At 74.1% G+C, this 57671-nt stretch carries 47 protein-coding genes (1 of these 47 running past the window's edge); 13 read left to right on the forward strand and 34 right to left on the reverse strand.

Annotated elements, in window-relative coordinates; translation table 11 throughout:
- Nucleotides 1-40: 40 nt before the first annotated feature.
- The 3 genes from ACXJKF_RS16455 to ACXJKF_RS16465 are packed head-to-tail and all read right to left on the reverse strand — an operon-like array spanning nt 41 to nt 1080.
- Nucleotides 41-202, reverse strand: coding sequence for a hypothetical protein (locus ACXJKF_RS16455; RefSeq protein WP_307493588.1), 162 nt, complete (start codon nt 200-202; stop codon nt 41-43).
- A 1-nt stretch (nt 203) separates the two neighbouring features.
- Complete coding sequence (locus ACXJKF_RS16460; RefSeq protein WP_456788792.1) at nt 204-662, reverse strand: DUF6325 family protein; 459 nt, start codon at nt 660-662, stop codon at nt 204-206.
- Nucleotides 663-687: 25 nt separating this feature from the next.
- Nucleotides 688-1080 (reverse strand): SHOCT domain-containing protein, encoded by a 393-nt coding sequence (locus tag ACXJKF_RS16465; protein WP_456788793.1) that lies wholly within the window; start codon nt 1078-1080, stop codon nt 688-690.
- 218 nt (nt 1081-1298) lie between these two features.
- Here ACXJKF_RS16465 and ACXJKF_RS16470 point away from each other — a divergent pair, with 218 nt between their 5' ends.
- Both ACXJKF_RS16470 and ACXJKF_RS16475 read left to right on the forward strand, forming a co-directional pair.
- Entirely contained in the window at nt 1299-3569 is a 2271-nt protein-coding gene (locus tag ACXJKF_RS16470; RefSeq protein ID WP_456788794.1) for a LuxR C-terminal-related transcriptional regulator, read from the forward strand.
- Between the two features lie 63 nt (nt 3570-3632).
- Nucleotides 3633-3848, forward strand: coding sequence for a hypothetical protein (locus ACXJKF_RS16475; protein WP_456788795.1), 216 nt, complete (start codon nt 3633-3635; stop codon nt 3846-3848).
- A 13-nt stretch (nt 3849-3861) separates the two neighbouring features.
- On the opposite strand, the gene ACXJKF_RS16480 is transcribed toward ACXJKF_RS16475, so the two are convergent.
- Nucleotides 3862-4044 carry a DUF1918 domain-containing protein gene (locus ACXJKF_RS16480; protein WP_456788796.1) on the reverse strand — a complete coding sequence of 61 codons (183 nt, stop codon included), beginning with the start codon at nt 4042-4044 and terminating at the stop codon, nt 3862-3864.
- A gap of 23 nt (nt 4045-4067) precedes the next feature.
- Entirely contained in the window at nt 4068-4688 is a 621-nt protein-coding gene (locus ACXJKF_RS16485; protein WP_456788797.1) for an FMN-binding negative transcriptional regulator, read from the reverse strand.
- Between the two features lie 79 nt (nt 4689-4767).
- On the opposite strand from ACXJKF_RS16485, the gene ACXJKF_RS16490 reads away from it, so the two are divergent.
- Nucleotides 4768-4974 carry a dodecin family protein gene (locus tag ACXJKF_RS16490; RefSeq protein WP_056587849.1) on the forward strand — a complete coding sequence of 69 codons (207 nt, stop codon included), beginning with the start codon at nt 4768-4770 and terminating at the stop codon, nt 4972-4974.
- Nucleotides 4975-4982: 8 nt separating this feature from the next.
- On the opposite strand, the gene ACXJKF_RS16495 is transcribed toward ACXJKF_RS16490, so the two are convergent.
- Both ACXJKF_RS16495 and ACXJKF_RS16500 read right to left on the reverse strand, forming a co-directional pair.
- On the reverse strand, nt 4983-7421 hold the full coding sequence (locus ACXJKF_RS16495; protein WP_456788798.1) for a flippase-like domain-containing protein: 2439 nt from the start codon (nt 7419-7421) through the stop codon (nt 4983-4985).
- Between the two features lie 167 nt (nt 7422-7588).
- Complete coding sequence (locus tag ACXJKF_RS16500; RefSeq protein WP_456788799.1) at nt 7589-8035, reverse strand: DUF1579 family protein; 447 nt, start codon at nt 8033-8035, stop codon at nt 7589-7591.
- A 374-nt stretch (nt 8036-8409) separates the two neighbouring features.
- Here ACXJKF_RS16500 and ACXJKF_RS16505 point away from each other — a divergent pair, with 374 nt between their 5' ends.
- Complete coding sequence (locus ACXJKF_RS16505; protein WP_456788800.1) at nt 8410-9123, forward strand: AfsR/SARP family transcriptional regulator; 714 nt, start codon at nt 8410-8412, stop codon at nt 9121-9123.
- Here the strand turns inward: ACXJKF_RS16505 and ACXJKF_RS16510 are convergent.
- The 25 genes from ACXJKF_RS16510 to ACXJKF_RS16630 all read right to left on the reverse strand — a co-directional run bounded on the left by ACXJKF_RS16510 (nt 9110) and on the right by ACXJKF_RS16630 (nt 42187).
- The gene (locus tag ACXJKF_RS16510) at nt 9110-15082 is read right to left on the reverse strand and encodes a hypothetical protein (RefSeq protein WP_456788801.1); all 5973 of its coding nucleotides are present in this window, start codon (nt 15080-15082) and stop codon (nt 9110-9112) included. The genes ACXJKF_RS16505 and ACXJKF_RS16510 overlap by 14 nt on opposite strands.
- 4 nt (nt 15083-15086) lie before the next feature.
- Nucleotides 15087-18320, reverse strand: coding sequence for a hypothetical protein (locus tag ACXJKF_RS16515; protein ID WP_456788802.1), 3234 nt, complete (start codon nt 18318-18320; stop codon nt 15087-15089).
- Nucleotides 18321-18330: 10 nt separating this feature from the next.
- Complete coding sequence (locus tag ACXJKF_RS16520; RefSeq protein WP_456788803.1) at nt 18331-19761, reverse strand: hypothetical protein; 1431 nt, start codon at nt 19759-19761, stop codon at nt 18331-18333.
- Nucleotides 19758-20645, reverse strand: coding sequence for a hypothetical protein (locus tag ACXJKF_RS16525; RefSeq protein ID WP_456788804.1), 888 nt, complete (start codon nt 20643-20645; stop codon nt 19758-19760). Before ACXJKF_RS16525 ends, ACXJKF_RS16520 begins: the two co-directional genes overlap by 4 nt.
- A 3-nt stretch (nt 20646-20648) precedes the next feature.
- Nucleotides 20649-22331, reverse strand: coding sequence for a hypothetical protein (locus tag ACXJKF_RS16530; protein WP_456788805.1), 1683 nt, complete (start codon nt 22329-22331; stop codon nt 20649-20651).
- 9 nt (nt 22332-22340) lie between these two features.
- Nucleotides 22341-23288: a hypothetical protein gene (locus ACXJKF_RS16535; RefSeq protein WP_456788806.1), complete on the reverse strand. Its 948-nt coding sequence runs from the start codon at nt 23286-23288 to the stop codon at nt 22341-22343.
- Between the two features lie 13 nt (nt 23289-23301).
- Nucleotides 23302-23799, reverse strand: coding sequence for a hypothetical protein (locus ACXJKF_RS16540; protein WP_456788807.1), 498 nt, complete (start codon nt 23797-23799; stop codon nt 23302-23304).
- Nucleotides 23800-23808: 9 nt separating this feature from the next.
- Complete coding sequence (locus ACXJKF_RS16545) at nt 23809-25080, reverse strand: hypothetical protein (protein ID WP_456788808.1); 1272 nt, start codon at nt 25078-25080, stop codon at nt 23809-23811.
- Nucleotides 25080-26867: a baseplate J/gp47 family protein gene (locus ACXJKF_RS16550; protein WP_456788809.1), complete on the reverse strand. Its 1788-nt coding sequence runs from the start codon at nt 26865-26867 to the stop codon at nt 25080-25082. Before ACXJKF_RS16550 ends, ACXJKF_RS16545 begins: the two co-directional genes overlap by 1 nt.
- Nucleotides 26864-27316 (reverse strand): hypothetical protein, encoded by a 453-nt coding sequence (locus ACXJKF_RS16555; protein WP_456788810.1) that lies wholly within the window; start codon nt 27314-27316, stop codon nt 26864-26866. Before ACXJKF_RS16555 ends, ACXJKF_RS16550 begins: the two co-directional genes overlap by 4 nt.
- Nucleotides 27313-27714: a PAAR domain-containing protein gene (locus tag ACXJKF_RS16560; protein ID WP_456788811.1), complete on the reverse strand. Its 402-nt coding sequence runs from the start codon at nt 27712-27714 to the stop codon at nt 27313-27315. Before ACXJKF_RS16560 ends, ACXJKF_RS16555 begins: the two co-directional genes overlap by 4 nt.
- Nucleotides 27714-28370 (reverse strand): phage baseplate assembly protein V, encoded by a 657-nt coding sequence (locus ACXJKF_RS16565; RefSeq protein WP_456788812.1) that lies wholly within the window; start codon nt 28368-28370, stop codon nt 27714-27716. Before ACXJKF_RS16565 ends, ACXJKF_RS16560 begins: the two co-directional genes overlap by 1 nt.
- Nucleotides 28367-29377 (reverse strand): hypothetical protein, encoded by a 1011-nt coding sequence (locus ACXJKF_RS16570; protein ID WP_456788813.1) that lies wholly within the window; start codon nt 29375-29377, stop codon nt 28367-28369. Before ACXJKF_RS16570 ends, ACXJKF_RS16565 begins: the two co-directional genes overlap by 4 nt.
- Nucleotides 29374-30042 (reverse strand): hypothetical protein, encoded by a 669-nt coding sequence (locus ACXJKF_RS16575; protein WP_456788814.1) that lies wholly within the window; start codon nt 30040-30042, stop codon nt 29374-29376. Before ACXJKF_RS16575 ends, ACXJKF_RS16570 begins: the two co-directional genes overlap by 4 nt.
- A complete protein-coding gene (locus ACXJKF_RS16580; protein ID WP_456788815.1) occupies nt 30039-31343 on the reverse strand; it encodes a hypothetical protein in 1305 nt (434 codons plus the stop codon). The genes ACXJKF_RS16575 and ACXJKF_RS16580 overlap by 4 nt, the downstream gene beginning before the upstream one ends.
- Nucleotides 31344-31355: 12 nt before the next feature.
- Nucleotides 31356-31736 (reverse strand): hypothetical protein, encoded by a 381-nt coding sequence (locus tag ACXJKF_RS16585; RefSeq protein ID WP_456788816.1) that lies wholly within the window; start codon nt 31734-31736, stop codon nt 31356-31358.
- A 10-nt stretch (nt 31737-31746) separates the two neighbouring features.
- Nucleotides 31747-33441, reverse strand: coding sequence for a hypothetical protein (locus ACXJKF_RS16590; RefSeq protein WP_456788817.1), 1695 nt, complete (start codon nt 33439-33441; stop codon nt 31747-31749).
- A 143-nt stretch (nt 33442-33584) separates the two neighbouring features.
- The gene (locus tag ACXJKF_RS16595; RefSeq protein WP_456788818.1) at nt 33585-34202 is read right to left on the reverse strand and encodes a GNAT family N-acetyltransferase; all 618 of its coding nucleotides are present in this window, start codon (nt 34200-34202) and stop codon (nt 33585-33587) included.
- Nucleotides 34199-34969, reverse strand: a complete 771-nt coding sequence (locus tag ACXJKF_RS16600) for an HpcH/HpaI aldolase family protein (RefSeq protein WP_456788819.1) — start codon at nt 34967-34969, stop codon at nt 34199-34201. The genes ACXJKF_RS16595 and ACXJKF_RS16600 overlap by 4 nt, the downstream gene beginning before the upstream one ends.
- On the reverse strand, nt 34954-35748 hold the full coding sequence (locus ACXJKF_RS16605; protein WP_456788820.1) for a 2-keto-4-pentenoate hydratase: 795 nt from the start codon (nt 35746-35748) through the stop codon (nt 34954-34956). The genes ACXJKF_RS16600 and ACXJKF_RS16605 overlap by 16 nt, the downstream gene beginning before the upstream one ends.
- Entirely contained in the window at nt 35745-36845 is a 1101-nt protein-coding gene (gene hpaD, locus ACXJKF_RS16610) for a 3,4-dihydroxyphenylacetate 2,3-dioxygenase (protein ID WP_456788821.1), read from the reverse strand. The genes ACXJKF_RS16605 and hpaD overlap by 4 nt, the downstream gene beginning before the upstream one ends.
- Nucleotide 36846: 1 nt before the next feature.
- Complete coding sequence (gene hpaE, locus ACXJKF_RS16615) at nt 36847-38331, reverse strand: 5-carboxymethyl-2-hydroxymuconate semialdehyde dehydrogenase (protein WP_456788822.1); 1485 nt, start codon at nt 38329-38331, stop codon at nt 36847-36849.
- A gap of 11 nt (nt 38332-38342) precedes the next feature.
- Nucleotides 38343-39047: a GntR family transcriptional regulator gene (locus tag ACXJKF_RS16620; RefSeq protein ID WP_456788823.1), complete on the reverse strand. Its 705-nt coding sequence runs from the start codon at nt 39045-39047 to the stop codon at nt 38343-38345.
- Entirely contained in the window at nt 39029-40492 is a 1464-nt protein-coding gene (locus tag ACXJKF_RS16625; RefSeq protein ID WP_456788824.1) for a fumarylacetoacetate hydrolase family protein, read from the reverse strand. Before ACXJKF_RS16625 ends, ACXJKF_RS16620 begins: the two co-directional genes overlap by 19 nt.
- A 48-nt stretch (nt 40493-40540) precedes the next feature.
- Entirely contained in the window at nt 40541-42187 is a 1647-nt protein-coding gene (locus ACXJKF_RS16630; RefSeq protein WP_456788825.1) for a thiamine pyrophosphate-binding protein, read from the reverse strand.
- A 110-nt stretch (nt 42188-42297) separates the two neighbouring features.
- On the opposite strand from ACXJKF_RS16630, the gene ACXJKF_RS16635 reads away from it, so the two are divergent.
- Complete coding sequence (locus ACXJKF_RS16635) at nt 42298-44133, forward strand: FAD-binding monooxygenase (RefSeq protein ID WP_456788826.1); 1836 nt, start codon at nt 42298-42300, stop codon at nt 44131-44133.
- On the opposite strand, the gene ACXJKF_RS16640 is transcribed toward ACXJKF_RS16635, so the two are convergent.
- A complete protein-coding gene (locus tag ACXJKF_RS16640) occupies nt 44130-45017 on the reverse strand; it encodes a phenylalanine 4-monooxygenase (protein ID WP_456788827.1) in 888 nt (295 codons plus the stop codon). The two genes, ACXJKF_RS16635 and ACXJKF_RS16640, sit on opposite strands and share 4 nt — an antisense overlap.
- Before the next feature lie 362 nt (nt 45018-45379).
- Here ACXJKF_RS16640 and ACXJKF_RS16645 point away from each other — a divergent pair, with 362 nt between their 5' ends.
- The 7 genes from ACXJKF_RS16645 (at nt 45380) to ACXJKF_RS16675 (ending at nt 53603) form a co-directional block, all read left to right on the forward strand.
- Complete coding sequence (locus tag ACXJKF_RS16645; protein WP_456788828.1) at nt 45380-47038, forward strand: glycoside hydrolase family 27 protein; 1659 nt, start codon at nt 45380-45382, stop codon at nt 47036-47038.
- Entirely contained in the window at nt 47035-48831 is a 1797-nt protein-coding gene (locus tag ACXJKF_RS16650; RefSeq protein ID WP_456788829.1) for a family 43 glycosylhydrolase, read from the forward strand. Before ACXJKF_RS16645 ends, ACXJKF_RS16650 begins: the two co-directional genes overlap by 4 nt.
- 68 nt (nt 48832-48899) lie before the next feature.
- Nucleotides 48900-50078, forward strand: a complete 1179-nt coding sequence (locus tag ACXJKF_RS16655; protein ID WP_456788830.1) for a sensor histidine kinase — start codon at nt 48900-48902, stop codon at nt 50076-50078.
- A complete protein-coding gene (locus tag ACXJKF_RS16660; protein ID WP_456788831.1) occupies nt 50075-50734 on the forward strand; it encodes a response regulator in 660 nt (219 codons plus the stop codon). The genes ACXJKF_RS16655 and ACXJKF_RS16660 overlap by 4 nt, the downstream gene beginning before the upstream one ends.
- Nucleotides 50735-50840: 106 nt before the next feature.
- Nucleotides 50841-51770 carry an ABC transporter ATP-binding protein gene (locus ACXJKF_RS16665; protein ID WP_456788832.1) on the forward strand — a complete coding sequence of 310 codons (930 nt, stop codon included), beginning with the start codon at nt 50841-50843 and terminating at the stop codon, nt 51768-51770.
- Nucleotides 51767-52573 (forward strand): hypothetical protein, encoded by an 807-nt coding sequence (locus tag ACXJKF_RS16670; protein WP_456788833.1) that lies wholly within the window; start codon nt 51767-51769, stop codon nt 52571-52573. Before ACXJKF_RS16665 ends, ACXJKF_RS16670 begins: the two co-directional genes overlap by 4 nt.
- Before the next feature lie 34 nt (nt 52574-52607).
- Nucleotides 52608-53603 carry a hypothetical protein gene (locus ACXJKF_RS16675; protein ID WP_456788834.1) on the forward strand — a complete coding sequence of 332 codons (996 nt, stop codon included), beginning with the start codon at nt 52608-52610 and terminating at the stop codon, nt 53601-53603.
- A 51-nt stretch (nt 53604-53654) separates the two neighbouring features.
- On the opposite strand, the gene ACXJKF_RS16680 is transcribed toward ACXJKF_RS16675, so the two are convergent.
- Nucleotides 53655-54926, reverse strand: a complete 1272-nt coding sequence (locus tag ACXJKF_RS16680) for a family 16 glycosylhydrolase (protein WP_456788835.1) — start codon at nt 54924-54926, stop codon at nt 53655-53657.
- 340 nt (nt 54927-55266) lie between these two features.
- On the opposite strand from ACXJKF_RS16680, the gene ACXJKF_RS16685 reads away from it, so the two are divergent.
- Nucleotides 55267-57671, forward strand: the 5' portion of a protein-coding gene (locus ACXJKF_RS16685; protein WP_456788836.1) for a YncE family protein. The gene runs 106 nt beyond the window's last position; the window shows 2405 of its 2511 coding nt (coding positions 1-2405); it begins with the start codon at nt 55267-55269; the stop codon falls past the right edge of the window.

A 57671-nucleotide genomic window follows, 5' to 3' on the forward strand; every position in this document is an offset into this window, starting at 1 on the left:
ACCGGGCGGAGCTGGCGGGCTCCGCCCGGTGACCCGGTGCTCAGATCCGGCGCCGCCGGCCGGGCGTCACCGCGGCGGCGACCACCGCGGTCTTGGCGACCGGGGCCGGGCCCGGTGTGACGGCCTTGGCCACGACGGCGGTCTTGGCGACCGGGTGGCCGATCACCCCGACCCGCCCGATGCGTGCTGGTCTCAGTGGCATGTCAGACCTCCTGCGCGGTGAGGGCGTCGTCGGCCTCGATCGAGGCGAGGATCGCCTGGATGGGGATGCGGCCGTCGGCGATCAGCTGACCGCCGGACCGGCGCGCGGCGGAGGCGAACCCGGCAGCCCACAGGTTCTCCCAGATGAGCACGCCGGCGGTGCTGCCGGGATCCATCGCGGCCGCGAGGTGCTCGACGTCGTCGGCCGCCAGAAGCTCGGCCAGCTGGGCCTCGATCTTCTGCAGCTCGCCCAGCTGCGGGATGTCGGACAGCTCGAGCGCATCGACCGAGCCGTCCTCGTTCTTGGTGAGGACGAGCACGTCGATCACACGGATGGTCCCGGCGTCGACGAGCGCGATCAGCTCGTCGACCATCTCTCCCGTGAAGCGGCTCTGGCCGGCGGGGAACTCGACGACGACGTAGTCGACAGGTCCCAGCTGGTCCAGCGGGGTCTCGGTCATGAGGTCCTCCTCTGTCGTCCGGTCCTCACGCGAGGGCCGCGGCCTTGAGCTTGGCGAACTCGGCCTGGTCGATCGCGCCGGAGTCGAGCAGGGACTTGGCCTGCGCTATCTGGTCGGCCGGTGACGACGACGAGGTCGCGCTCCGGATCCGGTCGTCGAAGGCGGACTGCGCGGCCTGCATCTGTGCGGCCTGGCGGGAACCCATGCCCTTCCCGCGGACGATCAGGTACAGCAGGATCCCGAGGAACGGGAGCAGGATCAGCAGCACGACCCACAGGGCCTTGGCGCCGCCCCCGGTCTCGTCGTCACGGAACAGGTCCCCGAAGATGGCGATGAGCAGCCAGAACCAGATGATGAACAGGAAGAACTCGAGCATCCAGAGCAGGATGTCGCCGCTCCCGAACGTCGCAGAAAACATGACGGTCTCCTTCGTCGTGACGTGACCGTGCGAGCGTGGTGCCCGGGAGGTCGCGAGACCCGCGGTCGTGGGTCCCGGTGCGATCGTGCGGCGACCCGGGAGGGCTCGGGATCACCCCCGGCGCGGATCACCCGGGTGAGCGTGTCCTGGATGAACCGGTGTGTCCCGGCGACCTCGTCGGGTCTAGGGTGCGAGACACGCGGCCCTGGGGAGAGTTCGTGACGTACGACATCGGCTCTGAGCAGGCACGTCCCGTCCGGCTGACGTCGGGCAGCGGCGTCATCCGGGCCAAGCTCGCACCTCCGCGGCTGCCGCGCGGCGTCGTGGGTCGCCGCGAGCTGCTGGACGTCCTGCAGGGTGGTCGCGGGCGGCGCCTCACGCTGGTCTCGGCGCCCGCCGGGTTCGGCAAGACGACGCTGCTCGCGCAATGGGCCCAGGCCGAGGAGCCCGAGCCGGCCCGCCGGTTCGCGTGGGTGTCGCTCGACGCGGGCGACTGCGAGCCAGAGCGGTTCTGGACCCACGTCGCCGCAGCGCTGTGCGGCGTGGAGCCGGGGGTCACCGAGGCCACCGTGGCCGCGATGCGCGCACGGCCGCAACGGATCGGCGACGTCGGTCTGCCGCTGCTGTACGAGGCGCTCGCCGACGGAGCCGAGGACACGGTGCTCGTCCTCGACGACTACCACCGCGCGGAGACGCCCGAGATCAGCGCGCTGCTCGCCGAGTTCATGCGCTACCGCCCCGAGCGGGTGCAGCTGGTCGTCTCGACCCGGTCGGACCCGGCGCTCGGGGTGGCCCGGCTGCGCGCGAGCGGGGACCTGGTGGAGGTCCGGGCGGACGCGCTGCGGTTCGACGAGGCCGAGGTGGCGAGCTTCTTCGACGGGATCGGGCTCGCGGGACTGACACCGACGGAGGGGCACCAGCTGGTGGAGCGCACGGGTGGCTGGCCCGCTCCGCTGCGCCTGGCGTCGCTGCTCATGCCCGAGGACGGGCGTGCCACGTTCATCGCGCAGTTCTCCGGGGCGAGCCGGCACGTCGTCGACTACCTCGCCCAGGACGTGCTCGACCTGGTCGACCCGGCCACCCGGGACTTCCTGCTGCAGGTCTCGATCCTCGGCCGGTTCACGGGGTCCCTGTGCGACGCGGTCACCGCGACCACCGGCTCGGGCGCGCTGCTGGCCGACCTCGAGCGGGCGAACCTGTTCATCTCGGTGGACAGCGAGGGGGAGTGGTACCACCCGCACCAGCTGTTCACGGAGGCGCTGCGGGTCGAGCTGACCCGGACGCGGCCCGCCCTGGTCCCGGTGCTGCACGCACGGGCCGCCGGGTGGCTCGAGGCGGCCGGGGACATCGAGGCCGCGACGGACCACGCGGTCGCGGCCCGCGACGTGCACCTGGCCTCACGCCTGGTCGCCGGTCAGGTCCAGCCGATGTCCGCGAGCGGTCGCGGCGCGAACGTCCGGCGGTGGCTGGCGGCGCTCTCGTGGCCCGAGGCGCTCCGGGACCCGGAGCTCGCCTTCGTCCGGGCGGTGACGGCGAGCCTGGCCAACCAGCTCGACGAGGCGACGCAGTGGCTCGACGTCGCGCGGACGGGCGATCTCGACGCGCGGGACGCCGCGGGGCTCCCGCTCGGGTTCCGGGTCGACTTCCTGGACAGCGTCATGGGCGTCAACGACGTCGGGCACGCCCGCGAGGCAGCGCAGCGCGCGGTCGTCGCGGCGCCGAGCCTCGCCTGGCACGGCGTCGCGCTCGGCTGTCTGGGGCAGGCGCTGTACCTGGCCGGGCAGCACGGCGAGGCGACTGCGGCGCTGCGGGTCGCGGTGGGGGAGATCTCCGACGCCCACCCGATCATGCTCGCGTTCGCCGTCGGCAACCTCGCTCTGGTGGAGTCGTCGACGGGCGCCGGGTCGCACGCGGACCCGCTGCTGGACCGGCTCACCGACGTGCTCCGTGCGATCGGTGCCGACCGGTCGGTCCCGGCCGCCCTCCTCCTGCTCGCCCGGGGGGAGCGCGCGCGCCGGCTGGGCGACCCCCAGGGCGCGCTGGTCGAGCTGCGGTGCGCGATCGACGTCCTGGAGGACATGCCGCGCAGCGCGTGGCTCGCCAACGCGTTCCTGCTGCTGGCCGCGACCGAGCGCCTCGTCGGCCATGCCCAGGGCGCGCTCGAGGCCGTCGACCGGGCGCAGGAGATCCTCGACCGGCTGCCCGACCCGGGTGCACTGCTCGTGCGTGCGGCGTCCCTGCGGGCCGCCCTGTCCGCACCCGTCCGGCACGCCACGGAGTTCGGCGAGGCGCTGTCCGAGCGGGAGGTCGTCGTGCTGCGGCTCGCGGCGGACGGGCTGCAGCAGCGCGAGATCGCCGACCAGCTCTTCATCTCCTACAACACGGTGAAGTCTCACCTCAAGGCCGCGTACCGCAAGCTGGGCGTCACGTCCCGGGAGGCGGCGATCGAGCGGCTGCAGCAGCTGGACGGGACGCCCGCGCAGCACTGACCACCCGGGTGAGCAGCCGGGCGGGTGGTCCGCCGTCCGCCCGGGGATGAGCACGATGTCCGGATGATCCTCTGCACGATCGTCGTCGCGGGTGAGCTCGACACCCGGTTCGGCGACGCCGTGGACGGGATGACGCTCACGGCGGCCGGAGGGCGCACCGAGCTCGTCGGCACCCTGACCGACCAGGCCCACGTGCAGGGGGTGCTGCACCAGCTCTTCGACCTCGGCCTCGAGGTCGTCTCGTTCACCACGGCGCCCGAGGACGCGGTGCGCACCTGACGGACGCCACGGGTCAGGGCGACGTCCGCACCACCGTCAGGTCCGGTCCCGGGTACACCAGCGACTCGTGCCCGTCGTCGAACCGCACGACGTACGGGCCGTCCGTGCCCCGGGCCTCGACCACCGTGCCGCCGCGATCCGCCGTCCCGACCGTCCGGCCATGGATGACGACCTTGTCCCCGACCTCTGCGTGCATCGTCGATCACCTCACCGCCCAGGCTAGGACGACTCCTGCCGGAGCGCAGCAGCCCGGCGCATCTCGTCCGCGAGCGCGGCGTTGGTCGGTTCGAGGTGGTCGATCACGTTCCGGACCACGTCGGGCTGCTTGTTCTGGCTGAGCTTGGCCCGGGCGTCGAACCGGGTGACGCGCAGGCGCAGGCCGACTGTCCCGCGCGCGATGCGGCGAGTGCCCTCCTCGTCCTCGGCGAGGCTGCGACCGCCCGGCCGGGCGTGCTCGAAGTGGTCCGTGAGCAGCGCGAGCATGGCGTAGTTCTCGTCGTCGTCGAGGAGCTCGGGCGTGCCGTAGAGGTGGGCGGTGACGTGGTTCCAGGTGGGCACGAGGTCGCCGGGCGGGTACCAGCTGGGGGAGACGTAGTCGTGCGGACCCTGGACGATCACGAGGACCTCGTGCTGCCCGAGCTCGTGCAGGGTCTCGTCCGGGCGACCGAAGTGGCTGACGAGCGTGATGCCGTCGCGGTCGCTCTCCTCCACCAGCACCGGGTAGTGGGAGGCGACGAGCCCCGTCGAGGCCGGCGAGACGAACGTGGCCCACGGGTGCTGCCGGACGAGCTGCTTGACCTCGTCCGGGTCGGTCAGCAGGAACCGGGGGGTGTGGCGCATCTGCAGGCTCCCTGTGGTGGTGTCGACGGGCCGCGACCAGTATGGAGTCGTCCGTTCCGAGCGAGGAGAGGCCATCACCATGAGCGTGTACCGCGTGATCGACGTCATCGGGACCAGCACCTCGTCCTGGGAGGCCGCCGCCGCCGAGGCGATCAGCACCGCCGGGGGATCGCTGCACGACCTGCGGGTGGCCGAGGTGACCAAGCAGGACGTCGTCGTCGGCGAGGCCGGGGACCTGCTCTACCGGACCCGGCTCCAGCTCTCGTTCAAGTACAAGCCCGAGTAGGCCGTCCGCTAGACGTAGTCGTTCCGGCGCAGCCAGCGCATCGCGGCCGCCCCCCAGATCGGGGGCAGGTAGAACGTGACGAGCCGGTAGGTGATGGCCGTCGACACCGCGATCGCGCTGGGCACGCCGATGGCCTGCAGACCGACCGTGAAGCCCGCCTCGGTGACCCCCATGCCACCGGGCACGGGCATCAGGCCGGCGAACAGGCTCACCGCGGTGTTGATGAGGATGAGCTGCGAGAAGTGCGCGGTCTGCCCGAACGCCTGCAGGCACAGGGCCAGGACCCCGGCTTGGAGCAGCTGCGCCCCGAGGTTGCCACCGAGCATCGCGGACACCTTCGCCGGCTTGCGCAGCACACCCAGCGCGGAGTGCGCCGAGCGCGCCTGCTCCGCGATCGCGGCGCGGATCTTCGGGACCCGTGCGGTGACCCGGTGGCGCAGCCGGGGGACGGCCAGGGTGACGACCGCGGTGACGACGAGCACGGCGAGCAGCACCGCGAGCAGCGACGGGCTCGACGAGCCGGAGGTGTCGGAGCTGGACCCGGTGGACAGGCTCGAGGTGAACCCCGGCAGGCCGCTCACCACGATGAGCAGGATGAGGGACGCCTGCACGACGAACCCCGTGACGCTGTCGATGAGCCCGAACGACAGCGCGGACCCGGCGGGGATCCCGAACTTCTGGAAGAAGCGGACCTCGAGCGCCAGGCGGGCGGCGGAGGACGGGAGCACGAGCGAGATGAACTGGATGGAGTACTGCAGCATCAGGACCGGGACGTAGCGCAGCCGGGCGAGCGCGGCGCCCAGGGTCGCACCGGCGAGCGCCGTCTGGATGAACGGGGAGAGGAGCAGCGCGGCGACGAGCCACACCCAGTCCGCGGACGCGAGGGCGGCGGCGACGCTGGCGAGGTCGACACCGGCGAGCATCGTGACGACGACGTAGATGATGAGCGCCGACAGGAGCAGGGTGCCGACCGACCTCGGGGTGACCCGCCGCAGGCGCTCCAGCGGCGGCTCCTCGACCCCCGCGGCGGCGACGGCAGCCGTGCGCAGCTCGTCGAGCGTCCAGGTGCCCGCGCGCACCTCGGCACGGGTGCCGCGACCGAGCGCGGCCGACTGGAGGTAGGGCAGGAGGTCCGCGAGCCCCGCCGTGCCGATCGCGTCGACCGCGGCGGCGAGCGCGCGGTCGGGACCGACGACCAGGGCGGTGCAGACGAGGAGGCGGACCTGGTCGGTGCGCACGTCGCCGTCGTCGGACGCCCGTCCCGCCGCGTCGAAGTCGGCGAGCGCCGGGCTCCCGTCGAGCCGGACGACGACCCGGCTGCCGTCGATCCGCCCGTGCGCGATCCCGGCTCCGTTCAACGTGAGGAGGGCCCGCCACATCCCGGCGAGCAGCCCGTCGTCCAGGGACTCGGCGTCGAGGTCGCCGAGCGCTGCGCGTGCGCTCGTCGTGACCAGCAGGGCGTCGCCCTGGTCCGCCACGCCGACCGCGACGAGGTCCAGCGTCGGCACCCCCGCCTCCGACGCCAGCAGCGTGAAGAGGGCCTCGTGCTCGACCCGGGAACGGCGCGTGCCCCAGATCTGCGCGCGCTCGCCGCGGCGCGTCAGGGCCGTCCACAGCGACCCGACGAGCTGGCTGTCCCAGGCGTCGCGCCCGTAGACCGTGACGCGCAGCCCGGCGTCCTGCTCCGTGCGGGCGAGCAGCAGGTCCACGGCGGTCGGGTCGGGTGATGCCGAGACCCCGGTGGTCGGCACCCCGAGGTCGGCGAGGGCGACCTGGACCTGTGCGTCGGTCAGGCGCCCCTGCGGCGAGCCGAGGACGAGGTGGGTGATGGCCGCGGCCGCGATCCCGACGGCGATCGCGGCGCTCGCCCCGATGAGGTTCGTCGCGTTCAGGCCGATCGCGGCGACGGCGCCCAGGCCGATGACGACCCGGCTCGCGTACCTCCAGGGCCGGGCGAGGTGCGGGGACGCCGTGACGATGATCGCCGTGAGGATGGCGACGCGGCTCGCGACGTAGACGACCGGGGGGCCTGACGACACGAGCCCGTCGATGATGGCGGACGGGTCGGTCCCGGCGAGGGCGCCGACCCCGACCGCGGCGCCGAAGGCGAGGGCGGACGCCGTCGCCTGGTCGACGAGGAGCCGGCGCCGGCCCCGGCTCGCCGCAGCGAGCACGACGACCCCGACGGCCCAGAGGGTCATGACGGCGTAGACGATGCTCCACAGCCAGCCGAAGAGCGGCTGCAGCCAGGCGAGCAGGGTGGCCAGCGCGGCGTCGGCGCCGGACGGTCCCGGGGCGGCCAGCGCGAGCACCCCGAGGGCGAGGAACGAGACGACGAGCAGGAGGATGTCCGTCGGCCGGCGCAGCCGCGGGGCGCCCGCTGCCGACGACCAGACGCGGACGAGTCCGTGCAGCCTCGTGCGGTTCCGGTCCGCTGGGTCAGCCATCGAGCCTCCTGGGCACAGCGACGCGGTGGGAGCTGGTGCCTACGGGGTCAGCACCGTGCGGAACTGCGGTGAGCGTACCGCTGGCCTGACCAGCGAGTTCGTGAATCGGCGACGAACCGGGCGGCGGGTCGTGGGCGCCGCGCCGCAAGGATGTCGATGTCGTCCTGCTACCGGTCCGCGGCGGGCTCCAGGGCGAGCTCGACGACCTGGTACGGCTCGTGACCGGGCACGACGTTGTGCATGGTGATGGTCGCGTCCTGCGGCCGGACGTGGATGTGCCAGCCCCAGTCCGGTCCCGACTCCGCAGGGTAGGAGCCCCGGAGCCGCAGCTCGTCGCCGATGTCGCCGGCGAAGGTCATCCAGGTCGCTCCCGTGTGCCAGGAGTCCACCCAGACGCCCGACGCCGAGTCGGTGTCGCCGCCGAGCAGGAGGAGCCCGTCCTGCGGGGCGTCCCCGTCGGACCAGGTGTAGGCGATCGAGACGAAGCGTGCCGCGCTGACGGCGACCGTCGCGGTGGCCGTCGACGGCTGGTACTCGTCGGTGGGCATCAGCCGGAGGCGGTTCGTGCCCTGCCAGCGGCCCAGCATCGGGGTGAGGTGGTCGACGACGCTCATGCCTGACAGTACCGAGCCCCGTGGGACGGTCGGCGGGCGCAGGTTGCCCGTTGGTGCCGGGTTCGGGTTGAGATGTCCCGATATGGGCCCCGTCGGGTGGACCGTGGTCGGCACCGGACGGTGGGCTCCGTCGACGCGCGCGTTCCTGTCGCGAGCCCGCCGGGCGCGGACCGGATCCATCGGGTGACGGAGTATCACGCCCGGCCTGCGTCGGCTCCTCCTCTCAGGTGGGGTCAGCGGTGCACGACGGGGCGGAGGGTGCCATGACGACGGTGTCGGGCAGCGAGCGGGCCGGCCGGTGGGTCGGCGACGTCGGTGCGTCACGGCGGCGGACCACGTAGGCCACCCGGTCGGGCGAGGACGGGGGTCGGCTCGTGGACGAGGTCGCACGTGCGCGCATCACCTTGCTCGGTGACTTCCGCCTCCAGGTGGAGGACCGGTCGATCGAGCTGGGGACCGCGTGCCGGCGGGTCGTCGCGCTGATCTGCCTGCGGGGCGCCGTGCCGCGGGCCCGGGCGGCGGGCACGCTGTGGCCGGAGGTCACCGAGCAGCGCGCGGGAGCCAACCTGCGCACCGCGCTGTGGCGGGTCGGGCTCGCGGCCGACGGGGTCCTGCGGACCGAGCGGGGCTGGATCGACGTCGCCCCGGAGGTCACCGTGGACGTCCGTGAGCTGACCGTCCGCGCCCTGGCCGAGCACGACCTGAGCGACGACGTCGCGTCGGTGTCCCGGCTCGCGGACGCGGACCTGCTGCCCGACTGGGACGACGAGTGGGTGGCGCCCGACCGGGAGCGGGTCCGGCAGCTGCGGCTGCACCTGCTCGAGTCGGTCGCCCGGCGGCTCGCCGACCAGTCCCGGTTCGCGGCAGCGGTCGACGTGGCGCTCACCGCGCTGCGCGCCGACCCGATGCGCGAGAGCGCGCACCGCACGGTCATCGCCGTGCACCTCGCCGAGGGGAACGTCGGCGAGGCGCGGCGTGCGTTCGACGTCTGCCGGACGCTCCTGCGCCGTGAGCTCGGGATCGAGCCGTCGGCCCGGACGGCCGGGCTCCTGGTCCGGGCCGCTCCAGGGCTGCTCAGCCGAGCGTGAAGGAGACGGTCAGGATCGCCGCGGTGCCGAGCGCGCCGACCGTCACCGCCATGGTGACCGGCCCCGTCGGCGTGCCCGCCGGGAACGCGACCCGGAACGCCGCACCGGCGCCGAGGAACGCCGCGGCGTCCGGCGCGTCGACGCGGGTCACCGGGTCGGGGTCGCCCGGCGCGGGCGGCACCCCGTTCACGCTCGTCACGAACGGCGGCGACGCCACGGGGGCCGGGACCAGCAGGAACGCCTCGGCGCCCGGGGCGAGGGTGGTCACGACGGCGGCGTCGGCGCGCGGTGCGTCGCGCAACGGCAACGTCGCGAGCACCTCGACCGAGAGCCGCCGGACCGGGACGTCGAGCTCGCGGGACAGGTGCATCCCCGCGAACGCGAGACCGCCGGTGTAGCTGCCGTCCGTGACCGCGTAGTGCCGGCTGACCTCCGCGGCGACAGGCGCGGTCGTCTGGGCGACGGCGGAGATCCGCGCGTCCGCGACCGTCACCGCACCGGCCGGGTCGAGCACCGACACGCGGTAGGTCCGGGGGATCCCCGGCGTCACGACGACGTCGGCGACCTGGAAGGGGATCAGCGTCACGAGGTCGCTGGTGCCCGGCGTCGAGCTGTCGACCGCGCGGCCCGCGACCGTCACGGTGACGTCGTCGACCGTGAGGTCGAACCAGAGCGTCTGCAGCTCGGCCGCGTCCGCCTCGACCGCGTCCTGGGCGCTGCCGATGCCGTTGACCGTCGTGACCCGGTGCGCGCCCGGGCGCGTGAACGACGCGTAGATGCTCTCGTTGCGCTGCACGCGGGGGCCGACGGGCACCTCGCCGAGCGCGGACGCGCGGAATCCCAGCGGGTCGACGGCGGTCCCGGTGATCACGGCGAGGGCGCTCGGGTCCGCGGCGCGGTCGGACAGCGGGCTCGCCACGTAGGTGCCGGGGTCGGGTGTCGCCGGGTCGACGCGGGTGTCGCCGTTGGGTGCGGCGGACGCGCCCGACGACGCGCGCGTCGGCATGACCCGCAGGTTCCGCTCGAAGTGCACCCCGGGCGCGTCGAGCCGACCACCGACGACGAACGTGCGGGAGCGGTCGGTCGGCGTGAACCGGTAGCGCATCACGTCGCCGACCGTCGCGCTCGCCTGCGCGTACGTGTCGGCGTCGTGGACGACCGCCCCGGTCAGCCGGCCGAGCGGCGAGTAGACGTCGCCGGACTCGCTCGACGCCTCCTGCTCGATCGGCGCCTCGTGCTCCTTCTGGAGCCCGAACAGGCGCTTCCACCACACGTAGCCGAACGGCAGGAGCGAGAAGTTCTGGGTGCCCAGCAGCCAGCGCATGACGCGCAGCAGCCAGCGGGTCCAGTCGCCGGGTGCGACCGCGGGTTCGATCTGCCCGTACGGGTCGAAGAGCCACTTCATCCAGCCCATGCCCATCTCGACCATCGCGGTCGAGTCCGCGTTGCCCAGCGGGTCGCTCGCGCCGACGAACGCGATGCGCACGGAGAGCTCGTCGCCCGTGACGGTGACGGCGTCGGCGAGCTGGACGCGCGGCCCGTCGACCGCGAGCACGTCGGTCCGGCGCGGGGCATTGGAGCGGTAGCGCACGACGACCCGGTCCTCGGGGTCGAGGCCGTGGCCCGCGCCGAGGTCGACCACGAACGGGTTGGCCGCGTCCACGGTCCCGGCCTTGTACGAGTACCAGTCGAACGCGCTCTCGGGCTCGTGCGAGTCGTAGCCGCCGACGCGCACGTCGCCCGTGAACGGCACGTTCTCGGTCAGCGTGAGCGTCGTGCCGGCCTTCGTCGCGGACCGGATGACCGTGTCCTCGCCGTGGCGGATCGTCACGCGTCCCGTCGCCGGGAGCTTCTCGGCGTCGGTCGCCTGCGTGAGCGTGACCGACCCACCGCCGGCGCCCACCGTGGCGGCGAACAGGTCGCCCGTCCCCACCATCGCGCGGCCGAGCCCGTAGAACGCCTTGCCGACCAGCCAGAAGATCCCGCCCCAGGTGGAGCCCGCGACCAGGTTGACCAGGCCGCCGTGCGTGAGGGCGTCGAGGATCGCGATGGACACGTCCCACCCGGCGGAGCGCTGCTTCTTGCGCGTGGCGACCCGGCCCGTCGGCAGCGCCCCGGACGGCACCCGCACCTGGAACACGTCGCCCGCGACCGACGCGACGGTCGTCTCGACGATCCGCGCGCCCTGCACCACCTGCAGCGTGTCGCCGGCCGCGATCGCGACCCCGGCACGCTGCGGGATGGTGACGGACCACGTCCCGCCCGTCCCCGCGGCGACTGTCGCGTCCAGGAAGGCGGAGAACTCCGGCAGCTCGGTGTCGGACGACAGGATGGCGGGGAGCTCCAGGACGATCATCGGGAACGCGTTGAACCACAGCGGTCCCCAGCGTGCGTACTGCACGGTGTGCGTGAGCTCGTGGTTGGTCAGCGACTGGCTGCGGTCGATCTCGGTGGTCTCCTCGTCCGGGACCAGCAGCGTGCCGGGCCCCAGCGTCACGGTGCGGGCGTCGCCGACGGCCTCGAGCGCGACGACGACGATCGACCGGTCCGCCGCCGTCGTCAGCGTGAGCGCGGTGCCGGGCGGGGCCTCGGCGAGCAGCACACCGCCGTCGCGGGCCAGGGCGGTGAGGAACTCCGTGCCGTCGTGCGTGAACGTCTCCACCGAGACGCCCGTGGCGGTGACCGGGGTGGAGAGCGTCACCTGGGAGACGGCCGCCGCGGCCGTGATCGTCGCGGGGTGCGTCACCGTGCCGTCCACGATGCCGACGACGGTCCCGACGGCGCGCAGGTCGTCGGAGCTCCACAGCGAGAACGTCGCCGTGCCCGTGGTGCCGGTGCCGTCCCGGGTGCCGTCGACACCCAGGAACGGGCCGCCCGTGAGCGGGTCGGTGACGTCGACCTGGCGCACGGTCAGGGCGGTGCCGACGGCGGGCAGCGCGGCGGCGTTCGTCAGGGTCAGCCGGCCCGCGGACTCCCCGAGGACGCGGTGCCACGAGTTGGTGCCGCCGGCCCGGACGCGCACCAGGTCGTTCGCGACGACCCGCAGGAACGGCGCCGCGACGGCGGCACCGGCGACGGTCACGGCGGCCTGCACGTCGACCGTGCCCGCCCCCGACACGGTCCCGTCGTAGGCGTAGCCCGCGGCACCGAGCTGGACGAGGCGCAGGCCCGTGGTCGCCAGGTCCTGCGCGGGCGTGAAGGACACCTGCGAACGCAGCGTGCGCACGACGGAGACCTCGGTGCCGACCTGCACGGGCGCGCCCGGTCGCAGACCGTCCGCGACCGCCGGTGCCGCGAGGTCGATCACCCCGGCGGCGACGTCGACGCCCGTGAGGCGGGCCGCCCGGGTCGCCGGGCGGTCGTCGACGCGGGTGAGCATGATCGGGGAGCCCTCGAACCGCTCGGGCTGGGGCACGACGATCCCGAGCACGTCGGCGCGCGTGACGGGCGCGGCCGCACCGGTCGTCGTCCAGCGCTCGGTGGTCCACGGCCCGGTGCCGACCAGGGGCCGGTCGACCACGACGACGTCGTGCGTGGGGGCACCCGGAACCACCCGCGCGTGCGACACGCCACCGCCGTCGACGCGGACGACGACCACGCCGGAGGACCCGTCCGGTGCGGAGCCGGCGGTGACCGGTGTGTAGGTGAGGGCCGGATCGGTCTCGACCGCACCCTCGCGGGCGCCGAGGACCGTGCCCGGGACGACCGTCCGGAACGCCGTGGTGCCCGCGGGTGCCGCGACGTCGATCGGGACCGTGCTGCCGGTCGCGGGCCCCTCGACGCGCACGCCGGTCGCGGTGCCGCCCTCCAGGACACCGGTCGCGCCCGGCCCCGGTGGCGTGGCGGAGCCGAAGTCGAGGGTCGTGCCGGCCGCGGTCACGGTCGTGGCCGCGCCGAGGGTGCCGGCCGCGACGGCGAGCGGCGCGGCGATCCCGGCGGGCAGCGCGCGCTCGAGCGGGAGCCGCGCCTCGAGGCGTGCCACGCGCGCGACCAGCACCTCGCCGCCGGAGGCGGTCAGGCGCAGGAGGTCGCCCGCGGCGTAGGTGGCGGTCGTCCCGCGGGCGTCGAGCGAGTCCGCGGGCGCACCGGCGGGCCGGGACTCCGACGACGCGGGGGCGGCCGCGAGCGCGGTCACGCGCAGCGTGGTGCCGGTCAGGGCCAGGTTCTCGGCGAGCTGGAGCCGCTCACCGGCACCGGAGGCGAGGACCGCGACCACCGTCGCGAAGGCGAGGGCGGTCCCGTCGTCGACGAGCACCTGGGCACCCGCCGCCAGCCCGGTCGGCGCGGCGGTCGCCAGGACGCTCCGCACCTCGAAGTCGCCGACGGCGACCGCGCCGGCACGCAGCTCGGTCAGCGTCGAGTCCACGTCCTTGCGCGTGTCCATGCGGCTGGCGCCGAGGTGCAGCCCGCCCGACGGGAACCAGGGGGTGAGCGTGCCGGGAGCCACGGCCTCCGCGGGACCGCCGTGCCGGGACCACGCCGTGAGGTTGCCCGGCAGCCACGGCGCGGTGGGCGCGCCGCACTGGAGGAACGACGTGCCCACCCCGGTGGGGGCGAGCGAGAGCACGGTGCCGTAGTGCGTGGGCTCGAACCGCCCCCGGGGGTCGACGACCTCGCCGCGTTCGAGCAGCGCGAACTCGCTGTCCGGGCTCCAGACGATGTGCTGCGTGGTGAACGCGCGGCCGCCCGTGATCACGTTCATGAAGCCGTCGCGGCGCACCCCGAACGAGCCCAGCCGGTCGGTGGACGTCAGGCCGGTCGAGCTGAAGAAGTCGTAGTCGATGCCGCCGCCGACGCCCTTGAACGGCGCGACGATGAGGCTGAGGAACAGGTTGAACCACCAGTCGATGCCGAAGAACGTCAGGATGTTGTTCTGGAACGACCACGTGAGCGTGGACAGCACGAGCCCCTCGGACACCCCGCCGGTGGGGTCCGACCGGCCGACCGGGTCGCCGCGGCACACCTCGTAGGCCGACCGCGGCTCCGACTCGACGGGCAGCGGACCCTCGTAGCCGTCGGGCCGCCGGGGGTCGGTGTCGCCGCCGTCGAGGGGGTCGGGCTCGCAGAACGTGCCCGTCGCGGGGTCCAGCCGGCGCAGGGGCAGGTGCACCATTCCGGCGTGCACGAACCCGCCGAACAGGCCCGGGACACCCGCGTGGGCCAGGAGGCCCTCGCCGTACGCGTCCCGGGGGATCCGGACCACACCGCGGGGGCCGACCACGCGCACGGGCGTGCCCGACGGGTCGAGGCTGAACACCGCCGCGGTGGGGGACCCCAGCGCACCGTCGATGCGGGCCAGGCAGCGCATGCCGTCCCAGAGGTAGACCGCCCGGGCGGCTCCCGTCTCGTCGCGCACCACCCACGTACGCCCGTCGGCGTCCACGTGGTCGCGTGCGGGCCGGGCGGAGGCGACCCGGTGGCCGCGCCCGTCGTACGCGGGTGCCGTCGTGCCGGTCTCCGTCAGCACCGCGCGCACGCGCCCGTCCGGTCCGAGCGCGAGCCGGCGCCCGACGCCGGGGCCGCGCACCTCCACGAGACCGAGGTCGTCGTACGTGTAGAACCAGTGGTGGGTGGACGGTGCCCGGTCGGCTCCGGCGGCGCCGCCGGGCAGGCACGCGACCACGCGGCCGCGCGCGTCGCGCCGGATCTCGACCCCGTCGACGAGCGTGAGGTCGTCGCCGGTCCAGCGGTACTCCTCGGTGAACGCCGCCGCCGCCACCGGTCGCACGTCCCGCAGCAGGGAGCCCTCGCCGATCCGGTCCGCGACCGTGCAGACGTCGTGCCACGTGCGCACGCCGTCGCTCGCCACCGTCAGGTAGTCGCGACCTCCGCCGCGCAGCGCCAGCAGCACGCCCGACGACCCGTCGCGCTCGATCTCGAGCACGCCCGCGCCCGGGAGCGGCAGCGTCTCCGTGGTGGTGCCGAGCGTGGGGCCCGTCGGGAGGTCGGTCATGGTCATGGCGTCACCCCAGGGAGCCCGAGACGGAGACGGACCCGGAAGCCCCGGCGCCCGCGTACCTGATCGACTCCAGCAGCGCGACCAGCTCGTCGCGGACGGACTCGACCAGCGTCGACGCAGCGTCCGCGACCTGCGGGGGGATCGCGTTGATGGTCGCGAGCATCCCCTCGACGTCGAGCTCGCGGAGCTCGTCGCCCACCGCGACCAGCTGCGTGCCGACGCCCTCGAGCGCGGCGATCGGCAGCAGGCCGGAGACGCGGCCGACCTGGGCCGCGACCCCCGACAGGTCCGGCAGGAGACCGGCCGGGTCCAGGCCCCGGATCGCACCCGCGACCTGTGCGATCAGCCCGTCGAGGTCGCCGGCCAGCACCGCGGGGTCGTACGCGGCAATCGTCGCGCGGACCACGGCGTGCACCTCGCCGAGCTCGTCGGCCAGCCGCGCCGGGTCGAGCAGGGCGAGCTCCTCGCGCACCACGTCGATGACGCCGAGGTAGCGCTGCGCGAGCGTGCCCGGGTTGAACTCGTCGATGAGCGCGCGCACCCGCGCGAGGAGCTCCTGCAGGGTGGCGCCGGCGGCGGTCAGGAAGGCGGGGACCACGGCCACGAGGGACGCGAAGAAGGCGTCGAGCTCTGCCGCGAGCGGCTCGGGGTCGAGGGCCGCGAGGAGGCCGTCGACGTCGGCGAGCAGCGCGGACGGCAGCGCGGTCTCCAGGAGGTCGGCGACCGCGTCGAGGTCGTCGGCCACGGTCCCGGCCAGGGCGCCGGACAACCCGCGTGCGCCCGCGCTGACCTGCGCGAGGTCGCCCTGGACCGCGAGGACGAGCGCCCCGGGCGACACCGCGGCGACGAGGTCGACCGAGACGGCGACGTCCAGCCCGCCGGCACTGAGCCCGGCCGAGCCGCGCAGGGCCAGCTGGGCGTCCAGCTGGGCGGCGGCGACCGGCGCGAGCGCGGCGTCGAGCGCCCGGTCGATCTCCGCCTGGAGCCCCAGCAGCCGGTCGCGCGTCGCCCGCAGCGTCCGTGCCGTCCCGGCGGTCGCCTGCTCCAGGCTCGCCAGGACCTCGCCGACCGGTCCGTCGCCGAGGTCGGCCAGCGCCTCGCGCAGCCGTGCCGGCAGGTAGCCGACGAGGCGCACGATGTCGCCGAGGCGCAGGTCGGTCGGGGGAGCGGGCTGCGGACGGTCGGGTGACGCGGTCGAGCCGCTCACGCCCACCGCGCCGAGGGTCGGCTCGACGGCCGCACGTGCCGCCGCCTCCCCGGCCTGCGACGCGACGGCCCCGACGCGGGAGCCGATCACGTCCGGGCTCGGCACCGGGATCGCCCCGGTGATCTGCCGGTACAGGTCGATCGCGGGTGCCAGCAGGATGCGCGGGTGCACCCGGTCGACCGCACCCACCACCTGGTCGAACACCTCGCTCACCGGCGCCACCAGCTCGGCGACGTGGACCTGCTCGAGCGCGGACGCGGCGTCGTCGAGCACCCCCGTCACGCCCGAGGTGAGGGACGAGATGTCGAGCGAGCCCAGCTCGGCGAGCGCGTCGGCGAGCATCGCGTCGAGGTCGGCGACCAGGTCGGTGGGCACCAGGGACGAGATGGCGTCGCTGACGGCCTGCAGCCCGTCGCGCACCGTCGCGCCCACGCCGTCGGGCACCTGGAGCTGGGCGGCGGCATCCTCGAGCGGCCGGCGGACGGCGTCGTCGAGGTCGATCGACTCGAGCAGCGAGACGAGCTGGTCCACGCCCTCGCGCAGCGGCTCGGGCAGCTCCACCGACGAGACGACCGCGCTGACCTCCTCCCGGAGCTCGCGGAGCTGGGCCGTGACGGCCGCCGCGGCGTCCGGGATCTGCGTGCCCCCCACCGCGTCCGCGATCGCCGTCGCCGCCTCCGAGAAGGCACGCAGACCCTCGACGGCCCGCTCGAGGACCTCCTGCGCCTCTCCCGCGACCTCGTTGACCCTCGTCGTGATCTGCCCGAGCGCGCCCTCGAGCGTGTCGAGGAGGTCGCGCACGACCCCCTCGAGCTTGTCGACCGCGGCGGCGACGAGCGCGGCGGGGTCAGCGGCCTCGAGCGTCTGGGCGACCTGCGCGAGCGTCGCGCGCACCGCGACGACGGGGGCGTCCAGGTCGGCGTCGTCGATCGTGCGCGCGAGCCGCGCGATCGCGTCCGAGAGCGCCTGGCGCAGCGGCCGCAGCGGCAGCTCGCGCAGCAGGTCGCGCAGCCAGCCCTTGACCACCTCGACCGACCCGTCGACGGCGCCCAGGACGATGTCCCGCGCGGCCTGCTCGACGCGGTCCATGAGGTCGCTCGCCGCCTCCATCGCCTGCTGCGCGTCCAGGCCGTCGACGAAGCCCCGGGCGTCGGCGACCATGACGCGCCAGTCGTCGAGCACGTCGAGCGCGCCCTGCTCCACGGTCGACAGCGCCCCGCGCAGCGCACGCACCGGTGCGGCCAGGTCGCCGACGCGAGCGACGGACAGCACGCCCGTGACGGTCCGCAGCGCCGAGGCCAGCTGGGCGACCGTCGCGGTCCGCACCTGCTCGAGCGCCGCCAGGGCCGTGCGGACGGCCTCGACGTCGCCCGCGTCCGCCGCGACCCGGAGCCGCCCGAGCGCGACGACGAGTCCCTCGCCCAGGCGGGGGTCGATCCGGACGCGGGCCAGCTGCGCGTCCAGGGTGGTCGACCAGGACCGGACCGGGTCGACGACCGAGGAGCCGAAGGGCAGCAGGACCTGCATCGCGATCCCGACGAGCGCACCCGGGTCGGACGGCAGGCCGCGGTCCACCTGGGTGACGAGCGACTGGATGCGCGCGAGGCCGCCCGAGACGGCGGTGGCGTGGTCGCCGAGGCCGCCGGCGACCTTGTCCAGGGCCGCGCCGGCGTCGAGGGAGCCCGGCAGGCTGAGCCGGAGCGGGTCGCCCGAGAGCGCCCCGATCAGCGCCGCGATGACCCGCGCGCCGTCGGCGACCGCGGCGGCGTACTGCGTGACGGGCAGGTCGGTGCCGAGCGCGTCCAGGAGCCCGGTGAGCGCCTCGGCGAGCGGCTCGATGAGGGCGGCCGGGTCGTCGACCGCGGCACGCGCGGTCTGCACCACGGTGCCCAGGTCGCCCAGCACGCCGGCCACGGCGCCGTCGCCCAGCAGTGCCTGCAGGTCCTCGACGTCCAGCGCCGAGGCGATGTCGACCTTCGCGTCGATGATCGACGAGAGGTCCAGCGCGGACAGGTCGTCCAGCAGCGTCACGACGGCCCCCTCACGGTGCGAACTCCATGACCGCGCCGGACAGCGCGACGGCGCAGAGCTGGTCCGTGGCGACCACCCAGCCGTCGACGCCGTCGAGCACCGCGGCCGGCACGTGCGTCTCGGGTCCGGTGAGCGTCACGGTCGTGCCGCCGACGGCGACGTGCGTCCCCGCGGGCTCGGTGGCCACGGCGATCCGGCACGAGGGCTCGGGCGCCGCGTGCCACCGGAACGCGCCCCGCGTCGCGCGCAGCGAGAGCTCCAGCGGCCCGTCCACGGCCACCGGCTCCCCGAGGTCGAACCACACGACGTGCGCGGGGGTGCGGCCGTCGGCCGCGGGCAGCGCGGTGCGCGTCAGGCTCCGCCCGGCCACCACGAGCGCGAGATCGGTCTCGCCGTGCGGCCAGCCGATGACGGCCACGCGCGCGACCCGTTCGCCCGCGAGCGTCGCGGCCGCGACCCGGCGGACCACCGGCGCATCCCGCACGGCGACACCGGCGAGGTCCGCGTCCGACACCGGCACGGGGTCGGAGGCCGGATGGATCGCGGCGCCGTGGTGCGTGACGGTGACGTCGGCGACCGTGCGCGTCGGCGCGCGGCCCGGGGGTGGTCCTGGCCGGACGACGGACGTCGGGGCGCCGTCGCACTCGACGATGAGGCGCCCGTCGAGCGCACGCTCGATGACGACGCCGGACACCTGGAGCAGCACGTGGGCGTCACCCTGCACGTCGCTGCGCACGGTGATCGGCGCGGTGCCCCCGGCTGCCGTGGTGACCGCTGCCGCGAGGTGGCGCTGCAGCGCGGGAGCGAGGTCGTGCGTGATCGGGGAGCGCACCGGTCCGGGGACGGCGAGCTGCTCGTCGCCGTCCGGCCCGAGCACGTGCACCCCGACGGGCATCGGGGCCACCCGCAGACGGACGTCCTGGTGCGTGAACGGCTGCTTCACCAGGTCCTGGAGCGTGCTGCCGAGCGCGACGCTGACGGTGAGGGTGCCGAGCAGGTCGGGCAGGGTGAGCTGCGTCCCGGACCGGCTCCCGCCGGTGAGCTGCGCCGGGAGGAGCTGCCCGTTCCCGGGCAGCGGCGGGACGGCGACGACCGGCTGGGCACCCTGCTGCACGACGACCCGCAGGGCCGGGTTGCCCGCCAGCACGGACTGCAGGCCCGGGATCGTCAGGCCGCGCGTCGGGACCGCGGGGTTCGGCGGCCGGACCGTGATCGTCTGCGCCGCGTCTGCGCCCGGCGCGACCGTCCCCACGTCGCGGCCGGGGCCGTGCGTCACGGGGTCGACCGTGAGGACGGCGCTGCCCACGCGCGCCCCGGTGGCACCGGCCACGGCCCGCCACGGGGTGGTGAGCGCGATGCCCTGCGGCGTGACGGCGACGGGGGGCTGCAGCGCCACCCTGCCGATCGTGGCCTCGATGGCGGAGACGGCGAGAGCGGTCATGGCGTCACCGTCAGGTCGAACCGCGCCAGCTCCATGCCGATCCGCTCGTCGGCGCCGTTGCGCGCGTGCGCGAGGACGACGAGCTGCTCACGCGCCGCCACCGCCGGCGGCGTGTAGGTGAACGTCGTGCCCGCGCCCTCCACGACCGCGACCACCGTCGAGCCGGACGGGGAGCCGGCGGCGCCGAGCACCCCGGCACCGGGTCCGCCGCCCTGGTCGAGCACGCGCAGCGCCACCGCCCCGAACGGCGCCGCCACCGTGCTGCCCGCTGTCACGTCGAGCGTCCCGGTCGCGCCGAACACGAGGTCGCACGCGACCGCCGCACCCCCCGCCTCGAGGGCGGCGCCCAGGAGGAGCCGCACCGGCAGGCGCACCTCGCGGACCAGGGCGTGGGCGATCTCGCGGCCCTCCTGCCCCGGCACGCCGACGGGCCAGAACCAGCCCTCGGCGTGCACCAGCACGTCCGGGTCGTCGTCCTCGTCGCCCACGGGGGCCAGCTCGACGCGGTCCAGCCGGAACCCTTGGTCGCCGGGTGCGACGAGGGCGCTCGCCGTGCGGACGCCCGGGTCCTGCAGCGCGTAGAGCAGCGCGTCGGCCCCCGCGAGCTCACCGAGCCGGTCGCCGGGCGGGTCCGTGGCGACGTCGAGCCCGATGACGACGCGCAGGCGCACCACGCGCCGCAGCGTCGGTGCGCCCGCGCCGGTCTCGGGCCGGGTGGAGAACACGTCGGGCTCGAGCGGCGTCCAGCCCCGCACCCCGAGCCGCACCACCGGGCCGGGTCCGACCGGGGCGGGTGCGCCCAGGCGGCGCACCCGGCCCGCGAACGGTGCGGGCAGGGCTGCCCCCAGCACGTCCGAGAGTCGCGACTCGAGCTCGGCCAGCACAGGTCACCCCCGCCCGATGCGGCTGTCGACCATGCGCTCCAGCTCCGGGCGCAGCGTGGCGAACTGCTTCTCGACGAGCTGCGGGACGTTCTCCGTCTGCCGTGCCACCTCGTTGGTCACCAGCCCCGCGACCTGCTGGCGCAGACCGTCGAGCTCACCCGCGACCGTGTCCTTGACGCCCGCGGTCTCGGCCGCGACCTGCTGCCGGACCACGCCGTTGACGTCGGCGCGCAGCCCGGTCCCGAGCACCTGCACCTCGGTGGCCGCCGCCTGGCGCGCGACGTCGCCCAGCGTCGTCTCCAGCTCGCGGCGGGCTGCGGCCACGTCCGCCTCGAGGTCCAGCGCGAGCGCGGTCCGCGCCTCGAGGATGCCCCGGCCGACGCGGTCGTCGATCTTGAGCTCCAGCCGGCCGATCTGCTCGATCAGGTCCTTGCGCAGCTGCTCGCGCTGGTCCAGCTCGGCGCGGCGGTTCACCTCGACGCGCTGGTCGAGGTCGTCGAGCCGGGCGCCGTTGTCCTTGAGGAGGGAGTCCAGCGCGCCCTGGCGCTCGTCGAGTGCCGACAGCCGGCCGGCGACCTCGCCGAGAGCGTTCGCCAGGCGGCCCTCGACGGCCCGTTCCACCTCGGCGCCGATCGAGTCGGTGAAGCGCGCGAGCGCGGCCCGGGTCTCCTCGCCGGCCGCGGCGAGCCGGCCGTCCAGGTCCGCCGTGAGCTTCTCCCGCAGACTCTCGTCGAGCCCCTTCAGTGACTCGGCCAGCTCGTTGCGCGTCGAGGCCAGCACCTGGTCGACCAGCACCGCGGTCTCGCGCTTCACGGTGTCGTCCACGACGGGCCCGATCTGGGCGAAGCGCGTCGCGAGCTGCGAGCGCAGGTCGGTCCCCAGCGTCTCGACCGCAGACCCGGCCTCGACCCGTGCGGCGCCGCGCGCGGCGTCGAGCACCTGGTCCAGGTCGCGCCCACCACCGCCCTGGCGGACCTCGTCGATCGCCTCGGTGAGCTGCTCCTGGGTGACGAGCGCCGACTTCAGCTCGGTGAGGCGCACCTCGAGCCCGGACGCGTCGAGCAACGTGCCGTCCGGGCGGGTCAGCCGCTCGCGCAGCTGCTCGACGGCGCCGACCCGCTGGACCAGACCGGGCACGTCGACGGGTGCACCGTCGACCTCGAGCTGGCTGCCGACCTCGACCGCGCGGCCCACCTCGGTCTGCAGCGTGCGCAGCGTGACGCGCAGGTCGGCGATGTCGCCGCGGCCCTCGGCGGCGCCGAGCACCTTGCGGTTCAGGCGGTCGAGCGTCGCCGAGCGCGTCACGTCGTTGGTGGCCACCACGTCGAGCCGCGACCGCGTCGACGTGAGGTCCTCACCGACGCGGCCGAGCTTCGTGTCGAGCAGGCCGACGTCGCGGCGGAGCTTGATCAGCGCACTGTCGAGCGCCGGGTCCTTGAGCCCGCCGCCGGTGATGATCTGGCGCAGCTGCGGGTCGAGCCAGCCGATCGACACCTGGTCGGGGTGGTCGTGCTGGGGCACCTCCGACGTACCGGTGGCGACGGTGGCGCGACCGACCTCGATGATCGCGGCCACGACCGTGTTCCAGTCGTCGGCCGCGACGAGCTCGCCGCGGGCCTTGACCGCGAGCGGGGCCAGACGCTCGATGAGGGCTTGCAGCCGCTCGATCTCGACAGCGGTGGGCATGGCGACTCCTCAGAGGATGCGGAACAGCGCGGGCCCGGTGGCCGCGATGCCGCGTCGGTAGGTCTCCAGCTCGTCCTCGGGCTTGCTCTGCCCACCGGCGCCGGAGAAGTTCTGCAGCAGCGTGAGCGCGCCGCTGACCTCGGGTGCCGCGAGGAAGTCGTCCGCTCCCGCGCCCTGCTCGTTCGCCAGGTCCATGACCTCGCGGATCACGGCGTTCGAGTGGTTGGCGATGAGCGGCGACCACTGGGCCGTGGTGACGAGGGTCGACTGCTCGAGCTCGGCCACCCGCCCGAGCACGCGGTCCCGGATCGCCGTCGACGCCGCGCCCTTGTCCAGCACGGACGTCAGCCGGCCACGCAGGTTGCGGCTCTCCACCTCGCGGCGCAGCTCGATCAGGCTGCGCCCGAACGACTCGCTGAACCGCAGGATGTTGCCCTGGACCTCGGCGAACTTCTCGGCCAGCTCGGGGTGGTCGTGCCCGACGGGGGAGACGAGGCGCGTGAGCTCACCGACCGCACGCGCCAGGTCGGCGACCGCCCCGGCCAGCACGTTCCAGTCCTCCGCCCGGATGACCTCGCCCGGTGCCTTGTCCGCGAGCCGCCCCACGCCGGCCGTGATCGCGCCGGCCTGCTGCTGGATCGGCGCCAGGTCGGCGTCGGGGATGTCCCGGATCGGGGTGTCCCGGAACAGGTCGGGCGGCACGATCACGGGCACCCGCGTCGGGATGTCCTGCGGGAAGAGACGCACGATGCGCTTGTCGATCGCGTTGATGAGGTTCGGGTGGGTGACCGTCATCTCCCAGCTGCCCGGGTCGAGGTCGCGCACCAGCAGCGACCCGTCGAGGAACGGCTTGCGCTCCACCTTCTGCCCGGTCGACTGGTTGACGAGCTTCACCACCGCGTCGCGGTTCGCCGGGGTGTACCCCTGCAGGCGGATGTCGAATGCTGCCCTGGCCATCAGGAGGCCCCCTTCATGTCAGCCACTGCAGGTCGCCGTACGGGAACTCGACCTCCCAGAACAGCGTGAGCTCGTGGTCGTCGCCCTTGTCGACGGGTGCGAAGACCACCCGGTTGTAGAGCACGGCGTCGCCGTCGCCCTGGGACACGAGGCCGGCCTCGCGGATCCGGCCGACGGCTGCGTCGTCGGGCAGCGTCGCCCGCACGCGGACCTGCACCACGCGCCGCTCCTCGACGACCGTCGCGGTGAACGCCGCCGTCGGGATCGCCGCGAGGGTCGCGCCGACCAGCGGGGTGTCGTCACCGCCGCCGTTGGTCAGCGCGGTGACGCCGACGTCGTCGGGGGTGTCGTCGTTGGTCCCCACGCCCATGTGCGTGATCGGGGTCCCGGTCCCCGCGAACAGGTCGGCGACGAGCTGCGCGCCGGTGGCCATCACCGTGTTGTGCGCGCGGCGCTCGTCGACCACCCGTCCTCCGGGGTCCGTGAGCTGCAGGTGCAGTCGGGCCTTCATCGTGTGCTCCTAGGTCAGGACTGAGCTGTCGAAGTCGGTCACGTCGAACGACGCGCCCGAGTCGGGCAGGGAGTCGGCGCCGGTAGGCCCGGCCGACCGGAACGTGCGTGGCCAGATCCCGACGAGCCGTGCCTCGCCCGGCTGGCGGTCGGTCAGGCCGCGCAGCACGACGTCGGTCCCGACGCCGGCACCCGCGGTGCGGTCCACCGCCGCGTCGAGCCCGGCCTCGAGGCGGCCGCGCGCTAGCACGCCGTCCTCGGTGGTGCCGGGGGCGGCGACGAGCGCGTGCGCGGGCAGCCGGATCTCCAGCGTCGCGGGCTGCGCCTCGACCCACGCCACGCGCGCGGCCATCTCCGCCGGCTGCGCGAACAGCGACCGGTCGAAGGACGTGGTGTCGAACCGGCCCTGCGCGAGCGTGTCGTCGGCCATCGCGAGCAGGTAGCGGCCCAGGCCGGGGGAGTCGTACGTCGCCAGCGGCAGGAACCACAGCGTGTTGAGGCCGCGGGCGAGCGCGCCGGCCTCCAGCGCCGGTGCCGGGTCGCCCGGGCCGCCGGCGCCGGCCACCAGGTCGGTCCACACCGTGAGCCGGTCGGTGACGTCGTGGCCGTCGAGGTCGGCGTGCAGCAGCGTGCGGTCGGCCGCGGACGGCGCGATCGTCAGGCGCTGCCCGAGGTCGACCGACCCCCGGAACAGCACGGCGTGCCCGGTCGTCCGGTTCACGACGAGCGGCGAGTGCTCGGGTGCACCGCCGACGCCCCGCAGCACGACGGCCCAGGGCGCGGGGTCGATGCCACGGTTGTCGACCTCCAGGTGCGCGAGGGGCTCCCAGCCACCCGCGGCCGGCAGCCGGGCGCCGCGCAGGCGCGAGGGGTTGTCGACGAGCTGCGGCCCGGACGGGTCGGTCGCCCACGCCTCGACCGGCCCGACGGTGCCGATGCCCGCGGCGCGCTGGAAGCCTGCGGCGTAGTCGGCGACCAGCACCCGCAGCGCCTCCCGGGTGACCGCTCCGAGCTGGAGGCGTGCCCGCACCAGGGCGTGCACCCACGCGCGGAACTCGCCGAGCCCGGCGTGGAACGGCTCCGGCCCGATGTCGAGGAGCGCCGCGAGCGCGACGGCCTCGTCCAGGTCCGGGGTGGAGTCGAACCAGTGGGCGCGCTGGACGCTGACGCCCGCCTCGTCGAGACCGTCGAGCTGCACGCCCCAGGTGCCGGCGAACGCGCCGACGACCTCGCCCTCGCGGTAGAGCGTGGGAAGGTGCTCGAGCACGGCATCGGTCCGCATCACGCGCCCCCTTCCCGGACCTCGATGGCGACGGATCGGATCTCGACCCGGTCGTCGGTGCCGACCGGGTGCGCCCCGAGCCCGTCGCCGAGCCGCAGGAAGCGGTCCCCGGCCTCGGTGGTGAGCGCGACGTCCGACCGGACCACCGCGAAGCGCGTGTCGTCCCGCACCGCGGCGATGAACCCGTCGACGGTGATGGCGGTGCCGGCGCCGAGGGTGCCCGCCCAGGAGCGCGCGGCGAGGCTCAGGGCCTGCTCGGCGTCGGCGGCGGTCACGCCCGGGGCGAGGTGCAGCGGGACGACGGCGTCGACCAGGACGTCGGCGCTCGGTCCGGTGCCGCTCTCCGTGGTGACGAGAAGGGTGAACGGCCGGACCGGTGCGAGCACGGTGCCGACAGGTGCCGTCACGCTCGCCTGCGGCTCTCCACCGACGGAGAGGATGAACGTCGCGTCCACGATCCGGGGGTCGGTCAACGCCGCGGCCGACAACGGCCCCTGCCGGGCGGTTCCTTCCGGTGGCACGTCGCGCAGCACTGCGGACACGCGTTCCTCGAGGGCCTCCTGCAGCGACACGAGCTCTGCTCCACCGACCCCGGAGCCGGCCAGGACGACCGTTGCCGTCACCTGGACGGGCTGCTTCGCCGTAGACACGGGGTTCACGCGGATCCCCGCCGGCCGAAGGTCGTCGATGCGCTCCTGCACGAGCGCGAGCACCTCCGGCGTCGGCTCGCCGTCGTAGCTGATGGACAGCGCGACCTCGCCGGGCACCCCGTGCGGGAACTCGGTCGCGGTCACGTCGAGCACGCCCTCGATGTTCTTCACGCCGAGGCGCAGCGCGTCGAGCGTGCCGCGCGCGGCGACGGACAGCGCACCCCGGGCGCGGCGACGCAGGTCGTCGTCCGTCTCGGGGCTGCCCGCAGCGGCGGCGGGGGACTCGTTGGTCACCGTCCCGACGCCGGCGATGAGCACCTCGAGCCGGTCCAGCGCGCCCGCCCCGACCGGGGTCGTCGCGGGGGAGACCGCGGCGGCGAGCACCTCGCGCGAGTCCTCGCCCGGCTCGAGCAGCAGCGGGACGGTCGTCGCGTAGCGGTTGCTCTCCGCGTCCGAGACCACCGTCCCGACGGGTACGGCGATGCGGCCCGTCGAGCCGGCGGACCGGGCGAACCTGACGCGGGCGGTCGGCACGCCCCCGGGACGGCGGCTCACCCCGACGAGCGCGACCACCTTGTCCAGCGACGAGCCCTGCGCGGTCTCCAGGTACGCCGAGCGGTACACCGCGTCGAGCTGCAGCTCCACCAGCGCCAGCTCGCGCGCGACCGACTCGAGCAGCGTCCGGGCGACCGAGCCGACGTTGAGGTCGGTGATGGGCGCCGGCCGGGCCTGCGACGGGTAGTAGTTGACGACGACCGTCGAGCCGGTGGGTGGGCGCCGACCGGTGGGCCGGAACCGGATGGCGTCCCGCTCGGTGCCGTTCTGCCCGGTGGCGACCACCTCGAAGTCGGCGTCCGTGAACCGGTACGGCACCGGCACCGTCTCGCTCACCGCAGCACCCTGCGCGTCGCGCACGACGTCGCCGTTGGCGTCGCGCAGGGGCCGCACCACGTCGACGACGCCCTGCAGGTGGCTGACCCGGCGGATCGGACGGTCCGCCAGCGTGTCGAGCACGACGAGGTCGCCCGCCGGGACGGTGACCACCTCGCGCACGGTGCCGCCCGTGAGCGTCGTCAGCGTGTCCCGCACGATCTCGGGGTAGGGGCGCGGCGAGAAGCCGTCCGGCAGGCCGGTCACAGGTCCACCCCCAGTCCGACGGCGAGCGGGTCGCCGCCCTCGACGGGCTGCACGGTCAGCACGAAGCGCAGCTCGGACGGGTGCTCGGACGCGATCTCGAACTCGAGCCCGACGACGGTGTCGAGCACCCGCGGCTCGGCCGCGACGGCCTCGAGGACGAACGCCTTGCACCGTGCGCGGTTCGCCTCGTTCTTGGGCTCGCCGATCAGCTCGTGCAGCCGGGAGCCGTACTCGCTGTGCCCGAGGTCGGCGAGCGCACCGCGGGGCGTGAGCAGCCGCAGGACGAGCGCCTGCCCCAGGTTGTGCCGGCCGTCGAGCAGCTGCGGTCCGTCGAGCGCACGGTCGACGACGCCGGCGCCGATCCGCAGGTCCAGCGGGGCGGTGTCGTGGGCGCCCATGGCCGGCGGGCCGAGGAGCACCCGCAGGTCCGAGCCGAGGACGTCGTTCATCCCGCCATCACCGTCCCGACCGGCCCGACGATCGCGCCCACCGGCTGGTCCGACGGGTCGTTGCAGGTCGTCACCTGGTCGCCCACCCGCGCTACCCCTTTGCCGCCGATCGTCACCGTGCTCGACGCCTGCGTGACCGTGCCCTCGTCGGAGGGGGGCGACTGGAACGAGACACCGGGCGGCATCGCGATGTGCGGCGGGTTGTTCTTGGCCACGCTGTCGAGCGTCGCGACCGGCTGACCGCCGACCTTCACGGTGGGCACCGTCGCGCTCGTGACCGCGCCGACGAACGGGTGCGGCAGCGGAGTGGGCACCGAGCCTGCCGGCGTCGGGACCAGCACGATGTGCGTGTCGACCGCGACGACGTTGGCGTTCTTGCCGACCACCGGGGCGCCCATCAGTTCATCTCCACGGCGGCGCCGGAGAGCTTGACCTTGCTGGACCCGTCGATGACGATCTCGGGCGCCTTGAGCATGAGCTTCGTCGACGCCTCGATGCTGACCTCGCCGTTGCCGCCGAGGGTCAGGACGCTGTCGGACGCCTTCGCGGTCACCGTGCCGGGGGACGCGCCGTCGACGACGAGCTCGCAGTCGCCGATCGTCAGGGTGGCCTTGTCCTTGGTCAGCTCGATGACCGTGTCGCCGACCGTCAGGGTCAGCACCGGCGCGGACGGGTCCACCTGGAGGTCGACCGCCGGGTCGTCGGAGCCGGGTGGGAGCTGTAGGACGAGCGTGCCGGTGGCGTGCTCCGGGGGCTGCAGGTCGCGGTGGTACAGGCAGCCGACGACGATGCCCGCGTGCGGGTCGCCGTCGGCGAACGCCACCACGACGAGGTCGCCCACCGCGGGGATCGCGACGAAGCCGAGCGCCCCGACCGCCACCGGCAGGCGTGGGACAACGACGCCGCTGTCGCGCAGCTCGACGCTCACGGCGTGGTCGTGGCTGCCGGCGACGCTCGTGTGCGCCTCGGTCACCGTGCCGATCGTGACCCAGGAGCGCGCGTCGGCCTCGTGCCGCGCGATCCGCGCGACCGCGTCGTACAGCAGGTCGGTCACAGCAGCCCTCCCACCCCGCCGAGCAGCCCGCCCAGCAGATCGTCCGGTGCACCGGCGGCCACACCCTCCAGGACGGTCGTCGCGACGCCCGGCGCCAGCTCGTGCCGGACGGAGACCAGCAGCCACGGCCCGGCCTGGTCCGGGGACGTCGTCTCGTCGATCCGCACCACGTCACCCGGCCGGCGCGCCGGCTGGAGCCAGCACGTGCCGCGCATCCGGGTCGTCGCCGCGGCGCGCCTGCTCGCCGCGCCCCGGGCCGCGAGGTCGACGTCGGTGCGCGTGCGGAGCACGGCGTCCGGGCTCCAGGTGCGGGACGCGTCGGGGTCGTCGGCGCCGGTCACCGCGTCGGTGCTGGGCACCCACGCGTCGGGCGCGAGGGCCGCGCCGGAGCCACCGGCCCCGACGGGCGCGAAGTCGTGCCCGGGCTGGTGCGTCGAGACGGTGAACGACGTGAACTCGCGGTCGAGGCGCATCGCCGCGGTGGGAAGTCCGACCGGCCAGGCGATCACGGTGAGGCGCCCGTCCGCGTCGACGGCCGCGACCGCGTCGGAGCGGCGGGCGATGGCGGCGACGTGCTCGGCGGCCGTCCGTCGCGGGTCCGCCACGTACGCAGCGGTCTGGGTGAGCGCCGCGATCAGGCCCGTGTCCGCGGACGCGAGGTCGGCGAGCTTGCCGACCACCTGCACCCCGGTCAGCCCGTTGTACGTCTCGGCGGGCCGGGCCGCGGCGAGCGCGGCACCCGCGTCCGTGACGACGACGACCGCACCGGTCGTGGTCCGTTCGAGGTGGTCCACCGTCCCGGTGACCACGACCGCCGCGCCGTCCCCGCCGTCGAGCTCGACGCTCGCGTGCGAGCCCGCGGCCGCCGGGACGTCGACCCCCGCCGCGATCGCGACCTCGACCCGGTTGACCCCCGGGAGCAGCGTGAGCTCGGCGGCGACCGACCGGACCTGGACGGTGTACCGCAGGTCGTCGAGCGTCACCGTCGCGCTGGTGGTCAGGGTCATGTGCCGAACACCCCGCCGAGCGCCTCGAGCGCCGTCCCCAGCTGCCCGCCGGCGCTCTCGATGGAGCGCGTCACGTCCTCGACGGGGGCGAGGATGCCGTCGAGGTTGAGGTCGGCGAGCCCGGCGAGCGCGGACAGCGCGTCCACGGCCGCCAGCGCCCCCTCGACCGCGCCGGCGACGTCCGACGCGAGGTCGGCGAGATCGCCGAGCAGGTCCGTGTCGAAGCCCAGGTCGCCGAGCCCGAAGTCGTCCAGGCCCCCGAACCCGGCCAGCTGCGCGGGCGGGGGCAGGGGAGGGCTCTCCGCGAGGTCGAGGTGCACCTCGACGACACCGGGCCGGCCGGCCACCTCGCTCGCGGCGAGCCGGGTGACGACGACCTGCTGCAGGTCGAGCGCGGTGACGATGTCGGCGGTGAACGTCGTCGCCTCCCCGGAGGCCGCCAGGGTCTGCAGGGAACCGAGGTCGTCGAGCGCGGTGGGGCCGGTGAGCAGCGCGGAGATCGCCACCCGGTGGCTCGGCCGGCCGCTGCGCTGCTGCGCGTGGCCCTGCAGCCCCAGCACCGGCACGTCGACGAAGCCGGCGTCGAGGGCGTGGTCGACGCGCTGCGCGGCGGTGAGGGTGACGTCGCCGATGACCGGCATCGGTCGCGCGGCGGTCTCGCTCATCGCCGCACCCCCCGTAGGTCGGCCGCGCGGTGCAGCGACAGGGCGACGTCGTCGACCGACGCGCGGGCCGCGGCGGAGCGCGGGGTGGCGGAGCCCTCGTGCGCCACGGACGACGGGACGGTCGCCGGGCGTGCTCCAGGGTCGAGGACGGCGAGCGACGGCGATGCCGCGCGCTGCGGTGGCGCCGTCGGCGGACGACTGTCCGGGCCGCTCCACGACGACCGCGCACCGGAGGTGCCGGCAGGACGCGGGACCGGCGTCGGCGGTACCGGGGCACCCCAGCGGTCCGCGTACGCAGCGGCGACGGGCGCTGGTGCGACCTCCGGGTGCGTGCCGGTCCACGCACCGGCGAGCGGGGTCGGCGACGGTGCAGGTGCGCGCCGGTCGGCGGTGCCGGTGACGACCACCGGGACGGACCAGTCGGTCCGCACCCCCGTTCGGCCCGTGGGGCCCGGTGCTCCGGCGAGACCGGTGGCACCCGCCGCGATCCGGGGTCGCCCGGCAGTGTGCAGGACGGTGTCCGAGCCTCGGGGGGTCGCGACCGTGCCACCCGCGGCAGGGGTCGGCCCGAGGACGGGATCCGTGGGTCGCCCGGCCTCGGGCTCCTCGGGTGCCCTCGCCCACCCGTGCAGGCTCGCGTGCGCGGGCTCGGGGCGACCGCCCGGGGCGTCGTCGACCTGTGCGTCGACCAGCGCGTCGGCCCAGGTGTCGACGCCGCTCTCCGCCCCCGGCTCCAGCGCTGCCGCGTCGAGCAGCAGGGCGCGCAGGAGGGTCACGTCGAGCGGCTCCCGCGCCCGGTCGAGCAGGGTCTGCGCGAGCCGGTCGCGGACCTGCGCGGGCTCAGCCGACTCGTCGTCCGGCAGGCCCGACAGGGGGAGCCGGGTCCACCCGTCGTCCTGCTCGACGGCGCGGGCGAGCTCCGCCGCCAGGTCGTCGGCGTCCGCGGCCGCGAGCCCGTCGGCTCCCGGTCCCAGGACGCGGGCAGCGAGCACACGCGTCCGCGCGAGCGGCCCCTCGTGCGACGCACCCGCGAGGTCGAGCGCGACGGCCTCGACCGCGGCGGCGGCGCGCTCGTCGGCGGGGAGCGCGACGTCGCTCGCGGCGCCCCCGACCAGCCGGGCGATCGCCCGGGCGTCGTCCTCCGCCAGCGCGACCAGCCGGTCCCGCTCGCCGAGCCCCAGCCGGCGCAGCGTCACCCCGAGCAGCGCGACGCGCCCGTCGGGCAGCGGCCCGCCGGGAAACGTCGCCGCGCCGACGCGCACGCGCCCGTCACCCGCGAGGAGCCTGACCGGACCGCTCATGGTGGGCAGACCTCACCGCTCTTCGCGCACGCGCGTCGCAGTGAACGCGTACACGGTCTCGCCGTGGCCGCCCGCGCTCATCGCGAACGACTTCTCGGTGAGCAGGCACTCGTCGAAGCTCACCGTCACGGTGGTGCCGCCCTGCCGCAGCGGGGCGGTGATCTGGAAGAAGTCGTCGCCGACCAGGCCGTCCAGGTCCGGCGCCGACGAGGCGACGCGGATGCGCCCCTCGACGGCGCGCGGCCCGGTGACCACGCCGATCCGCTCGGACGAGCCGAGCGCGTAGAGGTCCTGGCGGACGGTCGTGGAGCGGTGCTCCACGGAGCGCACGCCCTCGACGGCGGTGCCGTTGACCAGGACGGAGCTCTCGTTGGCTGCGTACACGGTGGGCATGGCGTGCCTCTCAGTTCTTCACGCGGATGGTGGCGTAGACGAAGTCGATGGCCCGGACCGGCCGCACCGCGATGTCGATGCGGACGTTGCCCTGGGCGAAGTCGAGCTGGGTCGAGTAGACGTCGACCAGGAAGGCCGGGTCGGTCCCGTCGGTCGACGGCACGAGCTCGCCCGCGCGTTCCATGCGCGTGAAGGTCGCGACGATCTGCTGCCGGAGCGCTGTGCGGGCGTCGACGGTGTTGAGCTGGCCGATGAAGTTCTCGGCGATCGCCTTGACCTCGCGCACGCACGCGTCGGCGACGCGCGTGACCGAGATCTGGTCGCCGCTCGTGTCCAGCCCGCGCAGCACGATCACCCCCCGACCGGCCCGTGCCGCGACGACGACGACGTTGTGCGTCGGGCCGAGCAGCCGGTTGAGCTCGCTGTCGGAGTACTTGGCGGGAGTGACGCCGAAGAGCGGCACGTTCTTGAACGTCGGCGAGACCGACGGTCCCGTGCGGGCGATCGCACCCAGCACCGCACCCGCCGCACCGGCGGGAGTGACCAGCACGAACCTCCGGTTGCGCACGCCCGCGGCGTGGTCGCGGATGCGGTCCAGGCTGGGCTGCTCGACGCCGGTGACGGAGCCGAACGCGATGCGCGGGGCGCCCGCGTCGGACTGCGCGACCGCGTGCGCGACGAGGGCCTGGTGCACCGTCTGCACGAACGCCTCCGTGCGGGTGGGCTCCAGCGCGGCGAGCACGAGGCTGATGCGAGGGTCCTCGGCGAGGAGGTTGATCGCGTCCTGGTAGTCCGCCGCCGACGGTGACGTGCCGCCGGCCAGCAGCGTCGGGCTGATCGCGACGGGCAGCCGGTCCGCCGCCGCCAGCGACGACGCCTGGACCACGTGGATCAGCGCGCTCTCGCGCAGGATCACCGCGGGCAGGTAGTTGGCGGAGTCGGGGTTCATGGTCAGGCGCGTGAACTCCTCCTCCTGCGCGCCGTCCCGGAACACCCGGACGCGGATGTTGTCCGCGGACGGCGACAGGATCTCCACCGTCAGCCCTGCCGCGTCGACCTGGGGCTCGGGGAACAGGGTGAACAGCGTCTGCGCCGCGCCGCTGCGCTGCACGGCCACCCCGGTCCCGTCGGCGGGCAGCACGAACGTGCCGGCCGAGGGCAGGCCGTCCGCGAGCGAGGGGTCGAGCGCGACGAGGTAGAGCGAGCGGGTGTTCAGGGTGTCGAACAGGTCCTGGTGGGAGCCGGGCTCGACCACGAGGTCGGCGAACTCCTCGACCACCTGACCGGCGCGGAAGACCCGCAGGCTGACCCGGACGGTCTCCCCGGCCGCGTTGAGCACCGTCCGGACGTCGACCGCGACCTGGTGCGCCCACGTGCCCACGGACCGTGCGCGGAGCAGCACCGCGTCGGTGGACACCGCGTTGCGCAGCACGAGCGAGGCGGCGCCACCGCCGCTGACGGGTGCGACCAGCACCTCGGACGCCCCGTTGCCGAGCGCGTGCACGATCTCGGGAGCCGACGCGACCGTGCCCGGTCCGAGGCTGCCGTGGATCTCTGCGGCACGGCTCAGGCCCACGAGGGCCGCGGGCGTCGGTGGTCGGTCGACGATCGCGGCGATGCCGACCACGCCCGACGACGCCGGCAGCGGTGGCAGGACGTCGAATCTCGTCTCGACCTGAACCCCGGGTACGACGAGCGTCGCCATGGCATCCTCCGGTCTCACGCAACGACCGGCCGCCGCGACTACGGCGACCCCGGGGGATCCGGCAGGACGCCCCCGTCGGGGAGCATCCGCCCGTCGGCGCCTCAGTCCCGTCACGGCCGCGTCACGACGCGGGCGCGGACCCCTTACGCGCGACCGGGGTGGCGCAGCCCGTGCATCACCGGACCCCGCTCGCCGAGCCGGACCGAGCCCACCCGGACGAACCCCCGCGCCTCGTAGAAGCGCACGTTGGCGTCCACGGTGGTGTTCACGTGCGCGGGAAGGCCTGCGGGGAGCGTGTCGAGCGCCGCGCTGACGAGCGCCGCGCCCGTGCCGCGCCCGCGCTGGTCGGCGTCGACCCCGAGGAGGTGCAGCAGCGCGTGCGGCTCGTCGGGGAGCTGTCCGCTCATCGCCTCGAAGCCGGAGCGGATGCTCGCGACCCGCTCGGCGGGCAGCAGGAGGTCGAGCATCGACCGACCCGGGGTCGCGGGGCCGCCGTCGGCCGCGACGGGCGCGGTGCCGGGCACCGACCACGCCGCGGCGCCGACGGCACGCTCGTCGTCCAGCGCCAGCCACGTGGTGCCGGCCAGGGTGTACGTCTCGACGGGTGCCCAGAGAAACGTGGCCACGGCGGCCTCGCGGTGCGGGTGGTCACCGAAGATCCAGTCCATGAGCGGGTCGCGCGCGAGGGCACGGGCCAGCACGGAGCGGACCGCGGGCAGGTCGGCCGGGACCGCGGGCCGCACGCGCGGTCCGGTGCTCACAGGATCTGCTCGGCGAGCGACTCCGACCCCCGGGCGAGGAGCGTCACGTCGGCGCCGACGAGCACGAACGAGGCACCGGCGGCGGCGTACGAGCGCGCGAGGGCCGGGTCGAACGCGTTGACGCCGACGGGCTTGCCCGCCGCGCGCACGGCCTCGAACGTGCGGTGGACCGCGGCGACGACGTCCGGGTGGCCCTGCTGGCCGAGCAGCCCCATCGAGGCGGCGAGGTCGGACGGCCCCACGAAGACGCCGTCGACGCCGTCGACGGACGCGATCGCCCCGGCGGCGGCCACGCCCTCGGCCGTCTCGACCTGCACGACCAGCGACACGTGCTCGTCGGCGTCCTCGAGGTACCGGTCGACCCGGTTCCACCGGGCGGAGCGGGCGAGCGCCGAGCCGACGCCGCGGCGCCCGCGGGGCGGGTAGCGCACGGCCTCGACGACGGCCCGCGCCGCGTCGGCCGACGAGACCATGGGCACGAGCAGGTTCTGCGCCCCGAGGTCCAGGACCTGCTTGATCGCGACGACGTCGCCGGTCGGCACCCGGACCACCGGGGTGACCGGGTAGGCGGCGACGGCCTGCAGCTGCGCGAGCACGGACTCCAGCCCGTTCGGCGAGTGCTCCATGTCCACGAGCAGCCAGTCCAGCCCGGAGCCCGCGCAGATCTCCGCAACCAGCGGGCTGCCCGTGCAGACCCACATGCCGACGAGGGGGGCGTCGGCCCGCGCGAGGGCGTCGCGGAACGTCGGCGTCAGGTGAAGCGGCATGTGATCGTCCCCAGGTCGCGGTAGTCGGCCAGCACGGTGTCACCAGGCTGCACCCAGATCGGCCGCGTGAAGGAGCCGGCGAGCACGAGCTCACCGGCGTCGAGGCGGTCGCCGTGCTGGGCCAGCTTGTTCGCCAGCCACGCGACGCCGCGGGCGGGGTGGTCGAGCACGGCCGCGGCGACGCCGGACTCCTCGACGGTGCCGTTCCGGTACAGCAGCGCGGCCACCCAGCGCAGGTCGACGTCGTCGGGCCGGACGGGGGTGTCCCCGAGCACCATCGCGCCCATCGCGGCGTTGTCGCTGATGGTGTCGACGATGGTGCGGCCGGGGAGCTCGATGCGGGACGAGAGGATCTCGAGGGCCGGCACCACGTGCTCCGTCGCGCGCAGGACGTCGGCGACGGTCGCGTCGGGACCGTCGACGGGCTCGGCCAGCCGGAACGCCAGCTCGACCTCGATGCGGACGTTCGAGAACCGTCCGTGCTCGATCACGGCACCGCTCGGGTAGACCATGTCGGCGAAGATCGCGCCGTAGTCGGGCTCGTCGATGCCCGTCGCGGCCTGCATCACCTTCGACGTCAGGCCGATCTTGCGGCCGACGAGCCGCCGGCCGGCCGCCACCCCTCGGCGCCGCCACTCGCCCTGCACCGCGTACGCGTCGTCGACGGTCATCCCGGGGTGGCGCGCGGTCAGGAGCGGCACCGTGGTCCGGTCCCGCTCCGCGACGGCCAGCTCGTCGGCGATCGCCGTGAGGGTCTCGGTCCCGAGCGTGCGGGTCACAGCTGGTGCCCCAGCTTGTACTCGCCCTGCTTCCAGCTGGGGAGCTCGTCGGGGGCGTCACCCTTGCGGGTGTAGGAGAACCCGTCGGCCCCGATGGTCACCTCCATCTCGCTGGAGTCGGTGCGCGCGAGGACCGGCTGCGGGACCCCGTCGAGGTCGAGGACGAGGGACGCCTCGGTGTACCAGGAGGGGACCACCGGGTTGCCCCACCAGTCCCGGCGCTGGTTGTCGTGGACGTCCCACGTGACCACCGGGTTGTCCGGGTCGCCCGTGTAGTAGTCCTGCGTGTAGATCTCGATGCGGTGCCCGTCGGGGTCGCGCAGGTACAGGTAGAACGCGTTGGACACACCGTGGCGCCCGGGTCCGCGCTCGATCCGGTCGGAGAGCCGCAGCGCACCGAGCTTGTCGCAGACGGCCAGGATGTTGTGCTTCTCGTGCGTGGCGAACGCGACGTGGTGCAGGCGCGGTCCGTCGCCCCCGGTCATCGCGGTGTCGTGCACCGTCGGCTTGCGACGCATCCACGCGGCGTAGGTGGTGCCCGCCTCGTCCTGGATGTCCTCGGTCACCCGGAACCCGAGGTCCTCCATGTACGCCACGGCGCGCGGCACGTCGGGGGTGACCTGGTTGAAGTGGTCCAGGCGCACGAGCGTGCCCGGGGTGTACAGGTCGTAGCGCCAGGCGAGCCGCTCGACGTGCTGGACGTCGTGGAAGAACTCGTAGGGGAACCCCAGCGGGTCCTGGACGCGCACCGAGTCCCCGACACCGGCGACGAACCCCTCCGGCCGCCGCTCGACCCGGCACCCGAGCTCGCCGTAGAACGCGACCGCCCTGTCGAGGTCCGCAGGGGAGCGGACCCGGTACGAGAGGGCGGCGACCGCCGCGACCGGGCCGGCGCGCAGGACGAGGTTGTGGTGGATGAACTCCTCGAAGCTGCGCAGGTAGACGGTGTCCTCGTCCTCCTCGGTCACGACGAGGCCGAGGACGTCGACGTAGAAGTGCCGGGAGGCCGCGAGGTCGGTGACGACGAGCTCCATCGACGCCGCCCGCAGGATGTCCGGCGGCGGCGACGACGGTGTGGGGACGGGGTTCGCGGTCACGTCAACGACCCTTTCCGAACGTCGGGTGGTGCATCTCGCCGAGCGTGACGTGCACGGCCTGCTGGTGGGTGTAGAAGTCGATCGACCGGTACCCGCCCTCGTGGCCGAGACCGGACGCCTTCACGCCGCCGAACGGGGTGCGCAGGTCCCGGACGTTGTTGCTGTTCAGCCAGACCATCCCTGCCTCGACCGCCTGGGCGAAGGTGTGCGCCCGCCGCAGGTCGCTGGTCCACACGTAGGCCGCGAGCCCGTAGGCCACGCCGTTGGCCAGCGCCAGCGCCTCCTCGTCGGTGTCGAACGGGGTGATGGCGACGACCGGGCCGAAGATCTCCTCCTGGAAGATCCGGGCGTCCGGCGGGACGTCCGCGAACACGGTGGGTGCGACGTAGTTGCCGGTCGGGAAGCCGTCGGGCCGCCCACCGCCGGCGACGAGGCGCCCCTCGCTCTTGCCGATCTCGATGTAGCGCATGACCTTCGCGTGGTGCTCGGGGTGCACGAGCGCGCCGACCTCGGTGCTCGCCTCGTTCGGGGGGCCGACGACGACCCGTTCCGCCTGCGCGGCGTAGCGCTCGACGAACTCGTCGTAGACCTCGCGCTGCACGAGGATCCGGCTGCCCGCCGTGCACCTCTCGCCGTTGAGGGAGAACACCCCGAAGATCGTGGCGTCGATCGCCTCGTCGAGGTCGGCGTCGGCGAAGACCACGGCCGGGGACTTGCCGCCCAGCTCCATCGAGAGGCCCTTCAGGTGGGGCGCCGCGTTCGCGAAGATGAGCTGCCCGGTGCGGCTCTCGCCCGTGAAGGAGATGAGCGGGACCCCGGGGTGCTTCACCAGCGCGTCGCCCGCCTCCTCGCCGATCCCGTGCACGAGGTTGAACACCCCGTCCGGCAGGCCGGCCTCCTCGAAGATCCCGGCCCACAGGGACGCCGACAGCGGCGTGAACTCCGCCGGCTTGAGGACCACGGTGTTGCCGGTGGCCAGCGCGGGTCCGAGCTTCCACGACTCGAGCATGAACGGGGTGTTCCACGGCGTGATCAGCCCGGCGACGCCGATGGGCTTGCGGTTGACGTAGTTGAGCTGGCGACCGGGCACCTTGAACGCGTCGTCGGTCTGGGCGACCACGAGGTCCGCGAAGAACCGGAAGTTCTCGGCGGCCCGCCGTGCCTGGCCCAGCGCCTGGGTGATCGGCAGGCCGGAGTCGAAGCTCTCCAGCTCGGCGAGCCGGGCGTCGCGCGACTCGACGATGTCCGCGACGCGGTTCAGGACCCGCGACCGTTCGCGCGGCAGCATCCGCGGCCACGGCCCCTCCTCGAACGCGTGTCGGGCGGCGCGGACAGCCCGGTCGACGTCCTGCGCCTTGCCCGCCGCGGCGTGCAGGTACGTCTCGTTCGACACCGGGTCGAGGACGGCGAACGTCCCGCCGTCCGCGGAGTCGACGTGCTCACCCCCGATGTAGTGCTGGAGGTGCTCGGGAAGGTCGGCAGGCATGGGGTCGCCTCTCACGGTGCGGTCGGCACGCCGGGTCCGACCGGCGTCTCGTCGGGGTGCTGGTGGCTCAGGTAGGCGGCGAGCGTGGCGGAGCGGTGCGAGCGGGCCGCGTGCTCGACGGCCGCCAGGGCGGCGCCGGACTCGATCAGGTCCAGGAGCGCCTCGTGCTCACGCACCGACTCCTGCGCGCGGCCGGGCACGAAGCTGAACGTCGAGTCCCGCAGGCGGCCCAGCCGGACCCACTCGGACTCGACCAGCGCGAGCAGGTGCGGGTTGGGGCAGGCGGCGAAGAGCACGGCGTGGAACCGGTGGTTCACCGACGTGAACAGCCGCGGGTCGAAGTCGTCGAGCGACTCGACGAGGCGGCGGTTGAGCGCGCGCGCCTGCCGGACGTCGTCGGCGGTGAGGTGCCGGGCCGCGAGCGCGGTGGCCGCTCCCTCGAGGATGGCCAGCGTCTCCATGCTGTGCCGGTACTGCGAGTCGTCGATCATGGACACGCGCGCCCCGACGTTGCGCTCGAACGTCACCAGGCCCTCGGCCTCGAGCCGGCGGATCGCCTCCCGCACCGGCACCACGCTCATGCCGAGCTCGTGGGCGACGGACGCGAGGACGAGGCGGTGCCCCGGGGTGAGCTCCTCGGCCGCGATCCGCTCCTTGAGCGAGTGGTACGCGTGCTGCGACTTGCTCCGCGCCTCGCTCACCGGCTCGCGCGCCATGCGTCGTACCTCGCTCTCCAGCGGGCGTCCATCGGGAACAGGCCGTCGACCGGGTGCCCGGCGGCGACCTGGGTGGCGATCCAGCCGTCCTCCTCCTCCTGGGCGAGCGCCGCGTCGACGACCTCCTCGACCAGCGCGGGCGGGATGACGACGACGCCGTCCCCGTCCCCGACGACGACGTCACCGGGCTCGACGGTGGTCCCGCCGCACGCCACGGCGACGTCGACGTCCCACGGCACGTGCCGGCGGCCGAGGACGGCAGGGTGCGCGCCCGCCGAGTAGACGGGGATGCCGACGGCCGCGACGGCGGCGTGGTCGCGGACGCCGCCGTCGGTGACGATGCCGGCCGCGCCGCGCGCGTGGGCTCGCAGGGCGAGGATGTCGCCGAGCGTGCCGGACCCGGTCTCGCCGCGCGCGTCGATGACGATCACCTCGCCCTCGCGGACGGTGTCGAACGCGCGCTTCTGGGCGTTGTGGCCGCCGCCGTGGCTCGCGAACAGGTCCTCGCGGCCGGGCAGGAACCGGACGGTGCGCGCGGTGCCGACGAGCTTGGTGCCGGGATGCATCGGCCGCACGCCGTCGATGGTCACCTGGTTGAGGCCGCGCTTGCGCAGCTGCGCACTGAGTGCCGCGACCGGTGCGCGCAGGAGCTTGTCCCGCACCTCGGCCGTGAGGCCAGGTGCCGGCGGCACGCCCCACGCCTCGGCGCGCTGGACGTCGTCGACGGCCGGCAGCGACCCCAGCGCACCGTCGAGCCGGTGCTCGCCCTGCACGACGGTGGTGACGAGCCGACCGGAGGTCGGTGCCCCGGTCGCGGACGGCGCGTCGACCTCGACCTCGACGACGTCCCCGGGGACGACGACGGACGAGCCGGCGGGCGTGCCGGTGAGGATCACGTCGCCGGGCTCGAGCGTCAGGTGCTGCGAGAGGTCGGCGACGAGCTGGGGGAGCGTGAACAGGAGGCCGGCGGTGGTGTCGTCCTGGCGGAGCTCGCCGTTGACCCACGTGCGCAGGCGCAGGGCGTCCGGGGCGAGCCCGCGGGCGTCGATCAGGCCGGGGCCGACCGGCGTGAACCCGTCGCCGCCCTTGGACCGGACGTTGGAGCCCTTGTCGTTCGCGCGCAGGTCGTACAGCCCGAGGTCGTTCGCCGCGGTGACCCACGCGACGTGGTCCCAGGCGTCGGCCAGGGCGACGCGCCGGGCGGTGGTGCCGATGACGAGCGCGATCTCGCCCTCGAAGGCGAGGAGCTCGGTGCCGTGCGGGCGTTCGACCGTGCTGCCCGAGGACGCCACGGAGCTCGACGGCTTGAGGAAGTACGACGGGTGCGTCGGGCGGCGGCCGCGCTGGTCGGCGCGCGAGGCGTAGCTCAGGTGGATCGCCACGACCTTCCCCGGTCGCCCGGGGAGCGCGGAGAACCGGAGGTCCGTCCCGGTGCTGTCGGTCATGTGCATCTCGCCCCTCGATGAGTTCCGTCCGTGGTGGTCGGTCGCAGGTCAGCCGCTCGCGCGGGTGATCTCCTCCCAGAAGGGCGCGACCACGGTGCCGGAGACCCGCAGGTCGAGCAGCAGGAACGGTCGCTCGTCCGCCGGCCGGGCCCGCCACGCCGTCAGCACGTCGAGGTCGTCGACGGACCGGACGGCCACCCCGAGCGCACCGAGCGCGGTGGCGACCCCGGCGAAGTCGACGTCCGGGATGAGCATCGGGTCCTGGGCCAGCCCGCGGCGCCCGTACAGGTGCATCTCCGCGCTGTACGCCCCGTCGTTCCACACGACGGCGATCCCACGGCCGGCCGCGACCCGCACCGCGGACTCGAGGTCGGACAGGGCCATCAGCGCGCCACCGTCCCCGGTGGTCAGGACGATGGTGGCCTCGGGCCGGGCGAGCGCCGCCCCCATCACGCTGGGGAAGCCGAGCCCGATCGCCTGGAACGCGGTGCCGACCATCACCATCCGGTCGGGCGAGGCCACCGGCCAGTACATGTTCGACCAGCCGAGGAAGTGCCCGCCGTCGGAGACGACGACGCGGTCCTCGGGCAGCAGCTCGGCCAGGCGGGCCGCCGCCGAGCGCGGGTCGAGCCGCCCGTCCGCGGCGATCCCGTCGCCGGGCTCGTGCCGTCGCGCGTCCGTGAGGTCGACCGACTCGCGCCACCCGCTGGGCGTCGCTCCGTCCAGCTCCTTGAGGACCGCCTCCGCGACGACGCAGGCGTCCCCCCGGACGTACCCGCCGACGTGCGGGTGGGTCGCTGCGGGCGCGACGTCGACCTGGAAGACGCGGCACCCGGGCGCGAAGAGGTCGCCGAACCGCATCGTGAACTGGTTGAGCGAGGCTCCGACGACGACGGCGACGTCGGCCTCGCGGACGAGCGCCATCGCGTCCTGCGTCCCGAACCCGCCGGCGACGCCCAGATCGAACTCGGACCGGGGGAAGATCCCGCGTCCCAGGGCGGTCGTCACGGTCAGCGCACCCGTGGCGTCGGCGACGGCGCCGAGCGCCGCACCCGCGCCGGCGACCCACGCGCCGCGTCCCGCCAGGAGCAGCGGCCGACGCGCGGCGGAGAGGGCGGCGGCGATCTCCCGGACGACGCCGTCGGCGAACTCCCCGCGCACGGCCAGCGGTGCGGGCAGGCGGGGGGCCGGGATCTCGGGCACCGGGCCGGTGTCCAGGGTGGCGACGTCGTACGGGATCGCGAGCACGGTGGGCACCCGGTAGGTGAGGGCGTGCTCGACGGCGATGACGGTCGTCGCGGCGGCGTCCGCGTGGCCGACGGTGTAGGTGCGGGCGCCGACGGCCGACGCCATCGCGATCTGGTCGACGTCCCAGGGGCGCGGCCCCGACGTCGGCTCGTCGCCGACGACGAGGACGAGCGGCACGTGCGCCTGCACGGCCTCGGCGAGCGCGGTGAGGGTGTTGGTGAACCCGGCCCCGTAGGTCGTGGTCGCCGCGGCGAGCCTGCCGGAGGCGCGGTGGAAGGCGTCGGCCGCGACGACCGCGCCGGCCTCGTGCCGGACGGGGGTGAAGCGGGCGGCGGTCTGGCACGTCAGGGCGTCGAGGAAGTACGCGTTGCCGTTGCCCATGACCCCGAAGACGTGGTCGACGTGCGCGGCGAGCGTGATGGCGACGTGCGCGGACACCGTCGGCATGGATGGGCCTCCCGGACCGGGTCGACCGCGTCGTTGCGGCGTGGAACGGATGATATACGATCCTGCTCAGCGTGTAAGAACCCGACAGCGGCGTCAGGGGAGTCGGTCCCATGCAGTTCCACCACCACGGCTACGTCTCCGGGGACCCGCGCGTCCAGCCCGCGGCCGGCGTCGGCCTCGACCGGCCCGACGAGCTCCCCGACGAGGTGGACGTCCTCATCGTCGGCACCGGCCCCGCCGGGATGATCGCGGCCGCGCAGCTGTCCCAGTTCCCCGGGGTCAGCACGCGCATCGTCGAGCGCCGCGCGGGGCGTCTCCCCATCGGGCAGGCGGACGGCATCCAGGCGCGCAGCGTCGAGACGTTCCAGGCGTTCGGGTTCGCGGGACGGATCGCCGAGGAGGCCTACCGGATCACCGAGATGTGCTTCTGGCACCCGGACCCGCACGACCCGTCGCGGATCGTCCGCGGCGAACGACCGGCCGACGACCCCGGCGGCATCAGCGAGTTCCCGCACCTCATCGTCAACCAGGCGCGGGTGCTCGACTACTTCGCCGAGTACATGGCGTTCTCACCCAGCCGGATGGTGCCCGACTACGGGTACGAGTTCCGCGGTCTCCAGCGGTCCGACGACCACGTCGACGTGACGCTGGTGCGGACGGCGGGGGAGCGGGCCGGGCAGGAGAAGGTGGTCCGCGCCAGGTACGTCCTGGGTGCCGACGGGGCCCGCAGCCGGGTGCGTGACGCGATCGGCTGCACGATGGAGGGGAACTCGGCGTTCCACGCCTGGGGCGTCATGGACGTCCTGGCGGTCACGGACTTCCCGGACATCCGCCTCAAGTGCGCGATCCAGTCGGGCGCGGGCGGCAGCATCCTGCTCATCCCACGGGAGGGCGGCCACCTGTTCCGCATGTACGTCGACCTCGGGGAGATCGACCCCGACGCGCACCACGAGGTGCGCAGCACGACGATCGAGCAGATCATCGACCACGCGAACGAGATCCTGCACCCGTACACGCTCGACGTCCGCGACGTCGCGTGGCACAGCGTGTACGAGGTGGGGCACCGGCTCACGGACCGGTTCGACGACGTGACCACCGACGCGGCGGACATGCGCACCCCTCGGGTCTTCATCGCCGGCGACGCCTGCCACACGCACAGCGCCAAGGCCGGCCAGGGCATGAACGTGTCCATGCAGGACGGGTTCAACCTGGCGTGGAAGCTCGGGTACGTGCTCTCCGGCCGGAGCCCGGAGACCCTGCTCGCCACGTACTCCGCCGAGCGCCAGGTGGTCGCGCAGAACCTCATCGACTTCGACAAGGAGTGGTCGACGCTCATGGCGAAGTCGCCCGAGGAGCTGGGCGACCCGGGGCGGCTCGCGGAGTTCTACGTGCGGACCACCGAGTTCCTCTTCGGGTTCATGACGCAGTACCCGCCGTCGATGGTCGTCGCCGAGCCCGTCCACCAGGCGCTCGCCACGGGCTTCCCCGTCGGGAAGCGGTTCAAGTCCGCCCCCGTCGTCCGGGTCGCCGACGCGAACCCCCTGCACCTCGGGCACCAGCACCGCGCCGACGGCCGCTGGCGCGTGTACGCGTTCGCGGACGCCGACGCCTCCGCCCTCACGACGTGGGCGGGGTGGATGGCGAGCTCAGCCGACGCCCCCACGCTCGACGTGCTCGACCTCAAGGTCGTGCACCAGCAGCGGCACGTCGACGTCGACATCGCGACCGTGCCGACGCTCTTCCTGCCGCGCACCGGCCCGTTCGAGCTGATCGACTACGAGAACGTCTTCGCCGTGGACCCGGTGGACGACATCTTCGAGCTGCGCGGCGTCGACCGTGGCGGGTGCGTCGTCGTCGTCCGGCCCGACCAGTACGTCGCGGCGGTCCTGCCGCTCGACGCGACGGACGAGCTCGCCGCGTTCTTCGGGCAGCACCTGCTCGGCTAGGCGGAGCTCCGCGCGAGCCGGGCCGCCACCTCGTCGTCGAAGTCGGCGAAGAACCCGGCCACCCGGTCCGTGAGCTCGCCCATGCCGTCGCAGGCGAACAGGATCGGCTGGTAGTGGCTGATGTCGTACGCCAGGGTGGCCATCTGGTCGAAGTCGACGGGGCGGATGTCGGCCCCGCGGAACTCCTCGATCTCCCCGTACGAGGAGAGCAGGCCCGCGCCGTAGGCACGCAGCTCACCGTCCTCGTACATGACCCCGAACTCGATGGTGAACCAGAAGACGTCGGCCACGTACTGCAGGCCTTCGGGCGTCTCGCACCGGCGCGCGGCCTCCCCGGCACGGCGCTTGACCTCGGCGATCGCAGGGTTCGCGAGCAGGTTGCAGTGGCCCACGACCTCATGGAGGATGTCCGGCTCCGGCGTGTAGAGCGGTTGCGACGGGTGGCGCAGGTACTGCGTCGAGTGGAACACCCCGTCCGCGAGCGACCCGTAGAACACGTCGAGGGGGACGAGCCCCGCCGCCGGGTGTAGCCGGAAGCCGCTGAGCGGACCGAGGCCCGCGCTGACCTCGTCGAGCTGGGGCACGCGGTCGGTGGGCAGGGCGAGCGACTCCTTGCCCTCCAGGTAGCCGCGGACGGCGAGCCGCTCGTGCTTGGGCGCGAGCTCGCGGCACACGGTCTCCCAGATCGCGTTCTCCGACTCCGTGTAGTCCACCTGCGGCACGGGTTTCCCGGGCTGCCAGGCGAGGGCGGGGGCGGCGATCTCGTTCCGGCGGCGGCGGTACGCGTCGTCGTCGGCGCCGGGGTGGTCGTCGGCCAGGTGCACGGTGGCCTTGCCGTCCTCGTCGGCGGTGACGGGGGCATAGAGCTGACCTTCGTCGAACATGCGATCCGTTCTACGCCAGATGCGCGGGCGACGCATCCCCCGCACGGGTCCCCGCGCTGTCCGTCGTGGGCGGGGATGCCGCGGACGGGATCGAGACGAATATGCGCGTCTGAAACGTTTTATCGATAAATGTTAGCGATAACATCACCGTCGCGCTGGCAACGACGCCATCACCCGAACGACGGGGCGCGACGACGGCGACGACCGCAACCCGGCCCCCGCCGACAGGAGGGCCATGCCTCGCAGGAGGCGGCGCCCCCCACGTCAGACGGGTCGGACCCACCGGCCGCAGCGGGTGTCGGCCCGCGCAGGACAGCCGTGCCGGCGAGCGCCGGCAGGGCTCACGTCCCCGGAGCAAGGAGATGCACGTGCGTACACCCAAGAGATGGTTCGCCGCCGTCCTCGGCGTCCTGGCGCTCACGCTCGCCACGGTGACGACCGACGCGGTCGTCGCCCCGCGACCAGCCGTGGCGCTCGACAACGGCGTCGCCCGGACACCGCCGATGGGCTGGAACACCTGGAACACGTTCGGCTGCAACATCAACGAGACGCTCATCCGGCAGATGGCCGACGCGATCGTGAACACCGGGCTGCGCGACCTGGGGTACAAGTACGTCGTCGTCGACGACTGCTGGTTCAACCCGAACCGGGACGCGCAGGGCAACCTGCAGGGGGACCCGCAGCGGTTCCCGAGCGGCATGAAGTCTCTCGGCGACTACCTGCACGCCCGCGGGCTGCTCTTCGGCATCTACCAGGGTCCGCTGGACCAGACGTGCGCGCAGTACTTCGACGCCTACCCCGGGTCCACGGGCAGCCTCGGCCACGAGTACCAGGACGCCCGGCAGTTCGCCGCCTGGGGAGTGGACTACCTCAAGTACGACTGGTGCTCACCCACCGGCAGCATCGCCGAGCAGGTCTCCCGGCTCGGCATCATGCGGGACGCGCTCAAGGCCACCGGACGGCCGATCGTCTACAGCATCAACTCCAACAGCATCCACGAGAAGACCGGGCCGCAGCGGAACTGGAGCGACGTCGCCAACCTGTGGCGGACCACGGAGGACATCACCCGGGCGTGGGACACCGGCCAGATCAACGACTACCCGATGGGCATCCAGAACATCGTGAACGTCACCGTGCCGATGGCCGGGTACGCGGCGCCGGGCGGGTTCAACGACCCGGACATGCTCGAGGTCGGCAACGGCGGCATGACCGACACCGAGATGCGCAGCCACTTCGCGCTGTGGGCCGTGATGGCCGCCCCGCTCATGATGGGCAACGACCTGCGCTCGGCCGGCTCGGGGACGCTGGACATCCTCAAGAACGCCAACCTGATCGCGATCAACCAGGACACCCTCGGCCGGCAGGCGGTCCAGGTGTCCAACGACGGCACCCGCCGGGTGCTGGCCAAGCGGCTGGCCAACGGTGACGTCGCGGTCGCGCTGTTCAACCAGGGCAGCTCCACCACGACGGTCTCCACCACCGCCACGGCGATCGGGAAGAGCGGCACCTCGTTCGGGCTGCGGGACGCGTGGACCAACGGCACCTCCACCACGACCGGGACCATCTCCGCGAGCGTCCCGGCGCACGGCACGGTCGTGTACCGGGTCAGCGGAGGCACCACCACCGACCCGTCGACCCCCACCACGTTCCGGTTGCGCAGCGTGTCGGCGGGGCGGTGCGTCGACGTCGACCGCGGCAGCAGCACCAACGGCACGGGCACGCTGATCTGGGACTGCCACACCAACGCCAACCAGCAGCTCACGCAGGACGGCCAGACGCTGCGCGTCCTCGGCAAGTGCCTCGACGTCCCGCCGAACGCTGTCAACGGCACCCGGGTGCAGGTCTGGGACTGCAACGGTGGGACCAACCAGCAGTGGACGTTCGCCGGCAACGGCACGGTGAGCAACGTCCGCTTCCCGTCCCTGTGCCTGGACGTGAACGGCGGTGGCTCCGCGAACGGCACGGTCGTGATCCTGTGGTCCTGCCACGGCGGCACCAACCAGCGCTGGACCCGGTCATGACGCGCCGTCGACGCTCGGTCGTGGCCCTGGTCGTCGCCCTCGTCTGCGCCGTCACCCTGCTGCCCGCCCCGGCGCAGGCCGACAACCCGATCGTCCAGCACCTCTACACCGCCGACCCGGCGCCGCTGGTGGTCGACGGCCGCGTCTACCTCTACACGGGGCACGACGAGGACGCCTCGACCTACTTCACGATGCGCGATTGGCGGGTCTTCTCGTCGGCCGACATGGTCAACTGGACCGACCACGGCTCGCCGATGTCGCTCGCCACGTTCTCCTGGGCGGACGCGAACGCGTGGGCCGGGCAGGTCGTGGCCCGCAACGGGAAGTACTACTGGTACGTCCCGGTGCGGCAGAGGTCGACCGGGCAGATGGTCATCGGGGTCGGCGTCTCGGACAGCCCGACCGGCCCGTTCCGCGACGCCATCGGCCGTCCGCTCGTGGGCACCAACGAGATCGACCCGACGGTCCTCATCGACGACGACGGGCAGGCGTACCTCTACTGGGGCAACCCCAACCTCTGGTACGTGAAGCTCAACGCCGACATGATCTCGTACTCCGGCAGCGCGACGAAGATCCCGCTGACCACCGCCGGGTTCGGGACCCGCACCGGCAACGTCGCCAACCGTCCGACGCTCTACGAGGAAGGGCCCTGGGTCTACAAGCGTGGCGGGCTCTACTACAACGTGTTCGCCGCCAAGTGCTGCTCGGAGTTCCTCGGTTACTCCACGTCACCCGGCCCCACCGGGCCGTGGACGTACCGGGGGACGATCATGCCGACGCAGGGCAGCAGCTTCACCAACCACGCCGGCGTCATCGACTTCAAGGGCGGGTCATATTTCTTCTACCACAACGGGGCCCTGCCAGGAGGTGGCGGCTACACGCGCTCCGTCGCGGTCGAGAAGTTCAGCTACAGCTCCGACGGCACCATCCCGACCATCACCATGACGTCCACCGGCGCGCCTCAGGTGGGCACGCTCGACCCGTACGTCCGGCAGGAGGCCGAGACGATCGCCTGGGGCTCCGGCATCGAGACGGAGCCGGCCACCGAGGGCGGCATGAACATCGGCTTCATCGAGAACGGGGACTACGTCAAGGTCAAGGGCGTCGCGTTCGGCACCGGGGCATCCTCGTTCTCCGCACGGGTAGCCTCCGCAACCTCCGGGGGCAGGATCGAGGTGCGGCTCGACGGCACCAGCGGCCCGGTCGTCGGCACCTGCACCGTCGGAGGCACCGGCGGCTGGCAGGCCTGGACGACGACCACCTGTGCGGTGTCCGGGGCGACCGGCACGCACGACCTGTACCTGCGGTTCGCCGGCGGCACGGGCAACCTGTTCAACGTGAACTGGTGGCAGTTCAGCGGCGGGGGCAGCACCACCCCGACGGCGTACCGGATCACCAACCGCACCAGCGGTCAGGTCGTCGACGTCCAGCAGGCCAGCCTCGCCGACCTCGCGGTGATCGGGCAGTGGACGAACAGCGGCACGGCCTGGCAGCAGTGGCGCTTCCTCGATGCCGGCAGCGGCAACGTGCGGCTGCAGAGCGTGCACAGCGGCAAGTGCATCGACGTCAGCGGCGCGTCCACGGCCGACGGGGCGGCCGTCATCCAGTACACGTGCCACACCAACCCCAACCAGGTCTTCACCTGGCGCTCGACCGGCGACGGCTACTCCCAGCTGGTCAACCTCAACAGCGACAAGTGCCTGACCGTGGTCAACGGCTCGACCGCCGCCGGCGCTGCACTGGAGCAGAGGACCTGCACCACGGCGACCAGCATGCAGTGGTCACGCTCGTGAGGCAGGCGCGCTGATCCGAGGTCGGGGGCGACGGTGCAGACCGTCGCCCCCTGGGTATCGTGCCGAGCATGGGTGGACGAGCGTGGGCGGCGTGGCGGAGTCGCCCCGTCAGCCTGCGCGACGCCTCGGCGGCAGCGGTGCTCGTGCTCGTCGCGGCCGGCCTGCTCGCGCGCCGTGGCGTGGACCTCGACCCGCTCGTGGCCACGTTCGTCCTGCTCGGGGCGGCGTCGCTCGCGTGGCGACGGACCGCACCCCTCGTCGCGCTGACGACGACCGGGCTCGCGCTCGGCGTGACGACCGCCGTCGACAGCCCCGGAGCGGGCGCGCTCGGCCCGGCGCTCATCGCGGTGTACAGCGCCGTGGCGTGGGACCGGCGGCTCGCCGCGACGGTCGCGGCCGCGCTCGACGTCACGGCGGTCGCCGTCGTCGACAGGGTCCGCTCGGGCGTCTGGTGGGAGGACGACGTCGCGCTCTCCACGGCCCTCCTGGCGGTCGTGCTCGCCGCCGGGTTCGCCGTCGGCTCACGACGGACCACCCTCGCGGACGCGCGGGACCGCGTCGAGCGTGCCGAACGCACCCGCGAGGCGGAGGCTGCCCGGCAGGTCGCCGAGGAGCGCCTGCGGATCGCGCGCGAGCTGCACGACGTCCTCGGCCACCACGTCGCGGTGATCGGCGTGCAGGCCGGCGTCGCCGAGACGCTCCTGCTGACGCGTCCCGATGCCGCCCGCGCCGCGCTCGAGCACGTGCAGGACGCGAGCGCGAGCGTGCTGACCGAGCTCGCGACGCTCGTGGAGGTGCTCCGGGAACCCGGCGACGACCCGGCGACCACCCCGTCCCCGGGGCTGGCCGAGCTCGACCGGCTGCTCGACGACGTGCACGCCACCGGGCTCGTCGTCGACTACTGGTTGCACGGCGAGCCCCGTCCGCTCGCGCCCGTCGTGGACCTGACCGCGTACCGCGTGATCCAGGAGGCCCTCACGAACGCCCACAAGCACGGCGTCGGTCACGCGGGGCTGACCCTCACGCACAGCACCGACGCGCTGACCGTCGAGGTGTCGAACACCGTCCGACCCGACGCCGCCGCGGGCCCCGGCGGGCACGGCCTCGTCGGCATGCGCGAGCGGGTCCTCGCCGTCGGGGGAGCCCTGGACGTCGGACCCGTCGGGGACCGGTACCGCGTGCGTGCCGTCCTGCCCGTGCTGGCGGTCGGTGCCGGCGCACACCAGGACGCAGGGTCGCGACGATGACCATCCGCGTGCTCGTCGTCGACGACCAGGAGCTCATCCGGGCAGGGTTCGCCGCCCTGGTCGGCGCCGCGGACGACATGGAGGTCGTCGGCGAGGTCGGGGACGGGGCCGAGGCGGTCGACGCGGTGCGCCGGACCCGCCCGGACGTCGTGCTCATGGACATCCGGATGCCCGGCATCGACGGGATCGCCGCGACCGAGCGGATCGCCGCGGACCCGGAGCTCGCCGAGGTCAAGGTGATCGTGCTGACCACCTTCGAGATGGACGAGTACGTCCTCGCCGCCCTGCGCGCGGGCGCCAGCGGGTTCCTCGGCAAGGGCGTCCGGCCGGCCGCTCTGCTCGACGGCATCCGGACGGTCGCCGCGGGGGAGTCGCTGCTGTCACCGAAGGCGACCCGGGCCCTCATCGCCCAGGTCCTCGACGTCCCGGTCGGGCCGGTCGTCGACGCGCAGTCGTTCGCCGCGCTCACCCCGCGCGAGCGCGAGGTGGTCGAGCTCGTCGCGCACGGGCTGAGCAACGACGAGATCGCCGAACGCCTCTACCTGTCGCCCCTCACCGCCAAGACGCACGTCAACCGTGCGATGACGAAGGTCGGCGCACGCGACCGGGCGCAGCTCGTCGTGCTCGCGTACCAGGCGGGCCTCGCCGCGCACTGACCCCGTACTGCGGACGCAGTACCCGCAAGTGTCTGCGCTGGGACGACGCCGAGCACCCCCTGCCCGGACGACCCTGGATCTGTCACCACAGACCCAGGAGCGAGACATGATCGAGGTCCAGCACCTCACCAAGACCTACGCGCACACGGCCGCCGTCGACGACGTGAGCTTCACCGTCCGGCCCGGGCTCGTCACCGGCTTCCTCGGACCCAACGGCGCCGGCAAGTCCACCACCATGCGGGCGATCCTCGGCCTGGACCGGCCCTCGTCCGGCCGGGTGCTCGTCGACGGCCGGGCCTACGGCGACCTCGTCGCACCCGTCGCGACGATCGGCGCGCTGCTCGACGCGCGGGCCGTCGACAAGCGACGCAGCGCGCGCAACCACCTGCGCGTGCTCGGTGCCACCGTCGGCATCGGCAGGCGTCGCGTCGAGGAGGTGCTCGAGCTCGTCGGCCTGGCCGACGTCGCCGACCGCGCCGCCGGAGCCTTCTCCCTCGGCATGGGCCAGCGGCTCGGGATCGCGGCGGCCCTGCTGGCCGACCCGCAGATCGTCATGCTCGACGAGCCGGTCAACGGCCTCGACCCCGACGGCATCCTGTGGATCCGGACGCTGCTGCGCGACCTCGCCGCGCAGGGCCGGACCGTGTTCCTCTCCTCGCACCTCATGAGCGAGATGGAGCTCACCGCCGACCACCTCGTCGTCATCGGCAACGGCCGCATCATCGCCGACGTGCCCATGGCGGAGCTCCTCTCCGGGGTGGGGGAGAACCGGGTGTGCGTGACGACGCCCGAGCCCGACCGGCTCGTCCGGCTGCTGACCAGCCCCGACGTCACCGTCCGGCGCAAGGCCCCGCACGTCCTGGAGGTCACCGGCGTCCCCGCCGCGACCATCGGCGAGGCGGCCGCCCTGCACGGGATCGCGCTGCACGACCTGCACCCCGCCACCGCCTCGCTCGAGGAGGCCTACATGAACCTCACCCACGCCTCGGTCACCCACCGCGGCACGCTCGTCCGCACAGGAAGCGCCCACCGATGACCACGACCCTGCCGGCCCTCGACCACCGCGACCTGCGCCAGACCACCGGCCGGGCCGTCCGCTCCGAGTGGCTCAAGCTCACCACCCTGCGGTCCACCTGGGTCACCGCCGGCGCCCTCGTCCTCGTCCTCGCCGCGCTCGGCATCCTCGGCGCGGCCTCCGTGACCGCGGCCGACGTCGCCGGTCCCGCCGACACGTTCCCCGCCCTGCTGGGCGGCACCGGGCTCGCGATCCTCGTCGTCGGCGCTCTCGGCGCTCTCGTCGGCGCACGCGAGCACGCGTCCGGCATGGTCCGCACCACGCTCGCCGCGGTCCCCGACCGACCCCGCGTCCTGCTGGCCAAGGCGACCGCGCTCACGGCGCTGCTCGTGCCGGCCGCCACGCTCGGGCTCGTCCTCTCCGCGGTCGTCGGTTCCGCGTACCTCCGCTCGACGGGCATCCCCACGCTCGCGCTGACCGACCCGCTCGCCCTGCGCGCCCTCGCCGGGTCCGTCGTCTACCTGGTCGGCGTGGGCCTCATCGGGATGGCCGTCGGGGTGCTGCTGCGCACCGTCGCCGGCGCCGTCGCCACGGTCGTGGGGGTGGTCCTGCTCCTCCCGCAGATCCTCACCGTGCTGCTGCCGCAGTCCTGGGCGCACCTCCTCGAGCTCCTCCCGTCCGCGGCAGGGCAGGCGATCACCTCGATCAGCCCGCTCGGCGCCGGCTCCACCCTGTCGCCTGGCGCAGGCCTGGCCACCTTCCTGGCGTGGGTGGTGGCCGCGCTCGCGGCCGCCGCTCTCGTCCTCACCCGCCGTGACGCCTGACCGCGTCGCCCCCCACCAGAACGAGGTCCTTCCCATGCGCACCGTCCGTACCGCCGCCGTCGTCCTGCTCACCGCAGCCCTCCTGGGCGGAGGTGCCGCGACCGCCTTCGCCGCACCCGGAGAGCCGGTCGCGACGTTCCGCGGTCTGCAGCTGCCCACCGACCACGTGCTCGGCTCAGGTACCGACGTCGTCGTGACGTACACGTTCCGCGGAACCGCCGACGAGGTCCGGCTGCACGTCGGCGACGACCTGGGTGCCGCGTCGTTCCTGCCGTGGTCCGCCCTGCCGGGGCTGCCGACGGACTCCTGCATCACGTCCGTGGTGCTGAGCGGGGAGGCCGAGCGGGACAGCTACGTCGGGCGCGCCCCCGTCTGCGGCGTCGATGCCGGCGTGACGACGACGGTCCCGCCCGAGACGACGGTCCCGCCCGAGACGACGGTCCCGCCCGAGACGACGGTCCCGCCCGAGACGGCGGTCCCGCCCGAGACGGCGGTCCCGCCCGAGACGGCGGTCCCGCCCGAGACGGCGGTCCCGCCCGAGACGGCGGTCCCGCCGAGGTCGGTGGTCCCGCCCGACACCGTGGTCCCGCCGGAGACGACGGTCCCGCCGGAGACGACGGTCCCGCCGGAGACGACGCTGCCGCCGGAGACGGTGGTCCCGCCGCGGACCGTGGTCCCGCCCGAGACCGTCACGCCGCCCGAGACGGTCGTCCCACCGGAGACCGTGGTCTCGTGGACCACGCTCGTCGCCGGGACGAGGCCGCTCTCGGAGCCGCGGGTGGGGCCGACCGTCGCAGCCGGTCAGCAGCCCGTCGGCGAGACGCAGGCCGTCGTCATGACCGGGGCCGTCCAGCGCGTCGGCGCGGCACCGGCGCGGCAGCTGCAGGGGCGGGCGACCACGACCGGTGACCGGACGGAGCGGCTGGCGCAGACCGGCGGCGAGGGATGGGCGTACGGGATCGCCGCCGCAGCGCTCGTCGCCGTCGGTGCGGCCCTGGTCGGCGCCCACCGGCTGCTCGCCGACCGCTGACCGTCGGCTCGCGGCGCCCACACGGGCGCCGCGAGCCTCGGCGTCAGCGCGTCACAGGTACCACTGCTGGTTCGCGCCGCCGTGGCAGTCCCACAGGTGCACGCGCTGCCCGTCGTGGACGGGCGTGCCGCCGACGCCGTCGAGGCAGCGGCCGGACTGCGGGTTCTTCAGGGCGCGCGTCCCGGAGTCGTACGCCCACTTCTGCGCGCCGGTGCCGTTGCACGTCCACAGCTGCACGACGGTCCCGTTGGTGGTCCCGCCGCCGCTGGCGTCGAGGCACTTGCCGAGCGCGCGGACGGTGCCGTCGGAGCCGCGGGTCCACTGCTGGGCCGCGTTGCCGTTGCAGCCGACCACCTGGATCGGGTTGCCGTCGTGCGTCTGCGCCCAGGGCACGTCGAGGCACAGCGTGTTCGCGAGGCGCAGGGTGCCGGTGCCGGTCGGCAGCGAGCCGCCCCCGCCGCCCCCGCCGCCGGAGCCCGACCCGTTGTCGTAGACGCGGACGTAGTCGACCTTCAGCTGCTGCGGGAGCTGGGTGCTGCCGTCGGGGTAGCCGGGCCACTGGCCGCCGACGGCGACGTTGAGGATGAGGAAGTAGGCCTTGTCGAACACCCAGGGGTTGCTGCCGACGCGTGAGGTCGTGACCTGGTGGAAGACGTTCCCGTCGACGGACCAGGTGATCGAGCCGGGCTTCCAGTCGACCGCGTAGGTGTGGAAGGTGTCGGCGAACGACCAGTTCTGGGGGTGCTGGTACACACCGGAGATGCCGCTGCCGCCGGAGTAGCCGGGGCCGTGCACCGTGCCGTAGATGCGGTGCGGCTCCTTGCCGATGTTCTCCATGATGTCGATCTCGCCCGACGACGGCCACGAGTTCTGGGGGAAGTCGGCGCCGAGCATCCAGAACGCCGGCCAGATGCCCTGACCGCGCGGGATCTGCATGCGGGCCTCGACGCGGCCGTACTTCACCTCGACCTTGTCGTTGCTCTGCAGCCGCGCGGACGTGTAGGACCCGTCGCCCTCGCGGCGCGCGGTGATGACGAGGTTGCCCTGGCCGTCCAGCGCGGAGTTGTTCCGCGACGTCGTGTAGTTCTGCAGCTCGCCGTTGCCCCAGCCGCCGGCCCCGGTGTCGTAGTTCCACACGGAGGAGTCCGGGGCGCTGCCGGCGGAGCCGTTGAACTCCTGCGACCAGATGACGTCGCCGATCGCGGCCGCGGCGGGGGCCGAGGTCGACGCGACGAGCCCGGCGGCGACCAGGGCGGCGGCTCCGAGTGTCGCGGCGAGGCCTTGTGCTCGGCGGGTGGCGGGGCGTGGGCGTACGGGATGCATCGTTGCCTCCTGGAACCTCGGCGAACGGACGGGGCCGGGGGTCGGCGCCGCCCGATGACACGTGTCACTACGCTGCGCACGTGCGGGGCGACCTGTCCGTTTTGCGCGACAGTAACGGCGATGCTTACTGACTGGCAAGTAACTGTGACCGGTCAACCTGCCGCCCGACGGCTGGCCGCACCGCCCCGACGGGCGAAGTTTGTCCGAAATGACCCGCACTCCCTTCCTCCGGCAGCCGCGCCGGGTGTCTAGTGATGCAGGGCAGATGCGCACCGCCGCGACGGAGCGGGCGTGCACGGGGGGAACGGTGTCCAGAGGGTTCGAGCCACGACCGGTCGGCATGGCGCGACTGGCGCCGGCCCGCGTCCGGGCGTGGCTGGTGCGGAGCCCGCGCGCATGGTCCGGTGCCGCGATGGCGTCGGTCGTCGCGCTGCCTCTCGTCCTCGTCGCGGCCCTCGGCCAGGGCAACGACGTCCGCGAGCTCGCACAGTCCAGCGGTAGCGCGTGGGTCGCCTCGCCCGAGCGGGGGATCGTGTCCCTCATCGACGGGCCGGCCGACCTGGTGGCCACGACCGTCCGCGTCAACGCGGCGGCCGCGGTCGACGTCGAGCAGTCGGGAGCGTCGGCCTTCGTCGTCGACGACGCGGCGGGCACCGTGACGCGGGTCGACGGCGCGACGTGGACAGTCACGCCGCCGTTCGCGTTCGGGGCGGCGAACGGGTCGCTGTCGGTGCTGCAGGGCGTCGACCACGTGTACGTCCTCGACTCGACGCGCAGGACCGCCACGGTCGTGGACCCGGTGACGCTGGCGCGCCACGAGGTGGTCTCGCTCGACGCGCAGCCCGGCCCGGAGCAGGCGGTCGTCGACGACGCCGGTCGGCTGTGGGTGGTCGACGCCGAGCGCGGAGGGCTCACCTGGTACGACGGCACGCACCACGTCGCCCGCGACCGCGCCGACGCTGACGACCGCCTCGTCCTGGTCCAGGGCCGGCCGGTGCTGGTCAGCCAGTCCGAGCGGTCCCTCGTGTCGCTGACCGACGGGGGCGGCGTCGACGCCCGGTCGTGCCTCGAGGTGCGTGCCGACGACGCGGTGGAGCTGCTCGGGTCGACCGACCGCGACGAGGTCTACGCGGCCATCGCCGAGACGGGCACCCTGGTCATCGCGCGCGTGGGCAAGGACGACTGCGGGCGGGTCGTCTCCGTCGTGGCCCCCGGCACCGAGGTCGCCTTCGGGCCGCTCGCGCAGTCGGGCAGATTCGTCTTCGTCCCGAACGAGGCGACCGGTCAGACCGTCGTGATCGACACCGACGACGACACGGTCGCCGGCACCTTCGACCTGGCACCGGCGGGCAACCGGGTGGAGCTCATCGGCGAGGACCGGCTGGTCTTCTTCAACGACCTCGACGGCCACGAGGCCGGGGTCCTGCGCTTCGACGGCGCGACGTGGGTCAAAGGGGAGTCGCTCTCGAAGTACGACCCGTCCGACGGCACGATCACGGAGGTGCTCACTCCGCCCGCGGACGGGCCGACCGGCTCCGGTCCGGTCGTCGGCAGCGCCGCGGACGCGGGTCCGCCCCCGACCGGTCCGACGCAACCCGTCCCGCCCGTGGAGCCGACGTCGGCCCCGCCCGAGCCCACCAGCGAGCCTGAGGCCGCACCCGACGACCCGTCCGACGATCCCCCCGACGACGCACCCGACCCGAGTACCCGGACCGACCCGACCGGCGCCCCCGACCCGAGGACCACCCCCGCGCCGACGTCGCCGCCGACCACGACCGCCACCATCGACGTGACCGTGGGCGGTGACGGACAGGTGACGAGCTCGCCCGCCGGCATCGACTGTCCCGGCACGTGCACGGCGACGTTCGACACCGGCACGAGCGTCACGCTGACGGCACGTCCGGGCGAGTCCTCGACGCTGCTGGGCTGGTCACGGGCGTGCGCCGCGGCCATGGCGGCGAACGGGTGCGTGCTCGAGGTCACCGGGGACCTCGAGGTGGGCGCAGCGTTCGCGGACGCCCCCGAGCGGGTGCCCGTGACGCTGACCGTCGTCGGCGGGGGCTCCGTGGAGAGCGAGCCCGCCGGTCTGTCCTGTGACGCGGCCGCCAGCCCGTGCAGCGCGGACTTCGCGGCCGGCAGCGCCGTGACGCTCACGGGGCAGGCCGATGCCGAGTCGTCCGAGGTCGCATGGAGCGGTGCCTGCGCGGGGACCGGGCCGTGCGAGCTCCTGGTCGCGCCCGGCCTGAGCGTGACGGCGACGTTCACCGACTTCGCGACCCTCCAGGTGGCCGAGCCGGACGGTGGGCGCATCACCGGCGAGGGCATCGACTGCCCCGGCGACTGCGAGGAGCGACTGCCGGTCGGCTCCGGGCTGACGCTGACGGCGAGGCAGTTCGAGGACATGCAGTTCACCGGGTGGGCGGGGGACTGCGGCGGGACGTCCCGGACGTGCGACCTGGTGATCGACGCCGATCCCGCGGCGGCCGCCAGCTACGTCTCCTACCCGATCGGGGTCTTCACCGGGTCGTGGAGCCAGAGCGACGGCGGCGGCGACGAGCAGGTCATCGTCGACGCATCCGGCTCCACGTCGGGCACGATGCACTACTACGGCGACTGCACTCCGACGAACTGCGACTGGGGTACCGCACCGGCGAGCATGTCCGGAGGGACCCTGACCGCTACCTGGGACCACGGGTACGCCGTCCACACGGTGACGCTCACGCGGTCCGGCGCGAACATGCACGT

The organism is Cellulomonas sp. P5_C5, assembly GCF_054049655.1.

Excerpts from the sequence above, each read along its gene's own strand:
- ACXJKF_RS16500 (WP_456788799.1), bottom strand. The coding sequence starts at position 8,035 with ATGAGCGTCGTCGACCACCTCACCCCGATGCTGGGCCGCTGGCAGGGC.
- ACXJKF_RS16475 (WP_456788795.1), top strand. The coding sequence starts at position 3,633 with ATGATCCTCTGCACGATCGTCGTCGCGGGTGAGCTCGACACCCGGTTC.
- ACXJKF_RS16580 (WP_456788815.1), bottom strand. The coding sequence starts at position 31,343 with ATGAGCGGTCCGGTCAGGCTCCTCGCGGGTGACGGGCGCGTGCGCGTC.
- ACXJKF_RS16465 (WP_456788793.1), bottom strand. The coding sequence starts at position 1,080 with ATGTTTTCTGCGACGTTCGGGAGCGGCGACATCCTGCTCTGGATGCTC.
- ACXJKF_RS16530 (WP_456788805.1), bottom strand. The coding sequence starts at position 22,331 with ATGCCCACCGCTGTCGAGATCGAGCGGCTGCAAGCCCTCATCGAGCGT.
- ACXJKF_RS16620 (WP_456788823.1), bottom strand. The coding sequence starts at position 39,047 with ATGGCGCGCGAGCCGGTGAGCGAGGCGCGGAGCAAGTCGCAGCACGCG.
- ACXJKF_RS16660 (WP_456788831.1), top strand. The coding sequence starts at position 50,075 with ATGACCATCCGCGTGCTCGTCGTCGACGACCAGGAGCTCATCCGGGCA.
- ACXJKF_RS16675 (WP_456788834.1), top strand. The coding sequence starts at position 52,608 with ATGCGCACCGTCCGTACCGCCGCCGTCGTCCTGCTCACCGCAGCCCTC.
- ACXJKF_RS16460 (WP_456788792.1), bottom strand. The coding sequence starts at position 662 with ATGACCGAGACCCCGCTGGACCAGCTGGGACCTGTCGACTACGTCGTC.
- ACXJKF_RS16490 (WP_056587849.1), top strand. The coding sequence starts at position 4,768 with ATGAGCGTGTACCGCGTGATCGACGTCATCGGGACCAGCACCTCGTCC.
- hpaE (WP_456788822.1), bottom strand. The coding sequence starts at position 38,331 with ATGCCTGCCGACCTTCCCGAGCACCTCCAGCACTACATCGGGGGTGAG.
- ACXJKF_RS16645 (WP_456788828.1), top strand. The coding sequence starts at position 45,380 with ATGCACGTGCGTACACCCAAGAGATGGTTCGCCGCCGTCCTCGGCGTC.
- ACXJKF_RS16570 (WP_456788813.1), bottom strand. The coding sequence starts at position 29,377 with ATGACCCTGACCACCAGCGCGACGGTGACGCTCGACGACCTGCGGTAC.
- ACXJKF_RS16630 (WP_456788825.1), bottom strand. The coding sequence starts at position 42,187 with ATGCCGACGGTGTCCGCGCACGTCGCCATCACGCTCGCCGCGCACGTC.
- ACXJKF_RS16625 (WP_456788824.1), bottom strand. The coding sequence starts at position 40,492 with ATGACCGACAGCACCGGGACGGACCTCCGGTTCTCCGCGCTCCCCGGG.
- ACXJKF_RS16655 (WP_456788830.1), top strand. The coding sequence starts at position 48,900 with ATGGGTGGACGAGCGTGGGCGGCGTGGCGGAGTCGCCCCGTCAGCCTG.
- ACXJKF_RS16560 (WP_456788811.1), bottom strand. The coding sequence starts at position 27,714 with ATGGGCGCCCCGGTGGTCGGCAAGAACGCCAACGTCGTCGCGGTCGAC.
- ACXJKF_RS16480 (WP_456788796.1), bottom strand. The coding sequence starts at position 4,044 with ATGCACGCAGAGGTCGGGGACAAGGTCGTCATCCATGGCCGGACGGTC.
- ACXJKF_RS16635 (WP_456788826.1), top strand. The coding sequence starts at position 42,298 with ATGCAGTTCCACCACCACGGCTACGTCTCCGGGGACCCGCGCGTCCAG.
- ACXJKF_RS16665 (WP_456788832.1), top strand. The coding sequence starts at position 50,841 with ATGATCGAGGTCCAGCACCTCACCAAGACCTACGCGCACACGGCCGCC.
- ACXJKF_RS16585 (WP_456788816.1), bottom strand. The coding sequence starts at position 31,736 with ATGCCCACCGTGTACGCAGCCAACGAGAGCTCCGTCCTGGTCAACGGC.
- ACXJKF_RS16575 (WP_456788814.1), bottom strand. The coding sequence starts at position 30,042 with ATGAGCGAGACCGCCGCGCGACCGATGCCGGTCATCGGCGACGTCACC.
- ACXJKF_RS16510 (WP_456788801.1), bottom strand. The coding sequence starts at position 15,082 with ATGACCATGACCGACCTCCCGACGGGCCCCACGCTCGGCACCACCACG.
- ACXJKF_RS16540 (WP_456788807.1), bottom strand. The coding sequence starts at position 23,799 with ATGAAGGCCCGACTGCACCTGCAGCTCACGGACCCCGGAGGACGGGTG.
- ACXJKF_RS16650 (WP_456788829.1), top strand. The coding sequence starts at position 47,035 with ATGACGCGCCGTCGACGCTCGGTCGTGGCCCTGGTCGTCGCCCTCGTC.
- ACXJKF_RS16520 (WP_456788803.1), bottom strand. The coding sequence starts at position 19,761 with ATGACCGCTCTCGCCGTCTCCGCCATCGAGGCCACGATCGGCAGGGTG.
- ACXJKF_RS16535 (WP_456788806.1), bottom strand. The coding sequence starts at position 23,288 with ATGGCCAGGGCAGCATTCGACATCCGCCTGCAGGGGTACACCCCGGCG.
- ACXJKF_RS16495 (WP_456788798.1), bottom strand. The coding sequence starts at position 7,421 with ATGGCTGACCCAGCGGACCGGAACCGCACGAGGCTGCACGGACTCGTC.
- ACXJKF_RS16640 (WP_456788827.1), bottom strand. The coding sequence starts at position 45,017 with ATGTTCGACGAAGGTCAGCTCTATGCCCCCGTCACCGCCGACGAGGAC.
- ACXJKF_RS16680 (WP_456788835.1), bottom strand. The coding sequence starts at position 54,926 with ATGCATCCCGTACGCCCACGCCCCGCCACCCGCCGAGCACAAGGCCTC.
- ACXJKF_RS16670 (WP_456788833.1), top strand. The coding sequence starts at position 51,767 with ATGACCACGACCCTGCCGGCCCTCGACCACCGCGACCTGCGCCAGACC.
- ACXJKF_RS16455 (WP_307493588.1), bottom strand. The coding sequence starts at position 202 with ATGCCACTGAGACCAGCACGCATCGGGCGGGTCGGGGTGATCGGCCAC.
- ACXJKF_RS16545 (WP_456788808.1), bottom strand. The coding sequence starts at position 25,080 with ATGCGGACCGATGCCGTGCTCGAGCACCTTCCCACGCTCTACCGCGAG.
- ACXJKF_RS16555 (WP_456788810.1), bottom strand. The coding sequence starts at position 27,316 with ATGAACGACGTCCTCGGCTCGGACCTGCGGGTGCTCCTCGGCCCGCCG.
- ACXJKF_RS16590 (WP_456788817.1), bottom strand. The coding sequence starts at position 33,441 with ATGGCGACGCTCGTCGTACCCGGGGTTCAGGTCGAGACGAGATTCGAC.
- ACXJKF_RS16485 (WP_456788797.1), bottom strand. The coding sequence starts at position 4,688 with ATGCGCCACACCCCCCGGTTCCTGCTGACCGACCCGGACGAGGTCAAG.
- ACXJKF_RS16600 (WP_456788819.1), bottom strand. The coding sequence starts at position 34,969 with ATGCCGCTTCACCTGACGCCGACGTTCCGCGACGCCCTCGCGCGGGCC.